47 protein-coding genes, 1 other RNA gene and 2 pseudogenes (1 of these 50 running past the window's edge) are annotated in these 56,658 nt (G+C 72.7%); 24 read left to right on the top strand and 26 right to left on the bottom strand.

Annotated features, from left to right (window positions below; genetic code table 11):
• Positions 1-303 carry the end of a protease pro-enzyme activation domain-containing protein gene (locus ACFYYF_RS23365; protein ID WP_388778716.1) on the top strand. 1,638 nt of this gene lie to the left of the window's left edge, so the window shows 303 of its 1,941 coding nt (coding positions 1,639-1,941); its start codon lies beyond the left edge, outside the window; the stop codon is at positions 301-303.
• 129 nt (positions 304-432) lie between these two features.
• The gene (locus ACFYYF_RS23360) at positions 433-2,490 is read left to right on the top strand and encodes an NAD(+) synthase (protein WP_388779193.1); all 2,058 of its coding nucleotides are present in this window, start codon (positions 433-435) and stop codon (positions 2,488-2,490) included.
• 450 nt (positions 2,491-2,940) lie between these two features.
• On the opposite strand, the gene ACFYYF_RS23355 is transcribed toward ACFYYF_RS23360, so the two are convergent.
• The 4 genes from ACFYYF_RS23355 to ACFYYF_RS23340 form a co-directional block, all read right to left on the bottom strand.
• Entirely contained in the window at positions 2,941-4,161 is a 1,221-nt protein-coding gene (locus ACFYYF_RS23355) for an MFS transporter (RefSeq protein WP_388778713.1), read from the bottom strand.
• A 207-nt stretch (positions 4,162-4,368) separates the two neighbouring features.
• Positions 4,369-5,406 (bottom strand): endonuclease/exonuclease/phosphatase family protein, encoded by a 1,038-nt coding sequence (locus ACFYYF_RS23350; protein WP_361678195.1) that lies wholly within the window; start codon positions 5,404-5,406, stop codon positions 4,369-4,371.
• A gap of 200 nt (positions 5,407-5,606) precedes the next feature.
• Positions 5,607-6,227, bottom strand: a complete 621-nt coding sequence (locus ACFYYF_RS23345) for a TetR/AcrR family transcriptional regulator (protein WP_361678193.1) — start codon at positions 6,225-6,227, stop codon at positions 5,607-5,609.
• A gap of 150 nt (positions 6,228-6,377) precedes the next feature.
• Positions 6,378-7,979 (bottom strand): MFS transporter, encoded by a 1,602-nt coding sequence (locus ACFYYF_RS23340; protein ID WP_388778709.1) that lies wholly within the window; start codon positions 7,977-7,979, stop codon positions 6,378-6,380.
• Positions 7,980-8,305: 326 nt separating this feature from the next.
• Between ACFYYF_RS23340 and panB the strand changes: the two genes are divergently transcribed.
• The 3 genes from panB (at position 8,306) to ACFYYF_RS23325 (ending at position 11,272) form a co-directional block, all read left to right on the top strand.
• Entirely contained in the window at positions 8,306-9,190 is an 885-nt protein-coding gene (gene panB, locus ACFYYF_RS23335; protein WP_361678187.1) for a 3-methyl-2-oxobutanoate hydroxymethyltransferase, read from the top strand.
• 226 nt (positions 9,191-9,416) lie between these two features.
• Positions 9,417-10,451 (top strand): ATP-binding cassette domain-containing protein, encoded by a 1,035-nt coding sequence (locus ACFYYF_RS23330; RefSeq protein ID WP_388778706.1) that lies wholly within the window; start codon positions 9,417-9,419, stop codon positions 10,449-10,451.
• The gene (locus tag ACFYYF_RS23325; protein WP_388778703.1) at positions 10,448-11,272 is read left to right on the top strand and encodes an ABC transporter permease; all 825 of its coding nucleotides are present in this window, start codon (positions 10,448-10,450) and stop codon (positions 11,270-11,272) included. Before ACFYYF_RS23330 ends, ACFYYF_RS23325 begins: the two co-directional genes overlap by 4 nt.
• Before the next feature lie 63 nt (positions 11,273-11,335).
• Here ACFYYF_RS23325 and ACFYYF_RS23320 read toward each other — a convergent pair whose 3' ends face one another.
• Entirely contained in the window at positions 11,336-14,668 is a 3,333-nt protein-coding gene (locus tag ACFYYF_RS23320; protein WP_388778700.1) for a BTAD domain-containing putative transcriptional regulator, read from the bottom strand.
• Positions 14,669-14,682: 14 nt separating this feature from the next.
• Positions 14,683-15,303: a DUF6578 domain-containing protein gene (locus ACFYYF_RS23315; protein ID WP_388778697.1), complete on the bottom strand. Its 621-nt coding sequence runs from the start codon at positions 15,301-15,303 to the stop codon at positions 14,683-14,685.
• 113 nt (positions 15,304-15,416) lie between these two features.
• Here ACFYYF_RS23315 and ACFYYF_RS23310 point away from each other — a divergent pair, with 113 nt between their 5' ends.
• Positions 15,417-16,214 carry a site-2 protease family protein gene (locus tag ACFYYF_RS23310; protein WP_361678172.1) on the top strand — a complete coding sequence of 266 codons (798 nt, stop codon included), beginning with the start codon at positions 15,417-15,419 and terminating at the stop codon, positions 16,212-16,214.
• A 51-nt stretch (positions 16,215-16,265) separates the two neighbouring features.
• On the opposite strand, the gene ACFYYF_RS23305 is transcribed toward ACFYYF_RS23310, so the two are convergent.
• The 3 genes from ACFYYF_RS23305 to ACFYYF_RS23295 form a co-directional block, all read right to left on the bottom strand.
• Positions 16,266-16,427, bottom strand: coding sequence for a hypothetical protein (locus ACFYYF_RS23305; RefSeq protein ID WP_328668736.1), 162 nt, complete (start codon positions 16,425-16,427; stop codon positions 16,266-16,268).
• 96 nt (positions 16,428-16,523) lie between these two features.
• Entirely contained in the window at positions 16,524-17,228 is a 705-nt protein-coding gene (gene npdG, locus ACFYYF_RS23300) for an NADPH-dependent F420 reductase (protein WP_365484741.1), read from the bottom strand.
• Between the two features lie 68 nt (positions 17,229-17,296).
• Positions 17,297-18,424 carry an exo-alpha-sialidase gene (locus ACFYYF_RS23295; RefSeq protein ID WP_388778694.1) on the bottom strand — a complete coding sequence of 376 codons (1,128 nt, stop codon included), beginning with the start codon at positions 18,422-18,424 and terminating at the stop codon, positions 17,297-17,299.
• A gap of 115 nt (positions 18,425-18,539) precedes the next feature.
• Between ACFYYF_RS23295 and ACFYYF_RS23290 the strand changes: the two genes are divergently transcribed.
• Positions 18,540-19,142, top strand: a complete 603-nt coding sequence (locus ACFYYF_RS23290; RefSeq protein WP_361678163.1) for a hypothetical protein — start codon at positions 18,540-18,542, stop codon at positions 19,140-19,142.
• 203 nt (positions 19,143-19,345) lie between these two features.
• Here the strand turns inward: ACFYYF_RS23290 and ACFYYF_RS23285 are convergent, their stop codons facing one another.
• A complete protein-coding gene (locus ACFYYF_RS23285; RefSeq protein ID WP_361678160.1) occupies positions 19,346-19,582 on the bottom strand; it encodes a hypothetical protein in 237 nt (78 codons plus the stop codon).
• A 58-nt stretch (positions 19,583-19,640) separates the two neighbouring features.
• Between ACFYYF_RS23285 and map the strand changes: the two genes are divergently transcribed.
• Together map and ACFYYF_RS23275 are read left to right on the top strand one after the other, a co-directional pair.
• A complete protein-coding gene (gene map / locus ACFYYF_RS23280) occupies positions 19,641-20,498 on the top strand; it encodes a type I methionyl aminopeptidase (RefSeq protein WP_361678158.1) in 858 nt (285 codons plus the stop codon).
• 223 nt (positions 20,499-20,721) lie between these two features.
• On the top strand, positions 20,722-21,399 hold the full coding sequence (locus ACFYYF_RS23275; RefSeq protein ID WP_361678288.1) for a biliverdin-producing heme oxygenase: 678 nt from the start codon (positions 20,722-20,724) through the stop codon (positions 21,397-21,399).
• Positions 21,400-21,815: 416 nt separating this feature from the next.
• On the opposite strand, the gene ACFYYF_RS23270 is transcribed toward ACFYYF_RS23275, so the two are convergent.
• The 3 genes from ACFYYF_RS23270 to ACFYYF_RS23260 form a co-directional block, all read right to left on the bottom strand.
• Entirely contained in the window at positions 21,816-22,460 is a 645-nt protein-coding gene (locus ACFYYF_RS23270; RefSeq protein WP_361678155.1) for a PhzF family phenazine biosynthesis protein, read from the bottom strand.
• Positions 22,461-22,576: 116 nt separating this feature from the next.
• On the bottom strand, positions 22,577-24,094 hold the full coding sequence (locus ACFYYF_RS23265) for an HtaA domain-containing protein (protein ID WP_388778690.1): 1,518 nt from the start codon (positions 24,092-24,094) through the stop codon (positions 22,577-22,579).
• Positions 24,095-24,225: 131 nt separating this feature from the next.
• Entirely contained in the window at positions 24,226-25,638 is a 1,413-nt protein-coding gene (locus ACFYYF_RS23260; RefSeq protein WP_388778687.1) for an HtaA domain-containing protein, read from the bottom strand.
• A gap of 118 nt (positions 25,639-25,756) precedes the next feature.
• Here ACFYYF_RS23260 and ACFYYF_RS23255 point away from each other — a divergent pair, with 118 nt between their 5' ends.
• From ACFYYF_RS23255 to ACFYYF_RS23225, 7 genes are all read left to right on the top strand, one after another.
• Positions 25,757-26,761 carry a hemin ABC transporter substrate-binding protein gene (locus tag ACFYYF_RS23255; RefSeq protein WP_388778685.1) on the top strand — a complete coding sequence of 335 codons (1,005 nt, stop codon included), beginning with the start codon at positions 25,757-25,759 and terminating at the stop codon, positions 26,759-26,761.
• Between the two features lie 284 nt (positions 26,762-27,045).
• Entirely contained in the window at positions 27,046-28,086 is a 1,041-nt protein-coding gene (locus ACFYYF_RS23250; protein ID WP_388779189.1) for a FecCD family ABC transporter permease, read from the top strand.
• On the top strand, positions 28,083-28,958 hold the full coding sequence (locus ACFYYF_RS23245) for a heme ABC transporter ATP-binding protein (RefSeq protein WP_388778682.1): 876 nt from the start codon (positions 28,083-28,085) through the stop codon (positions 28,956-28,958). Before ACFYYF_RS23250 ends, ACFYYF_RS23245 begins: the two co-directional genes overlap by 4 nt.
• Positions 28,959-29,136: 178 nt before the next feature.
• Complete coding sequence (efeO, locus tag ACFYYF_RS23240; protein ID WP_388778680.1) at positions 29,137-30,285, top strand: iron uptake system protein EfeO; 1,149 nt, start codon at positions 29,137-29,139, stop codon at positions 30,283-30,285.
• A gap of 10 nt (positions 30,286-30,295) precedes the next feature.
• Positions 30,296-31,606 carry an iron uptake transporter deferrochelatase/peroxidase subunit gene (efeB, locus tag ACFYYF_RS23235; RefSeq protein ID WP_361678142.1) on the top strand — a complete coding sequence of 437 codons (1,311 nt, stop codon included), beginning with the start codon at positions 30,296-30,298 and terminating at the stop codon, positions 31,604-31,606.
• A 2-nt stretch (positions 31,607-31,608) separates the two neighbouring features.
• On the top strand, positions 31,609-32,484 hold the full coding sequence (gene efeU, locus ACFYYF_RS23230; protein ID WP_361678139.1) for an iron uptake transporter permease EfeU: 876 nt from the start codon (positions 31,609-31,611) through the stop codon (positions 32,482-32,484).
• Positions 32,441-33,481 (top strand): hypothetical protein, encoded by a 1,041-nt coding sequence (locus tag ACFYYF_RS23225; protein WP_388778677.1) that lies wholly within the window; start codon positions 32,441-32,443, stop codon positions 33,479-33,481. Before efeU ends, ACFYYF_RS23225 begins: the two co-directional genes overlap by 44 nt.
• A 90-nt stretch (positions 33,482-33,571) precedes the next feature.
• On the opposite strand, the gene ACFYYF_RS23220 is transcribed toward ACFYYF_RS23225, so the two are convergent.
• The gene (locus tag ACFYYF_RS23220) at positions 33,572-34,306 is read right to left on the bottom strand and encodes a bifunctional DNA primase/polymerase (RefSeq protein WP_388778674.1); all 735 of its coding nucleotides are present in this window, start codon (positions 34,304-34,306) and stop codon (positions 33,572-33,574) included.
• Between the two features lie 428 nt (positions 34,307-34,734).
• On the opposite strand from ACFYYF_RS23220, the gene ddaH reads away from it, so the two are divergent.
• Positions 34,735-35,574, top strand: a complete 840-nt coding sequence (gene ddaH, locus ACFYYF_RS23215; protein WP_388778672.1) for a dimethylargininase — start codon at positions 34,735-34,737, stop codon at positions 35,572-35,574.
• 58 nt (positions 35,575-35,632) lie between these two features.
• Here the strand turns inward: ddaH and ACFYYF_RS23210 are convergent, their stop codons facing one another.
• From ACFYYF_RS23210 to ACFYYF_RS23200, 3 genes are read right to left on the bottom strand one after another with little or no spacing between them, the layout of a single operon-like run.
• Positions 35,633-36,628: a small ribosomal subunit Rsm22 family protein gene (locus ACFYYF_RS23210; RefSeq protein ID WP_388778669.1), complete on the bottom strand. Its 996-nt coding sequence runs from the start codon at positions 36,626-36,628 to the stop codon at positions 35,633-35,635.
• Between the two features lie 51 nt (positions 36,629-36,679).
• Positions 36,680-37,861, bottom strand: coding sequence for a serine hydrolase domain-containing protein (locus ACFYYF_RS23205; RefSeq protein WP_388778666.1), 1,182 nt, complete (start codon positions 37,859-37,861; stop codon positions 36,680-36,682).
• The gene (locus ACFYYF_RS23200) at positions 37,807-39,216 is read right to left on the bottom strand and encodes a multidrug effflux MFS transporter (protein ID WP_388778663.1); all 1,410 of its coding nucleotides are present in this window, start codon (positions 39,214-39,216) and stop codon (positions 37,807-37,809) included. The genes ACFYYF_RS23205 and ACFYYF_RS23200 overlap by 55 nt, the downstream gene beginning before the upstream one ends.
• Before the next feature lie 80 nt (positions 39,217-39,296).
• On the opposite strand from ACFYYF_RS23200, the gene ACFYYF_RS23195 reads away from it, so the two are divergent.
• Complete coding sequence (locus ACFYYF_RS23195) at positions 39,297-40,307, top strand: Gfo/Idh/MocA family protein (protein ID WP_388778659.1); 1,011 nt, start codon at positions 39,297-39,299, stop codon at positions 40,305-40,307.
• Positions 40,308-41,084: 777 nt separating this feature from the next.
• Here ACFYYF_RS23195 and ACFYYF_RS23190 read toward each other — a convergent pair.
• Positions 41,085-42,230, bottom strand: a pseudogene (locus ACFYYF_RS23190) (D-alanyl-D-alanine carboxypeptidase family protein); the annotation flags it as partial.
• Positions 42,231-42,603: 373 nt separating this feature from the next.
• On the opposite strand from ACFYYF_RS23190, the gene ACFYYF_RS23185 reads away from it, so the two are divergent.
• Both ACFYYF_RS23185 and ACFYYF_RS23180 read left to right on the top strand, forming a co-directional pair.
• Positions 42,604-44,061 (top strand): ABC transporter permease, encoded by a 1,458-nt coding sequence (locus tag ACFYYF_RS23185; protein ID WP_388778657.1) that lies wholly within the window; start codon positions 42,604-42,606, stop codon positions 44,059-44,061.
• A 92-nt stretch (positions 44,062-44,153) separates the two neighbouring features.
• Positions 44,154-44,948 (top strand): ABC transporter ATP-binding protein, encoded by a 795-nt coding sequence (locus ACFYYF_RS23180; protein ID WP_388778654.1) that lies wholly within the window; start codon positions 44,154-44,156, stop codon positions 44,946-44,948.
• 88 nt (positions 44,949-45,036) lie between these two features.
• On the opposite strand, the gene ACFYYF_RS23175 is transcribed toward ACFYYF_RS23180, so the two are convergent.
• The gene (locus ACFYYF_RS23175; RefSeq protein ID WP_361678105.1) at positions 45,037-45,363 is read right to left on the bottom strand and encodes a nuclear transport factor 2 family protein; all 327 of its coding nucleotides are present in this window, start codon (positions 45,361-45,363) and stop codon (positions 45,037-45,039) included.
• A 132-nt stretch (positions 45,364-45,495) separates the two neighbouring features.
• Between ACFYYF_RS23175 and ACFYYF_RS23170 the strand changes: the two genes are divergently transcribed.
• Positions 45,496-46,041 (top strand): DoxX family protein, encoded by a 546-nt coding sequence (locus ACFYYF_RS23170; protein WP_388778651.1) that lies wholly within the window; start codon positions 45,496-45,498, stop codon positions 46,039-46,041.
• A 21-nt stretch (positions 46,042-46,062) separates the two neighbouring features.
• Here the strand turns inward: ACFYYF_RS23170 and ACFYYF_RS23165 are convergent, their stop codons facing one another.
• The 5 genes and pseudogenes from ACFYYF_RS23165 to ACFYYF_RS23145 all read right to left on the bottom strand — a co-directional run bounded on the left by ACFYYF_RS23165 (position 46,063) and on the right by ACFYYF_RS23145 (position 51,050).
• The gene (locus tag ACFYYF_RS23165; protein ID WP_388778648.1) at positions 46,063-46,746 is read right to left on the bottom strand and encodes a hypothetical protein; all 684 of its coding nucleotides are present in this window, start codon (positions 46,744-46,746) and stop codon (positions 46,063-46,065) included.
• A gap of 479 nt (positions 46,747-47,225) precedes the next feature.
• An RNA gene (rnpB, locus tag ACFYYF_RS23160) (RNase P RNA component class A) lies at positions 47,226-47,639 on the bottom strand.
• Positions 47,640-47,709: 70 nt separating this feature from the next.
• Positions 47,710-48,474 (bottom strand): annotated as a pseudogene (locus tag ACFYYF_RS23155) (DMT family transporter); the annotation flags it as partial.
• 85 nt (positions 48,475-48,559) lie between these two features.
• Positions 48,560-49,513, bottom strand: coding sequence for an AraC family transcriptional regulator (locus ACFYYF_RS23150; protein ID WP_388778646.1), 954 nt, complete (start codon positions 49,511-49,513; stop codon positions 48,560-48,562).
• 103 nt (positions 49,514-49,616) lie between these two features.
• Positions 49,617-51,050, bottom strand: a complete 1,434-nt coding sequence (locus tag ACFYYF_RS23145; RefSeq protein ID WP_388778643.1) for an RNB domain-containing ribonuclease — start codon at positions 51,048-51,050, stop codon at positions 49,617-49,619.
• A gap of 688 nt (positions 51,051-51,738) precedes the next feature.
• Between ACFYYF_RS23145 and yaaA the strand changes: the two genes are divergently transcribed.
• Positions 51,739-52,539: a peroxide stress protein YaaA gene (gene yaaA / locus ACFYYF_RS23140; protein ID WP_388778640.1), complete on the top strand. Its 801-nt coding sequence runs from the start codon at positions 51,739-51,741 to the stop codon at positions 52,537-52,539.
• Positions 52,540-52,827: 288 nt separating this feature from the next.
• Positions 52,828-53,472: a bifunctional 4-hydroxy-2-oxoglutarate aldolase/2-dehydro-3-deoxy-phosphogluconate aldolase gene (gene eda, locus ACFYYF_RS23135; RefSeq protein ID WP_388778637.1), complete on the top strand. Its 645-nt coding sequence runs from the start codon at positions 52,828-52,830 to the stop codon at positions 53,470-53,472.
• A 108-nt stretch (positions 53,473-53,580) separates the two neighbouring features.
• Here eda and ACFYYF_RS23130 read toward each other — a convergent pair whose 3' ends face one another.
• Entirely contained in the window at positions 53,581-54,663 is a 1,083-nt protein-coding gene (locus ACFYYF_RS23130; RefSeq protein ID WP_388778634.1) for an NAD(P)-dependent alcohol dehydrogenase, read from the bottom strand.
• 139 nt (positions 54,664-54,802) lie between these two features.
• Between ACFYYF_RS23130 and ACFYYF_RS23125 the strand changes: the two genes are divergently transcribed.
• On the top strand, positions 54,803-55,615 hold the full coding sequence (locus ACFYYF_RS23125; protein WP_388778632.1) for a helix-turn-helix domain-containing protein: 813 nt from the start codon (positions 54,803-54,805) through the stop codon (positions 55,613-55,615).
• Between the two features lie 37 nt (positions 55,616-55,652).
• On the opposite strand, the gene ACFYYF_RS23120 is transcribed toward ACFYYF_RS23125, so the two are convergent.
• Positions 55,653-56,658: bifunctional RNase H/acid phosphatase (locus tag ACFYYF_RS23120; RefSeq protein ID WP_388778629.1), on the bottom strand; the 1,006-nt coding region annotated here is incomplete at its 5' end.

The following is a 56,658-nucleotide window of genomic DNA, read 5'->3' as shown; positions in this document are numbered from 1 at the left end:
GCGGCGGTCCAGGCGCTCGCCCAGGAGGCGCGCGGCGGCAAGGCGATCGGTTTCGCCAACCCGTCGATCTACGCCAAGGCCGGCTCGAAGGCGTACCACGACGTGACCGACACGCCCGGCGGCAAGCAGTACGCCGTGGCCCGTGTCGACTTCGTCAACGGCTTCGACGCCGCCGACGGTCTGGCGACCTCGGTCCGCAGCCTCGGCCAGGACAGCTCGCTGAAGGCCGTGAAGGGCTACGACGACGTCACCGGTGTGGGCTCGCCCGCCCCGGGCTACGTCGAGTCGTTCAGCCGTCGCTGACCGGCGTTCACCGACGATGCGCCCGCCTCTTCCACGGAGGCGGGCGCATCGCTCGTTCGCGGGGCCGCCCCGCACACCCCGCGCCCCCCATCGCGTCGCTCTGACGATTACACTGACCGCGTGCCTCCTCTGAACTTCCGGTCCCTTTACCAGCACGGCTTCGCGCGCGTCGCCGCCTGCACGGGCCACACCGTCATCGCCGACCCGCACGCCAACGCCGAGGCCGTCCTGCGCCAGGCGCGCCGTTGCGCCGACGAGGGCGTCGCCGTCGCCGTCTTCCCGGAGATGGGCCTGTGCGGCTACTCCATCGAGGACCTGCTGCTCCAGGACGCGCTGCTCGACCAGGTCGAGGAGGCGCTGCGGACGGTGGTGACGGGGTCGGAGCGGCTCCTGCCGGTCCTGGTCGTGGGCGCCCCGCTGCGTCACCGCAACCGCGTCTACAACTGCGCCGTGGTCGTGCACCGCGGCCGGGTCCTCGGTGTCGTGCCCAAGTCGTACCCGCCGAACTACCGGGAGTTCTACGAGCGCCGGCAGATCGCCGCGGGCGACGACGAGCGGGGCGGCACGATCCGGGTCGGCGGCGAGACCGTGCCGTTCGGGGTGGACCTGCTGTTCGCCGCCGAGGACGTGCCGGGTCTGGTGCTGCACGCCGAGATCTGCGAGGACATGTGGGTGCCGGTGCCGCCGAGCGCCGAGGCGGCCCTGGCGGGCGCCACCGTCCTCGCCAACCTCTCCGGCAGCCCGATCACCGTCGGCCGGGCCGAGGACCGCAAACTGATGTGCCGTTCGGCGTCCTCACGCTGCATCGCCGCGTACGTGTACGCCGCGGCCGGACTGGGCGAGTCGACCACCGACCTGTCCTGGGACGGCCAGACCATGATCTACGAGAACGGGGCGCTGCTGGCCGAGTCCGACCGCTTCCCGCTCGACGACCAGTTCGCCGTGGCGGACGTCGACCTCGACCTGCTGCGCCAGGAGCGGTCGCGTACCGGCAGCTTCGACGACAACCGGCGCACCCACACGCACCGCACCGGTGATTTCCGCACCCTGTCGTTCCGGCTCGACCCGCCGAGCGAGGACCTGGGCCTGCGGCGCCGCATCGAGCGCTTCCCGTTCGTGCCCGCGGACCCCGACCGGCTGGCCCAGGACTGCTACGAGGCGTACAACATCCAGGTCGCGGGGCTCCAGCAGCGGCTCGCGGCGATCGGTGGCCCGAAGGTCGTCATCGGGGTGTCCGGGGGTCTGGACTCCACGCACGCGCTGATCGTCGCCGCCCACGCGATGGACCGGGCGGGCCGGCCGCGCAGCGACATCCTCGCCTTCACCCTGCCCGGCTTCGCCACCAGCGACCACACCAAGGGCAACGCGCACGAGCTGATGCGCTCCCTCGGGGTCACGGCGGCCGAGCTGGACATCACGCCGACCGCGCGGCTGATGCTGAAGGAGATGGACCACCCCTTCGCCTCCGGCGAGCCGGTGTACGACGTCACCTTCGAGAACGTGCAGGCCGGACTGCGCACCGACTACCTCTTCCGGCTGGCCAACCAGCGTGGCGGCATCGTGCTCGGCACCGGTGACCTGTCGGAGCTGGCCCTCGGCTGGTCCACGTACGGCGTGGGCGACCAGATGAGCCACTACAACGTCAACTCGGGTGTGCCGAAGACGCTGATCCAGCATCTGATCCGCTGGGTCATCGGCAGCCACCAGTTCGGCGCGGACACCGACCGGACGCTCGCCGCGATCCTCGACACGGAGATCAGCCCGGAGCTCGTGCCGGGCGAGGAGCTGCAGTCCACCGAGTCGAAGATCGGCCCGTACGCCCTGCACGACTTCACCCTCTTCTACGTCCTGCGCTACGGCTTCCGGCCGTCGAAGATCGCCTTCCTGGCCTGGCACGCGTGGCGCGACGCGGACGCCGGCGCCTGGCCGCCCGGCTTCCCCGCGGCCGAGCGCGGCGCGTACGACCTGCCCGAGATCCGGCGCTGGCTGGAGGTGTTCTGCCGGCGCTTCTTCGGGTTCGCGCAGTTCAAGCGCTCGGCCATGCCCAACGGGCCGAAGGTCTCGGCCGGCGGTTCGCTCTCGCCCCGCGGCGACTGGCGTGCGCCGTCCGACAGTTCGGCCCGCACCTGGCTGCACGACCTGTCCCGCTTCGACCTCCCGGAGCCCGAAGACCCGCCGAAGCCGTAGGACTCCCAGGGGGTCCGGGGCCTCCAGAGGGTCCGGGCTTCCAGGAGGTCCGGGGCTTCCAGGAGGTCCGGGACTTCCAGGGGATCGGGGCTTTCAGGGGGTCGGGGCTTTCAGGGGATCGGGGCTTTCAGGGGATCGGGGCTTCCAAGAGGCCGAAGACCCGCCGGAAGCCCGGGACCTCGCGGGGAATCCGGGGCCTCTGGGAGCCCGAAGTCCTGCCAGGGTCACGGGACTTCCCGGAGCCCCGGGACACCCGAAGGCAGAAGTCCTTCCGGGGACCCTGGACTTGCCGAGGCTCCGCACTTCCCGGAAGCCGAAGCACCGCCGAGAGCCCGGGACCTGCCGAGGCTCAGGGCTTCCCGGGCGCCTCGTCCTCCCGAAGGCCCGAACTGCCCTCAGGGGCGGGTCCTTCCGGGCCCGGAGCCTCCCCGAGGCGCCGGGCCCGGCGTGTCAGTGGTGCAGGGCCTCCGACCGGTCGGGGACGTGCGTGGCGACGACCCGCGCGGTTCCGGCCGGCCGCTTGGCACGGCGCCGGTCGACCGCGTACGCCACGCCCGCCACCCCGGTTCCCAGGACGGCGAGCCCCGCTCCGGCGACCGCCGGTGCGGTCGCGCCGAAGCCGGCCGCGAGGGCGAGTCCGCCGATCCACGCGCCGCCCGCGTTGGCGAGGTTGAACGCGGCCTGGTTGGCGGAGGACGCGAGGGAGGGCGCCGCGGCGGCCTTCTCCATGACCATGAGCTGGAGGGGCGAGCCGGTGACGAAGGCGGCCGTGCCGAGCAGCACCACCGCCAGGGCGGCGCTCCACTCGGTGCGCATGAGCACCGGGAAGGCGGCCAGCACGGCCACCAGCGAGGCCAGGCCACCGAAGAGGGTGCGGCGCATCGCGTGGTCCGCGAGCCGCCCGCCGAGCAGGTTGCCCACCGTGGCACCGACCCCGAACAGCGCCAGCAGCAGCGTGACACTGCCCTCGGCGTACCCGGCGGCGTCGGTCAGCATCGGCGTGATGTAGCTGTACGCGGAGAACAGGGCCGCGAAGCCGGCGACCGTCGTGCCCAGCGCGAGCCAGACGGGCAGCGGGCGCAGGGCGGCGAGTTCGCCGCGCAGGCCGCCGCCGGGGGTGTGGCCGGGGGTCCGCGGGATCAGCAGGTACAGCGAGGCGATGGCGGCCAGGCCGATCGCGCTCACCCCGAGGAAAGTGGCCCGCCAGCCCAGGTGCTGCCCGACGAGGGTGGCGGCCGGGACTCCGGCGATGTTCGCGACGGTCAGGCCGAGGAACATCAGCGAGACGGAGCGGGCCTTGCGCTCGGGCGCGACCAGGCCGGTGGCGACGACGGCGCCGACGCCGAAGAAGGCCCCGTGCGGGAGACCGCTGAGGAAGCGGGCGGCGAGCAGCCAGTTCTCGTCGGGGGCGAGCGCGGAGAGCGCGTTGCCCGCGACGAAGAGGCCCATGAGGGCGATCAGGACCGTGCGGCGGGGCATCCGGGCGGTGGCCGCGGCGAGCAGCGGGGCGCCGATGACGACACCGAGTGCGTAGGCGGAGACCAGGTGTCCTGCGGACGGGATGGATATGTGCAGGTCGCCCGCGACGTCGGGCAGCAGGCCCATCATGGCGAACTCGGTGGTGCCGATGCCGAAGGCGCCCACGGCGAGGGCGAGCAGGGCCAGAGGCATGAGAGGCCTTTCGGGGGTACTGGTGGCGAGCGGGACTTCCGTACGGGCGCGCGGCGGTCCGCGGGAGGCCGCGCGGGTACGGGCGCGTCCGCGCACGGCGATGTGCGCGGGGACGCGGTCGGCCGGACACCGACGATTAAGTTTAGCCGGTGAACAAAGTCTGCCCGAACCAGTATTCCGGGAGGTTGAAAGGTGATGCCGGGCGGATTAAGACGCCGTGGCGTCCATCTTCACGCGGGCCGCGATCGGGAGGTGGTCGCTGCCGGTCGCGGGCAGGGTCCAGGAGGCCACCGGCTCGACGCCCTTGACCATGATCTGGTCGATCCGGGCCATCGGGAACGAGGCCGGCCAGCTGAACCCGAAGCCGCTGCCCGCCGCGCCCTGCGTGGAGCGCATCTGCGCGGTGACCGCGTTCAACGCCCGGTCGTTCATCGTGCCGTTGAGGTCACCGAGCAGGACGACGTGCTTCTGCGTGTCGTCGGCGATGGCCTCACCGAGCGCGTTGGCGCTCTTGTCGCGCTGCCGGGCGGTGAACCCCGCCTTCATCTTCACCCGTACCGAGGGCAGATGGGCCACGTACACCGCGACCGGGCCGGCCGGCGCCGTCACGGTCGCCCGCATGGCCCGCGTCCAGCCCAGCTTGATGTCCACCGGCCGGACGTCACCGAGCGGATACTTGCTCCACAGCCCGACCGTGCCCTGCACCGAGTGGTACTTGTACGTCGACGCGAGCGCCTTCTCGTACACCGGCACCGCCGACGCGGTCAGTTCCTCCAGGGCGAGCACGTCGGCGCCGGAGGCGGCCACGTCCCGGGCGGTGCCGGACGGGTCCGGGTTGTCGGCGTTCACGTTGTGGGTGGCGACGGTCAGGTCGCCGCCCCCGCCGGTCTTGTCGGTGAGCAGTCCGCCGAAGAGGTTCAGCCAGACCGCGCCGGCCAGCACCACGGCGATCAGGGCGCTGGCGGACTTCCGCACGAAGGCGAGGACCAGCAGGACCGGGATGAACACCCCGAGCCACGGCAGGAACGTCTCCGTGAGGCTGCCGAGGTTGCCGATCCGGTTCGGGATCCGCGCGTGCGTCAGCATCACCAGGGCGAGCAGCAGCGCGAGGGCGGCGAGGATCAGCCCGCGCCGCCAGATGCCCCGGTCGCCGCGCCAGCCGTCGAGCAGGCGCCGGAGCCGGGACTCTCTGCGCTCCGGCCCCCGGCCGTCGCTGCCCGTCTCCGTCATATACGCCTGCGCCATACCGTCGCCTCACAAAATGCCGTGCGCACCGTCTGCCCCTCGGCTTAGACCCTAGGGGATGTCCGGTGTGGTTCTCGCCGTCCGGGACGGCCGTACAGGCAAGGGGACGTACAACTTCGCGTCCGGAGTTCCGCATCCTGGCACGACGTGCGGCCTCTGTGACGAAACGCGCACATTCGACCCGTCAGAAAGCGGCCGGTTCACGGGCGGGCGGGGCGCAGTCCCTCCAGCAGGGTGTCGACGATCCGCTCGGCGAGGTCTTCCGGGAGTTCGGTGTCGGGGCGCATGACGGAGCGGACGAGCATGGGGCCGACGAACATGTCGTTGAGCAGCTCGACGTCGACGTCGTCGCGCAGTTCGCCGTTCTCCTGTCCGCGGCGCAGCACCTCGAAGCCCATCTGGCGGCGCGGCGCTATGACCGTCGCCTCGTACGCGGCCCACAGCTTGGGGCTGCTCTTCATCTGCGCGTAGACGTTGTGCAGGATCGCCGAGGAGCGGCTGACCAGACCGCGCCGGCGCAGCGACTCCAGCAGGACGACGAGGTCGTCACGTACGGAGACGCCGTCGAGTTCGGGATCGGCGGGCTCGGCGGCGCGCAGGACGTCGACGAAGAGTTCCTCCTTGCCGCTCCAGCGGCGGTAGATCGTCGCCTTGCCGACGCCGGCGGTGCGCGCCAGCCGCTCGATGGAGATGTCGGCGAGCGGAACCCCGTCCTCCAGGAGTTTCATCACGCCCTCGGTGATGGCTCGTTCCACCGCCTCGCTCCGGGGACGTCCCCGGCCGGGGCACACCTGCCTGTCTCGGCTGTCCGCGAGGCTCACGTCGAACTCCGTTCCATCGTCGACCAGGTGTCATATTCTCCCCCGCTCACGGCGCGGGCGGCACGCGGTGCCGGGTGCCGGGGGCCCGCGACGCGTAGCGCCCGGCGCGGACACCCCGCACGGGGGCGCCCGCGGCCGGGTACGCCGGTGTCAGTCCTGACCGAGGTCGGCCGTCACCAGCTCGGCCTCGTCGCCGCTCTTCTGCGGGGCCGCGGGGCGGCCGGGCAGGAACAGCGCGACGACCACCGCGCCGATGACCGCGACACCCGCGCCGCACAGGGCGGTGACGTGCATCGCGTGCAGGAACGCGTCGTTCGCGGGGGTGACGAGGGCCTTGCCCTGCGGTCCGAGCCTGGCGGCGATACCGAGGGTGGCCTCGATGGACTCGCCCGCGGTGTGCCGCAGCGGGGCCGGGACGAGGGAGAGCTTGTCCTCGATGCCGTTGCGGTAGGCCGTGGAGAGCACGGAGCCGAGGACGGCGATGCCGAGGGCGCCGCCGACCTGTCGGAAGGTGTTGCTGAGCGCGGAGGCGGAGCCCGCCTTCTCGCGCGGCAGCGCCTGCATGATGACGACGCTGGTCGGGGTCATGATGTGCGCCATGCCGGTGCCCATCAGGAAGAAGATGACCTCCAGCAGCCATATCGGGGTGTCCGCCTCCAGCGTGGCGAACGAGGCCAGCATCGCGGCGATGAGCAGCATGGCCGCCGTGCAGGTGGCGCGGTTGCCGAAGCGGTCGACGACGAGCCGGGCGCGTGGCGCGAAGACGATCTGAGCCGCGGCCAGCGGCAGCATCAGCAGACCGGTCTGCAGCGGCGAGTAGCCCCGCACGCTCTGGGTGTAGAAGACCGAGAAGAAGGTCACGCCCATCAGCGCGAAGAAGACCAGCGCGATGGCCGACATCGCCGACGAGAAGACCTTGTTCTTGAAGTAGGTGACGTCGATGGACGGGTGGTCGCTGCGCTTCTCGAACACCACGAAGCCGACGAGGACGGCGACACCGGCACCGATGGTCGCGAGGACCCGGGCATCGGTGAAGTCGGCGAGCTGGCCGCCCTTGATGATGCCGTAGACCAGCAGGACGAGGCCGATGATCGAGAGGACCACGCCGACCGGGTCCAGGCGGCCCGGCTTCGGGTCGCGGGAGTCGGGGACCAGCCAGATCATCAGGCCGATCGCGAGGATCACGATGGGCACGTTGATCAGGAAGACCGAGCCCCACCAGAAGTGGTCGAGGAGCACGCCGCCGGTGATCGGGCCGATCGCGATGGCGAGGCCGACGCCGCCGGCCCAGATGCCGATGGCCTTGGGCTGCTCGTCGCGCTCGAAGACGTTCATGAGGACGGCGAGGGTGGCGGGCATCACGAAGGCGGCGCCGAGACCCATCACCGCACGGAACGCGATGAGCTGGACCGGCGAGCCGGACTCGGCGGCCAGGGCGGAACCGATGCCGAACACGGCGAGACCGGCGAGCAGCACCTTCTTGCGGCCGAGGCGGTCGCCGAGGAGGCCCGCGGTGAACAGGAGACCGGCGAAGACGAGCGTGTAGGCGTTGATGGCCCACTCCAGCTCACCCTGGGTGGCTCCGAGACCGACGGGCGCCGGGGTCGAGATCGTCTTGATCGCGACGTTCAGGATGGAGTTGTCGAGCACCACGATCAGCAGGCTCAGCATGAGCACGCCGAGGATCGCCCAGCGGCGCCGGTGCACCGCCTCGGGAACTCGTCGTTCGAGCGGAGGAGCGGAAGTTGTCATGACGACCAGCCTAGAGACATTTCGATACGGCACCGTCTCGTATCGGAAATCCTTTACGGAGAACTTACGAAGGGACCCGGCGGTCCGGGCGGAGGCGGCTGCGGTCGGGGCGGGACACGCGAGGGCAGTCAGGGCGGGAGGAGCGAGGCCATGGCGGGAGAAGCGGGTGGTGGGGCGAGAGGAGCTGGCGGGGACGGCGGGACGTGGCGTGAACGACACCGGGTCCGGCGAGCCCGGTCTAGCCGCGCGTAGCGCGAAGTGCCACCATGGGGGGTGATCCGGGGACGCCGTCAGGGTGCCTCGAGATGACATAAGGAGCCGTTGCGATGACGCAGCTTTCGGCTGCCCAGAAGCAGCCTGCGGAGGGTGTCCTCAAGGCCACCGCCGGCAAGGCGCTGTACGGAGGCAAGAGCACCCGCCGTATCACGGTGCGCGACATCACCGCCGCCAAGGAGCGCGGCGAGAAGTGGCCCATGCTCACCGCCTACGACGCGATGACCGCGTCCGTCTTCGACGAGGCCGGCATCCCGGTCATGCTCGTCGGCGACTCGGCCGGCAACTGCCACCTGGGCTACGAGACGACCGTCCCGGTGACCCTGGACGAGATGACCATGCTGTCGGCCGCGGTCGTCCGCGGCACCAGCCGGGCCCTGATCGTCGGCGACCTGCCCTTCGGCTCCTACCAGGAAGGTCCGGTGCAGGCGCTGCGCTCGGCGACCCGCCTGGTCAAGGAGGCCGGGGTGGGCGCGGTGAAGCTGGAGGGCGGCGAGCGCTCGCACCGCCAGATCGAGCTGCTGGTGGAGTCCGGCATCCCCGTGATGGCGCACATCGGCCTGACCCCGCAGTCCGTCAACGCCATGGGCTACCGCGTCCAGGGCCGGGGCGAGGAGGCCGCGCACCAGCTCCTGCGGGACGCCAAGGCGGTCCAGGACGCGGGCGCCTTCGCCGTCGTCCTCGAACTGGTCCCGGCGGAACTCGCCGCCGAGGTCACCCGCACCCTGCACATCCCGACGGTCGGCATCGGCGCGGGCCCCGAGACCGACGCCCAGGTCCTGGTGTGGACCGACATGCTCGGTCTGACCGGCGGCAAGGTGCCGAAGTTCGTCAAGCAGTACGCCGACCTGCGCGCCGTCATGGGCGACGCGGCGAAGGCGTTCGCCGAGGACGTCGTCGGCGGGACGTTCCCGCTGGAGGAGCACTCCGTCCACTGACCTCCGCCGACGCCCCGGATCCCGGGGCTCCGAGCCACTGCGGCACCGAGGACAACCCGCCGATCTTCCCCCGTCGGCGGGTTGTCGCCGTTGCGCGTCCTGTCGGCGGGATGTCGGCGTTCCCGGCGCCCCCTGTCGGCCGACTGTCGACGACCTATCGGTAACGCTCGGGTTCTGTAGGCGGCCTGTCGGTCGTTTGTCGGTGGCGGCTGGCACCTTGATGGACATGACGCGAATCGACAACACGCCCCGGCAAGCTGCGACCGGCCGCAGCGCCGTCACCGTACGGGGGCTGGTCAAGCACTACGGCGAGACCAAGGCGCTGGACGGGGTCGACCTGGATGTGCGCGAGGGCACCGTCCTCGGCGTGCTGGGCCCCAACGGCGCCGGCAAGACCACCCTCGTCCGCTGCCTGTCCACCCTCATCACCCCCGACGCCGGCACGGCCACGGTCGCCGGCTTCGACGTGCTCAGGCAGCCCCGGCAGCTCCGCCGGGTGATAGGCCTCACCGGCCAGTACGCCTCGGTCGACGAGAAGCTCCCCGGCTGGGAGAACCTCTACATGATCGGGCGGCTGCTCGACCTGCCCCGCAAGGACGCCCGCCGGCGGGCGGACGAGCTCCTGGAGCGCTTCTCCCTCACCGAGGCCGCCAAGCGCCCGGCAGGGACGTACTCCGGCGGTATGCGCCGCCGGCTGGACCTGGCCGCCTCGATGATCGGCAGCCCGGCCGTGCTGTACCTGGACGAGCCGACGACCGGCCTCGACCCGCGCACCCGCAACGAGGTGTGGCAGGAGGTCAAGCGCATGGTCGCCGACGGCGTCACCGTGCTGCTCACCACCCAGTACATGGAGGAGGCCGAGCAACTGGCCTCCGAACTGACGGTCATCGACCGCGGCAAGGTGATCGCCGGCGGCCGGATCGACGAGCTGAAGGCCCGCGTCGGCGGCCGGACGCTGCGGATCCGCCCGGTGGACCCGCTGCAACTGCGCCCGCTGGCCGCCATGTTCGACGAGCTCGGGCTCACCGGCCTCGCCACGACGATCGTGGACAGCGAGACCGGCAGCGTGCTGGTCCCGGTCCTCAGCGACGAGCAGCTGACCGCCGTCGTCGGCGCGGTCACCGCGCGCGGCATCACGATCGCCTCCATCTCCACCGAACTGCCCAGTCTGGACGAGGTGTTCCTCTCCCTCACCGGCCACAAGGCCAGTGCCCCGCAGGACGAGACCCCCGCCCGCGTCTACGAGGAGGTCTCCGCATGAGCTCCGCCACCGTCGAAGCCCCCCTCACCGTCGAGGCCGACCCCCGGATCTCCCTTCGCGCGCACGCCCGGCACACCGGCGCGCTGATCCGCCGCAACCTGCTGTGGATCCGCCAGGACCCGGAGTCGATGTTCGACGCGATCCTGTTCCCGGTCATCTTCACGCTGCTGTTCGTCTACGTCTTCGGCGGCTCCATCGGGCAGTCGCTCGGCGGCGGACAGGAGGCGTACGTCCAGTACGTCGTGCCCGGCCTGATGGCCATGATGGGCATGAACATGGCCCAGGGCGTGGGCACCGGCTTCAACACCGACTTCAACTCCGGTGTCATGGACCGGTTCCGGTCCCTGCCGATCGGGCGCGGCTCGGTGCTGTTCGCCAAGATCGCGGTCGAGGTGATGCGCATGCTGATCGCCACCGCGGTCCTCATGGTCGTCGGTGTCCTCGTCGGCTTCCACATCACCAACTGGCCCGGTCTGTTCGCCTCCGTGGGCCTGTCGGCGATCTTCGGCTCGGCCCTGATGTGGGTGTTCCTCACCCTCGGCGTGATCATGAAGAGCGCGCAGTCCGTGCAGGCGATGGGCTTCCTGGTGCTGATGCCGCTCCAGTTCGGCTCGTCGATCTTCGCTCCGACCAACTCGATGCCGGGCTGGCTGCAGAACTTCACCGAGTACAACCCGCTGTCCTCCCTCGCGGACGCGGCACGCGGGCTGATGGTGGGCGGTCCGGTCCAGCACGGCCTGTGGGTGACGCTCGGCTGGTCGCTGGGCCTGACCGTGGTGATGGCGCCCATCGCCATCCACAAGTTCCGCACCAAGAGCTGACGTCCGGCGTACGGAACCGGCCCCGCGCACCGGGGCCGGGGCGCGCGGGTTCGCGTCGGCGCGTCAGATGAGGGCGGTGGCCTCCTCCACGGAGAGGCCGCCGCCCTCCGCGTGTGCCGCCGCGTAGTCCGCGTCTCCGAGCAGGGCCCGCGCGCCCGTCTCGGCCTGCTCCCGCACCTCGACCTCCATGGGACCGGGGACGTGACCCGGCGGCAGCAGGGCGTCCGCGGCACCGAGGAGCCGGGCCGCGTCCACGGCTCGGCCACCGCCGTCCAGGCCGTTCAGGGCGATGGCGGCCGTGGTCAGATGGGCGGAGGGCATGTGCGGGGCGATCATCCGCGACAGCCGGTCGGTGGACCGCTCCAGCGCCACGCGCACCTTGTCCAGGGCGCTCTCGCTCAGCCCGTCGATCGCGTCCAGCCAGGCTTCGATGCCGAGCATGAACCCGTCGAAGAGGCCGAAGGTGTTGGCCGCGAAGTCCTCGCGGAGCAGCCGTATCTGCTCGCGCGCCTCGTCGGTGCGGCCGGTGCGGCCGAGCCAGGTCGCGAGGAAGAGGTGGGCCGCCGGCATGGCCTCGTTGTGGGCGCCGTGTCCGTTGGCCAGGACGTCCCGGATCATCCGCTCGCCGCGCTCGGCCTCTCCCAGCTCCATGTACATGCAGCCGAGCCGGACGTCGAGCACCGCGGTCTGGGCCCGTGCGCCCAGCCGCTCGGCGTACTTCCCCGCCTCCGCGTAGTCCGCTGCGGCGGCCCGGAAGTCGCCCTTGCGCTCATGGGCCTCCCCGCGCGCGGAGAGCGATTCGGCGGCGCCCCAGGCGTCCCCGAGGCGTCCGAAGAGCTCCAGCGCCTCGTCGGCGTCGACGGTGGCGTCGCCCGCCATGTCGGCGCGGTTGGCGAGGATGTTGGCGCGCATCTGCAGGGCGGTGGCCAGCTCCCAGTCGTAGCCGAGCTCGCGGCAGGTGCTGACCGTCTTGTTGATCACCTCGGTGAACCGCTCCATCGTGCCGGTGAGCAGGACGGCGTAGAACCAGAGGTAGCCGGGTGTGCGGCAGGTCTGCGGCATGCCGGGTTCGTAGGTCGTGCTGATGGTACGGAGCTTCTCCTGGGCCTCGGGGGTCTGCCAGGCGCCCATGTCCATGTCCATGTACGCGAGATGGATGAGGTGGACGCCGCGCCGGGCCTCCTCCAGGACCTCCTCGCGCATCGGCAGCGGGAAGTCCGTGCAGCGCTCGTGGAGCGGGGTGGCCGGACGCACGGGCGGCGCGAAGGGGTCGGGACCGAGGGCCATCACCTCCATGGACCAGGCGCGGGCGTCGACGCGCTGGTCACGGATCTGCCAGTACCAGGCCAGCGAGTGGACCATGCACAGCGCCTCCTGCTCGTCGCGTTCGGCGACGGCGTGCCGCAGGGCGGTGCGCAGGTTCTCGTACTCGCGCTCGATGCTGTCGATCGCGGCGCGCTGGCCTGGGCCGCGCAGCAACGGGTCGGTGGTGCGGGCGAGTTCGCGGTAGTACGTGAGGTGGGCGCGCTCGGTGGCCTCGCGGGCGCCGGACGCGTCGAGGCGTTCGCGGGCGTACTCGGCGACGGTCTCCAGCAGCCGGTAGCGCATCTGGGTGTCCCCCTCGCCCGAAGGGGCCGCGACGACGAGGGACTTGTCGACCAGCGAGCCGAGGACGTCCAGCGCGGCCGGACCGCAGACGGCCTCGGCGGCGGCGAGGTCGCAGCCGCCCGCGAACACCGACAGCCGCCCGAGGGTGTCCCGTTCGGCCTCGTCGAGCAGGTCCCAGGACCAGTCGACGACGGCGCGCAGGGTCTGCTGGCGGGGCAGCACCGTGCGGCTGCCAGAGGTGAGCAGCCGGAAGCGGTCGTCGAGCCGGTCGGCGATCTGGCGCGGGGTGAGCATCCGCAGCCGGGCGGCGGCGAGTTCGATGGCGAGCGGAAGGCCGTCGAGACGCCGGCAGATCTCGGCGGCCGCCTCGGGGTCGTCCTCGACACGGAAGCCGGGCCGGGCCGCCGCTCCCCGGTCGGCGAGCAGCCGCAGCGCGACGGGTTCCGGCAGCGGGTCCACCGGGCGCAGCAACTCTCCCGGTACGCCGAGGGGTTCACGGCTGGTGGCCAGTACGGTCACGCCGGGACAGCGTTCCAGCAGGGCCTCGGCGAGGTGCGCGGCGGCGTCGACGACGTGTTCGCAGTTGTCGAGGACGATCAGCATCCGGCGTTTGGCGCAGTGCTCGGCGAGCCGGGTGAGCGGGTCGTCGTGCCGCTCTGCGACGGCGCGCATCTCCTCGGCACCGGCTCCGCGCAGGACGGTCTCGCGGGCGCCGACGGCGGTCAGCACGGCCTCGGGGACGGCCTTCGGGTCGTCGACGGGGGCCAGTTCGGCCAGCCACACCCCGTCCCGCAGGGTGGGTGCCAGGGCTTCGGCCGCCTCCTGGGACAGCCGTGTCTTGCCCGCGCCACCGGGCCCGAGCAGGGTCACGAGCCGGGCGGTCGCGAGATCGCCCCGGATGGCATCGATGTCTTTCTCCCGCCCCACGAAGGACGTGAGCCGGGCCCGGAGGTTGCCGGGGGGCGGCGGGGCGGGGCGGACGCGCTCCTCCGCGACCTGACGGTCGACGCCCGCGGAGCGGGCCTCCGCCCGGGGCGCGCGTGCTCCGCCGCCGGCCTCGACCGGGCGGAGCAACTCCGCGTGCAGGGATCGCAGTTCCGCGCCGGGGTCCGATCCCAGCCGATCGGCCAGCACCTGTCGTACGTCCTCGTAGGCGGCCAGGGCCTCCGCCGTGCGGCCCGCGTCGCGCAGAGCCCGCAGACGCAGGACCTGGAACGGCTCGTCCAGGGGGTGGGCGTCGCACAGGGCGGTCAGTTCGGGGAGGGCGGAATCGGCCTGCCCGAGGGCGAGCGCCGCGGAGAGGCGGGCGTGCCGGGCGTGCAGGCGACGGGTTTCCCAGTGCGCCGCCTCGGCGGCACGGTCGGGCAGGTCCGCGAGGGCGGGGCCGCTCCACAGGGCGAGGGCGTCGTCCAGAGCGTTGGCGGCCTTGGCCGGGTCGCCGTCGGCGAGAGCGCGGGTGCCCTCGCCCGCGAGCCGCTCGAAACGGTGCAGGTCGATGTCGTCGGACGCCGCAGCGAGCCGGTAGCCGCCCTCGACCGACTCCACCGCATCCGCGCCGAGCGCCCGGCGCAGCCGCCCGACGAGCGCCTGGAGCGCGCCGGGCGCGTCGGCGGGCGGGTCGCCGTCCCACACCTCGTCGACGAGGACGGCGGCGGAGACGGTCCGTCCGGGCCGCAGCGCGAGGACGGTCAGCAGGGCGCGCAGCCGCGCCCCGCCGACCGGGACGGGCGTGCCGTCGGGGCGGAGTGCCTGGGTGGTGCCGAGGATGCGATAGCGCACGGGGTCCATTGTCTCTGGTGACGTCAGGTGCGGGGGCCGGGTACGTACAGTTCGGTCAGGACTCCGGCCCGGCCCTCGCCGAACCACTTGGGGCTGCGGTCGACGGCCTCCAGCGAGCGGGACGCGGGCAGCGGTTCCCGGGTGAGGGAGCCGGGCGCGATCTCCGCGAAGTCCTGGTGCACCAGGTGGATCGTACGGACCGTGCCGGTCGTCTCGGGCCACCGGGCGCCGTGCCGCTCGACGGTGAGCAGACCGCTCACCGTGACCCGCCGGCCGGTACCCGGCCCCGCCCCCCGGCCCCCCGGACCGGTCCAGGTGTCCGCGCCCGCACCCGCCCCGGCACGGGCTCGGGCACCGGCACCATCGCCCTCGCCCTCGCCCTCGCCCTCGGGACGGTCCTCGGGATCGGCGTGCAGGGCCGCGACCAGGCCGTCGTCCGCGCGCAGCACCCGGATCTCCGCCCCGTCCTCGCGCACGGTTTCCACCGGCGCCGTGATCGAGCCGAGCAGCCCGGACCAGCCGCCGCCCAGCGACTCGCCGCCCTCGTCCAGCAGGAGCGGCCAGGTCACCTCGTCCCCGACCGAGAAGGGGGTACCACAGCACTCCATCTGCCAGTCCGCGTAGAACACCCGCCACAGTCCCATTCCCCCACCCTCCCCGGAACCGATGCCCGATGGCGAGACGTTTTCCGTGTGAGCCCGGTACGGTCGGGCAGGCCCAGCACCACGTCGTCAGTCCAGCCAGTCCAGGGAGTCCCATGACCACCGCCGCGACCCGCCGCAGCGACCGGAGGATCAGCCCCGTCTTCCTCGGCATCGTGGCCGTCATGGGGGTGACCGGCTGGGCGGCGTGGACCGGCTTCGCCGAGCAGCCCGGTGTGGCCGTGTTCCTCTTCGTGACGGCGGCCTGGGTCGTCTCGCTGTGCCTGCACGAGTACGCGCACGCCCGCACCGCCCTGCACAGCGGTGACATCTCGATCGGTGCCAAGGGCTATCTGACCCTGAACCCGCTGAAGTACACGCACGCCCTGCTGAGCATCGTGCTGCCCGTGCTCTTCGTGATCATGGGCGGGATCGGGCTGCCGGGCGGCGCGGTCTTCATCGAGCGGGGCCGCATCCACGGCCGCTGGAAGCACAGCCTGATCTCGGCGGCGGGCCCGCTGACGAACGTGCTGTTCGCCGTCGTGTGCACGGCCCCGTTCTGGCTGCACGCCCTGGACGGCGTCCCGGACGCCTTCCGCTACGCGCTGGCCTTCCTCGCGCTGCTCCAGGTCACGGCCGCGATCCTGAACTTCCTGCCGGTCCCGGGCCTGGACGGCTACGGCGTGATCGAGCCGTGGCTGTCGTACGGCGTCCGCCGCCAGGTCGAGCCCTTCGCGCCGTTCGGACTGCTCGCGGTGTTCGCCCTGCTGTGGATCCCCTCGGTGAACCGGGAGTTCTTCCACGTGATCGACGCGATCCTGGGCGGCCTCGGCATCGACGGCCGCGACAGCGACTGCGGACAGTGGCTCTACCGCTTCTGGGAGCCGGACAACGACATCTGCCTGACGTCGTGATCCGCCTGACGTCGTGACCGGGCGGGCCGGGACCGCCGTGCCCGTGTGCCGTCAGGCCCGGCCGCGCCGCGCGTAGTACCAGGTCATGTTCGAGGACAGGCCCGCCAGCAGCACCCACACGATGCCCAGCCAGCTTCCCTGGACGAACGAGACGACGGCCGCGGCCACCGAGAGGAGGCAGACGGCGAGGGCGTAGAGAGCGAGGCGGGGCATGGGGTCGGCTCCTGTCGGGGGGACACTGCTTCGCATCAGTGTCCCCCACGCGACCCGTCCGTCCGTCACCCGCGGCCCGTGTGCGGCTCGGGCGACCTATACGTCCGTGACCCGCAGGCCCGCGTGCGCCTTGTAGCGGCGGTTCACCGAGATCAGGTTGGCGACCAGGGCCTCGACCTGATGGGCGTTGCGCAGTCGGCCGGAGAACACGCCCCGCATGCCGGGGATGCGCCCCGCGAGGGCCTGGACGATCTCGACGTCCGCCCGCTCCTCGCCGAGGACCATCACATCGGTGTCGATCTCCTCGATCTCCGGGTCCGAGAGCAGCACGGCGGAGAGGTGGTGGAAGGCCGCGGTGACCCGCGAGCCGGGCAGCAGGGCGGCGGCCTGCTGGGCGGCGCTGCCCTCCTCCGGCTTCAGCGCGTAGGCGCCCTGCTTGTCGAAGCCGAGCGGGTTGACGCAGTCGACGACGAGCTTTCCGGCCAGTTCCTCGCGCAGTGATTCGAGGGTCTTGCCGTGGCCCTCCCAGGGCACGGCGACGATCACGATGTCGCTGCGCCGCGCGGTCTCCGCGTTGTCGGCTCCCTCCACGCCGTTGCCGAGTTCGTCGGCCGCGGCCTGCGCGCGGTCGGCGGCGCGCGAGCCGATGATCACCTTCTGGCCCGCCTTGGCGAGGCGGTAGGCGAGGCCCTTGCCCTGCGGACCGGTGCCGCCGAGCACGCCGACAACGAGCCCGGACACGTCGGGCAGGTCCCAGGGGTCCTTGGCGGGGGCCTTCTGTGCACTGTCAGTAGAGGTCATGGGCCGACTTTACGTGCGCGGGCGGCGCCGGGGCGCCCGGGGCGGCCGAGCCCCCGGGGTGAGTACGGTCACCCGAGCGCGGTCACCGGGACGCGCCGGAAGGTGATCGTCTCGTACGCGCCGAAGTCGCCCGTCTCGTAGAGGAGTCCGACCGTGCCGGTGTCGACGCGGACCAGGTCGGAGTAGGCGGCGGGCAGTCCGTCCACGGTGTGCGCGGACCGCCAGGTGGTGCCGCCGTCGGCCGAGGCGCGGACCGTCATCAGGGCGCGGAACTCCGGGTCCGCGGGACCCGAGTACAGGAGCAGGTCCGGGTCGCGGAGCTGGAGCAGGCTGCCCTGGACGACCGGTGTTACGAGGCCGGCCTGCGGGCGGAAGGGCTTGACCAGGGTTCTGCCGCCGTCGAGGGAGTGGGCGTCGGCTCGGTTGCCGGGCGACGGGGAGTCGTTGCGGGTGTTGAAGTAGACGCGTCCGTCGGGCAGTTCGGCGGCGGTGGTCTCGTTGACGTTGACGTATCCGTTGGTGTTCTCGTCGAGGTAGCCGAGGTACCAGGTGGCCCCGCGGTCGTCGCTGAGCAGGCAGTGGCCGCTGTTGTACCGCGCCTCGGTGCCGTTGTCGGTGCCGGTGGGCGGCACGGTGTGGTTGCCGGGGACGACGACCCGGCCGGAGCCGAGCTGGAGGGCGTGCCCGGGCGTGGTGGCGTACCAGCGCCAGCCCGTCCTCTTCACCTGCGCGGTGATCTCCCTGGGCGCCGACCAGGTGCGGCCTTCGTCGTCGCTGTGCTGCACCCATACCCGCCGCCCGTCGGCCGCCTTCACCTTGCCGCGCAGCAGGGCGTCCTCGGTGGCGGAGGCGGCGCTGCGGACGTGGACGAGCAGGACGCGGCCGGTGTCGAGGGTGACGGGCGCGGGGTTGCCGGCGAGGTCGGTGCCGTTGTCGGCGACGACCTGGAGCGGGCCCCAGGTCCGGCCGCCGTCCATGGAGCGCTTGAGCACGATGTCGATGTGTCCGTGGTCCTTCGCGGAGCCGACCCGGCCCTCGCAGAACGCCAGCAGGGTGCCGCCGCGGGTGGCGACCACGGCGGGGATCCGGAAGCTGGCGTAGCCCTCGCGCCCGGCACGGAAGGGAACGCTCACCGCGGCGCCGGCGCCCGCCTCCGTACCCGTCCCGGTACCCGTCTGCGCGCTCGACTGTGTCATGGCCGGCTCCCTGCTGCGGTCGCTCGTGGGATCGTCGGTGCGGACTTCTGCCCAACTTGGGCGAATTCGTGGTGAACTCCGGGTCACGAGTGGCCCGTTGCGGCAGGATGCGGCCATGGATGCCGTACGGGTCGCATTGCTGCGCGAAGTGCTTGCCGGGACCGAATGGCTGGGTGCGACACGGCGGTTCGGGGGAACCCTGCGGGGGTCCGTGGTGTCGCACGGTGGCGGCCTGCTGCTGGTGGGCTCCGAGGCGTACGAACCCTGGCACCTCGCGGCGCACCTGGTGGACGAGGCCGCCTGGTCGGGTACGCCGGAGCTGTCGCCGACGCTGGTGCGGCACGGGGCGTGCGAGTCCGACCCGGCTCACCTGGCGGTGGGGCTCGGACGGATCGAGGCGGCCCGGCGCGGCGAGACGCTGCTCGTGGTGACGCCGGAGGCGCCCGGGGACGCGCTGCTGGAACGGGTGCACGACGCCCGGAGGGCCGGGGCGACCGTCCTGGCCCTGTCCCAGGGGGAGGGCGAGCTGCCGGCGCTGGCCCACGAGTCGCTCGCGGTGCCGCCGGACCCCGAGCTCGACCTGGACACCGTGCAGCATCTGGTCAGCGCGGCGGCCGGGGAGAACGCGCTGCCCTCGCCCCGGGGCCGCCACCGCTTCCGCGACCGCCTGTCCCGCCTCGCGGACCGGCTCACCGCCCCGCCGACGTACCGGTGGTAGCGGAGGCGGCCTCCTGGCACGCCCGACGGGCCCGTCCGGCCCGTCCGGCCCGTCCGGCCCGTCGAGGCGCCCGCCGCCTCAGGCGACCTCGGCGCCAGGGGCCTCAGGCTTCCTCGGTGCCCGGGACCTCAGGCTTCCTCGGTGCCCGGGACCTCAGGCTTCCTCGGTGTCCGGGACCTCACGCTTCCTTGGCACCCGGGGCTTCAGTCGTCGTCGGCGCCCGGGGCCTGGTCCGACTTGTCGTGCCACTTCGGGTCCGTCTCCCATTCGAGGTTCCGCTCCCGCGCGAGGTCCATCGCGTGTTCGGCCTCCCCACGGGTGGCGTACGGGCCGAAGCGGTCCTTGCCCGGGCAGTCGGGGCCCTCCTCGACCTTCTTGTGCTCCAGGCAGTAGAACCACTCGCCGGGCTTGCCGACCGTCCGCTTCTTGAACAGGGCCATCACCAGCTCCTTTCGCCAGAGACATGTTCCCCCATGCCCGCTGGTTAGACTCGCTGCCATGTCTGGCCAGTCGCTGCTCGTACCAGGGGAGCTCTCTCCCACCCGCCCCGTGCCCGGAAACATCAGGCGTCCCGAGTACGTGGGGAAGCCCGCCCCCACGCCGTACACCGGACCGGAGGTGCAGACCCCCGAGACCGTCGAGGCCATGCGCGTCGCCGGGCGGATCGCCGCGCAGGCGATGGCCGAGGCCGCGAAGCTCATCGCGCCGGGCGTGACGACGGACGAGCTGGACCGGGTGGCGCACGCCTACATGTGCGACCACGGCGCCTACCCGTCGACCCTCGGCTACCGCGGCTTCCCGAAGTCGCTGTGCACCTCGGTGAACGAAGTCATCTGCCACGGCATCCCGGACTCCACGGTGCTGCGCGACGGCGACATCGTGAACCTCGACGTGACGGCGTACATCGGCGGTGTGCACGGCGACAACAACGCGACCTACCTCGTCGGTGACGTCGACGAGGAGTCGAGGCTCCTCGTGGAGCGGACCCGGGAGTCGCTCGACCGCGCGATCAAGGCGGTCAGGCCGGGGCGCCAGATCAACATCATCGGGCGGGTCATCGAGTCGTACGCGAAGCGCTTCGGGTACGGGGTCGTCCGCGACTTCACCGGGCACGGGATCAACTCCTCGTTCCACTCCGGACTGATCGTCCCGCACTACGACAACCCGCACGCGACGACGGTCATGCAGCCCGGGATGACCTTCACCATCGAGCCCATGCTCACGCTCGGTACGCACGACTACGACATGTGGGACGACGGGTGGACCGTCGTGACGAAGGACCGCAAGCGCACGGCCCAGTTCGAGCACACCCTCGTCGTCACCGCGAGCGGCGCGGAGATCCTGACCCTGCCGTAGCCGCCCGGAGCACCCGGAGCCACTGAACCCGCCCTGTCCACAGGGCGGGTTTTCGCATGTGGACGGGGCCGCCGAACGGGGTACGGTTTTACCGACAAGACGTCGGGAAGACTCTTGACTTAGGTAAGCCTAACCATAGAAGATTCGACTGATCCCGCAACGGCTCACGCCCCACCTCATCGGCTCCGGAGGCCCCATGAACGCGTCGGACACGTCGGACACGATGAGCACGCCGGACACCACGGACCCGGCGGGCACACCCTTCTCGACGCTCATCCGCACCGCGTCGCACGAACAGCACACCGAGGCGGAGACCTCGACGTTCATGAGCGACCTGCTCGGCGGCCGGCTCGGCGTCGAGGCGTACACGCGCTACACCGAGCAGCTGTGGTTCGTGTACGAGGCGCTGGAGGCGGACGTCGAGCGGCTGGCCGCCGATCCGGTGGCTGGGCCGTTCCTGCGGCCCGAGCTGCTGCGCCGCACCGCCCTGGAGCGCGACCTCGCGCATCTGCGGGGCCCGGACTGGCGGGACACGCTCAGCGCGCTGCCCGCGACCCGCGCGTACGCGGACCGGGTCGCCGAGTGCGCCCGTGACTGGCCGGGCGGCTATGTGGCCCACCACTACACGCGCTACCTGGGCGACCTGTCCGGCGGCCAGATCATCCGCGGCAAGGCGGAGCGGACGTGGGGCTTCAGCCGCAAGGGCGACGGGGTCCGCTTCTACGTCTTCGAGGACGTCTCCAACCCGGCCGCGTTCAAGCGGGGCTATCGCGAACTGCTGGACGGGGTCCGGGCCGACGACCTGGAGAAGCAGCGGATCGTGACGGAGTGCAAGCGGGCGTTCGCCCTGAACACCGGGGTGTTCAGGGCCCTCGGTGAGGAGTTCCCGCTGACCGCGTGAAGGTTCGCCCCGGGCGCGGGGTAATCACCGGGTTCCGGCCGCCGGAGTGGTCCGGGGCCCCGCCCCCGGCCTCCCCAGGAGGGGAGGGCCGGCCCGGTCAGTGGGTCTGCGGGCCGGTGGGGGCTGGTCGCGCAGTTCCCCGCGCCCCTGAAGGGCGCTGACGCGCCGTTCCGCACAGGCTCGGCCCCGAAGGGAGCGGACGGGCCGCTCGGGACGCGCCCCTCGTTGTAACGGACCGGCCCCGAGGGGTGCGGGCGGGCCGCTCGGGATGCGCGCCCCTCGTTCGAACGGACCCGGCTCTGTGGGGAACAGGCGGGCCGCTCGGAATGCGCCCCTCGTTCGAACTGGCCCGGCCCTGAGGGGTGTGGGCCCGCCGGTCGGTGCGAGGCCTGTTCTGCGTTCCTGGTGGTGTCGTTTCAGCGTTCCAGGCGGACTCGGCCGCCCATTTCCACCCAGTCGCCCGGCTGTGGCGCGGTGAGGATCTGGGAGCCGACGCCCTGGGTGATGTTGAGGGCCCGGCCCAGCTGCCGGGTCAGCAGCAGTGCCGCCGCTCCGGTGGCCTCGTCCTCCTCGATGCCGTCGTTGCGGCCGGGGAAGGCACGGGCCCGCACCCGGCCCGCGGCCTCGTCCTCCCAGGCCCAGGCGTAGATCCACTCCCCCGACGGCGGCACGGCCAGCGCCTCGACCTCGGCCGCGGTCCCGTGCCGCCGGAGCGTCCTCGGCGGCGCCCACTCGGCCCGCGCCTCGATCCAGCTGAACTCTCCGTCCAGCCGGACCCCCACCACACCGGCGGGTGTGACCAGTTCGGGCACGTCGAGCAGCCAGCCCACCCCGACGCACGGGTGTCCGGCGAACGGCAGCCGCAGCGAGGGGGTGTAGATGTCGATGATCCCGCGCTCGGGGTCGTCGACGAACACGGTCTCGCTGAAGCCGAGCTTCGCGGCGAACTCCTGCCGTTCGGCGCGGTCCGGCATCACCGAGCCCTCGCGCACGACACCGAGCTCATTGCCATACCCGCCGCCCGGTCCACAGAAGACCCGCAGCACGTCGTAGTCAGTCACTCCGGCATTCAAACATTCATCCGCCCGATCGGTGACCCACAATCGGACCGCCCACCTCCGAAAGCTCCCCGGCGATCGGGGACGGGGTCGGAGGCGGGCGGTCCGGATCGCGCGGATCAGACGGTCCGCCGCCTGCGCATCGCGACCACCGCACCGGCACCCGCGGCGACGGTCACGGCCGCCGCGGTTCCGAGCATTCCGGCCGGCACCTCCGACCCCGTGGAGGCCAGCGCACCGCCGGCACCGCCCGTCGTGGACCCGGTCGTCCCCGCGCCGCCCGTGGTGCCCGACGACGTACCGGAGCCGCCCGAGCCCGACCCGGAACCGGAGCCGGAGTCCGAGCCGCCGTCCCCGTCCGGGAGCTGGGCGTCGTCGCTCAGCGCCACCGAGAGGCCGACCGGGTCGAGTTCGGCGCCCTCGGCGTAGAAGCCGCCGAACGCCTCCGCGCCGGCCTTGGTGAGCCTGTCGGTCACCCCGTCCAGGGTGATCACGTCGTCCGTCGCCTTCAGGTCGGCGGTGTTCGTGCTCAGGTCCGCGAGGACGACGTCGTCGGAGGTCTCGCCGAGGCTGTCGACGTCGGCGGTCAGCTCGCCGGAGCCGCCGTCGAGCTCCACGGCGAGGTCGCTGAGCGTGAGGTCGAGACCGTAGGCCCCGTTCGACTCGTGGCCCTTGAAGTTGACCGCGCCCTTGAAGGAGGCCGAGAGGGTGTCGGCCTCGGTGTCATAGGTGCCGGTGGCGTCCGGGAAGGTGAAGGCACCGTTGCCGGCGGCCTGCGACGCCCCGCCGGACGCGGTGATCCTCCCGTGGGCGGCGCCGTCCACGACGTACGTACGGAAGGACTGCTTCACGCCCCAGCCGAGGGTGCCGTCCGCTATCTCGCCCTGCGGGGCGGCACCGGTCCCGGAGGCCGAGACGCTCGGGCTCGCGCTTCCCGAGGCCGGGTCCGAGGGCGACGCGGAGGAGGCGGAGGACGACGCGGAGGAGGAGGGCGAGCTGGAGGCGGACGTGGACGCAGTCGGCTCCGGGGACGAGGAATCCGTCGCGGTCGGGCTCGCCGTCGGCGACGGCGTCTGCGTCGCGGCCGACTTCTGCGTCACGGTGAGCGGATCGCCCGCGGCGCCCTCGTAGCCCGCGCTGCCGAGGACGGTCGCCGCCTCCTTCGTCAGCCTGGTCTCCATGTCCGTCATCGTGCGGGTCACGGTGACGTCGGCGAGCGGCACGTCGTTCTGTGTCGTGCCCCCGCTCGTCACATCGGCGGTGATCTCGGCCGCGGCACTGTCGAATCTCACGTCCGAGAGGGTGAGTTCGAAGCCGTGCAGCTTGGAGGCGATCTTCAGACTGCCCGCGAAGCCGAGCCGTACGGCGTGGGTGCCGGAGTCGTACGTCCCGCTGCCGTCGGTGAAGGTGAACGCGCCGTTCCCGGCCGCCTGCGTCGCCCCGTCGGCCGGGGTGAAGGAGCCGGCCGCCATCCCGGTCACGTACGAGCGGTAGGACTGCTTGATGCCCCAGGTCAACTCGTAGTCCTTGAGCGGCGCTTCGGCGGCCGACGCGCTGGTCACGGCGAGGGCGCCGGCCCCCAGGGCGACCGCGACGGCGGCGGCGAGTGCGAGAGGGCGGCGACGAAGGGCGGCCATGATCGTGGGTCTCCTCGGAGGTTCGGGGTGGGTCGGGTTGAGGGATGCGAGACAAGTCGGGCTTGGGGATGCGGGGTTGCGGGATGCGGGACAAGTCGGGCTCGGGGGTGGGGCGTTGCGGGGGGGGCGGGTCAGTCCGTGTGCGCGCGGCGCCTGCGGACGAGCCCGAAGGCGACCGCGGCCGCGAACAGCGCCCCGGCGGCGAGACCGATCGGCAGGGCCGACCCGCCGGCGGGGCCGCCGCTCGCGGTGTTCTCGGTGCGGGGCGCGGCGGCGGCCTTGGTGCCGGGCGTCCGCGACGCGCTCGGCGCGGGCGAGGGGGAGGCGGACCCCCCGAGGTCGGGCAGGGCGGGCAGCCGAGCGCCGTCCGTGAGGGCGATGGAGAGGGTCACCGGGTCCATCGGCGTGCCGGCCCGGTACATCCCGCCGAACGCCTCGGCGCCGCGGGTGGTCAACCTGCTCGGCGCCTCGGTGAGTTGGAGCAGCCCGTCCTCGGGTGTCAGGTCCTTGGCCGTGAAGGTCACGAGCGGGACCCGCTTCCCGGTGAGGTCCGCGCTCGTCACGTCGGCGTAGAGCGTGCCCTTGCCGTCGGCGACGACGACCCGCAGTCCGCCGAGCCGGAGGTCGAGTCCGTGGCGGCCGGTGAAGCGCAGGGTTCCGTCGAATCCGGCCTTCAGGACACGCTTCCTCCTGTCGTACGTGCCCTCGCCCGCGGGGAAGCGGAAGAGCGCGCCACCGTCCTGGGCCCCGGAGGAGAGCGTCCACTTCCCGTCGGCGACGGGCCCGGTGACGTACTCGCGGAAGGTGCGGCGCACACCCCAGTCGACGGCTCCGTCCTCGATCGCGCCCGAGGCCGTCTTCCCGGCCTTCTTCGCCGGGGACGTGGCGGGTGAGGTGGCGGGTGCGGCGGAGGGCCTGGCCGGGGCCGGGACGTCCGCCTCCAGGCTCACCGGGTCGAGCGCCGTGCCCGCCGTGTAGTAGCCGGCGAAGGACCGGGCGCCCTGTGAAGTGAGCGTGGCGGGAAGGTTGTTGAGTTGAACCGCCGTACCGCCGCCCCTCATGTCGATGCCGCCGAGGGACAGCGTGGCGAAGGGCACCGCCGTGGACGTCGTGACCGTCCCGGTGCCCTTCGCCTTGCTGGTGATGTCGACGTAGAGGGTGCCGCCACCGCCGGCGATGCGGACGGTGGGGCGGCTGATCGTGAGGTCGAGTTCGTAGCCGCCGCCGCTCTTGCGGTGCCCGACGAAGTGGACTCCGCCGGAGTAGGCGGCGGCGAAGGAGCCCGTAGCGCCGTCGTAGGAGCCGGTGGCGGAGTGGAAGCGGAACCGGCTCGCGCCGACCGTGGCCGCTCCCCCGGTCAGGGAGTAACTCCCTTTCGCGATGGGCCCGGTGACATAGCTCTGGAAGGACGACTTGATGCCCCAGTCGAGCCGCCCGCCCCGCACGGTGCGGCTCGTCGCGTGCGCTGCCGTGGCGGTGAGCAGAGCCCCCAGCACGGCCACGCAGACCACGGCGGCCGCCAGGGCCCTCGAACGCGCGGTCATGGGTGTCCTCCGGTTTCCGGGGTCCGGAGAACCCCTGGCGACTTAGGTAAGGCTAACCTAAACTATCGACCGGACGTGCTGGAAGAGGACCGAGAGGAACAACGGGACAGTGCAACGCTTGCGCACACGACTGGCGGGGGCGCTGCTGTCGGCGCTCGCCCTCACCCTCGCCCTGACCGGATGCGGGGGCGCCGACGGCCCCGCTCCCGCGGCGGCGACCGGGACGAACGCATCGGACGACACCGACCGCGTCGAACCCCTGACGTCCCCCGGAACGCCCCGACTCCCGGTGACGGTGCGGTCGTTCGACGGAAGGAGGACGACCGTCGAGAAGGCCGACCGGATCGTTCCGCTGTCCGGCAGCCTCAGCGAGATCACCTTCACGCTCGGGCTCGGCGACCGGGTGGTGGCCCGCGACATCACCGCGACCTTCGACCAGGCGACGGAACTGCCCCTCGTCACCCGCAACCACGACGTCTCCGCCGAGAGCGTGCTCTCCCTCCACCCCGACCTCGTCCTCGCCGAGTCCACGACCGGGCCGGACGAGGCCATGAAGCAGATCCGCGACGCAGGCGTCCCCGTCCTCGTCGTCGCCCCGGCGCGGGGCCTCGCCGATGTGGGCACCCGCATCCGGACGGTGGCCGACGCGCTCGGCGTACCGGGGGCGGGAGAGCGGCTGGCCGAGCGGTCGCGGGACCGGATCGCCGCCGTGCGCACGGCGATTCCGGCCCACGCGGACCACCCGCGCGTCGCCTTCCTCTACCTCCGCGGCTCCGCCTCCGTCTACCTCATCGGCGGCCGCGGCTCGGGCGCGACCTCGCTGCTGGAGGCGGCGGGGGCGGTCGACGCGGGCGCCGAGTCGGGTCTGGACAAGGACTTCACCGCCATCACCACCGAGGCGCTCGTCCGGGCCGCGCCCGACGCGATCCTCGTGATGTCCAAGGGACTCGACTCCGTCGGCGGGATCGACGGGCTCGTCAAGATCCCCGGCGTGGCGCAGACGCCGGCCGGCGCGAACCGGCGGGTGGTGTCCATCGAGGACGGGGTGCTCCTCAACTACGGACCCCGCACGGACCAGGTACTGAAGTCGCTCGTACGGCAGTTGTACGGGGCCACCCGATGACCGCCGCCCTCGACCGCCCGACACCCGAATCCCCCGAGGCACCCGGCACACCCGCCGGGCCGGAAGCCGAACCGGACACCGATCCGGCCTCGGAACCGGACACCCGATCCCTCGCCGAGCCGGTCAGCGAACCGGTCACGGGACCCGACCCCGACCCGGCCACCACGCCCGTCAACGGGTCCGGACCCGAACCGGACACCAGGCCCGCCACCGGCCCCGACCCCAAGCCGGACACCGGACCGCTCACCGGACACGGCGTCGGCGGAAGCCCCGCCGCGCCGCCCGTGCGCGGACGGGTGCGGGGCGCGCCCTGGCTCCTGACCGCCGGGCTGCTCGCCGCCCTGCTCGTCCTGGTCCCGGTGGCGGCCGGGCTCGGCGCGTACCCGATCCCCACCGGCGACGTGCTCGCCTCCGTCGCGCACCGCGCCGGTCTCGGGGGCACCGCGCTGGGCCGGGTCCCGGAGTCGGTCCTGTGGGACGTGCGCTTCCCGCGGATCGTGCTCGCGCTGCTCATCGGCGGCTCGCTGGGCTGCGCGGGCGCCCTCATGCAGGGCGTGTTCGGCAACCCGCTGGCCGAACCCGGGGTCATCGGCGTCTCGTCGGGCGCGGCGGTCGGCGCGGTCGCGACCATCGCGCTCGGCCTCGACTTCCTCGGCACCTTCACCGTCCCGGCCGTCGCCTTCGTCACGGGCCTGGCCGCCGTCCTGCTCGTCTACGCCATGTCCCGCTCCGGCGGCCGTACCGAGGTCGTCACGCTGATCCTCACCGGAATCGCCCTCAACGCCTTCACCGGGGCCCTCATCGGACTGTTCCTCTTCTTCGCGGACTCCGCCGCCGTCAGCCAGATCACCTTCTGGCAGCTCGGATCGCTGGCCCAGGCGACCTGGCCGAAGGTCCTCGCGGTCCTGCCCTGCGCCGCGACCGGCCTCGCCCTGGCACCGCTGTACGCCCGCCGGCTCGACCTGCTGGCCCTCGGCGAACGCCCGGCCCGGCACCTGGGCGTCGACGTCGAACGGCTGCGGCTCGTCCTCGTACTGGTCATCGCGCTGCTCACCGCGGCGGCCGTCAGCGTCTCCGGGATCATCGGCTTCATCGGTCTCGTCGTACCGCATCTGCTGCGCATGGCGGCCGGGCCGGGACACCGCTTCCTCATCCCGGGCAGCGCGATCGGCGGCGCCGTGGTGCTGCTCGCGGCCGACCTCGCCGCCCGGACCCTCGCGCAGCCCGCCGAGCTCCCCCTCGGCGTCCTCACCGCCCTGCTGGGCAGCCCGTTCTTCCTGTGGCTGCTGCGCAGGACCCGCCGCAGACAAGGAGGCTGGGCGTGAACCCGACCAGAGGCAACGGCACCGGGCTCCTGCGGCTCCCGCGTGCGGCGCGGCCCGTACCGCCGTCGGCGCCCGCACCCGGCGACGTCCTCGCCGAGGCCGAGGGACTGCGGGTCAGGCTCGGCGGCCGGGAGGTGCTGCGCGGTGTCGACGTCACCGCCCGCGCGGGCGAGGTGCTCGCGCTGGTGGGGCCCAACGGGGCCGGAAAGTCGACCCTCCTGGCCGCGCTGGCGGCCGACCTGCCCGCCGCGGAAGGGGTCGTACGGCTCCACGGGCGCCCCGTGCGGGACTGGTCCCCGACCGAACTCGCCCTGCGGCGGGCGGTACTTCCCCAGGCGGCGACGCTCTCCTTCCCGTTCACCGTGGAGGAGGTCGTCCGGATGGGGCGGGCGCCCTGGGCCCGCACGCGGCGGGACGACGACGCGGCGGTCGGCGCGGCCATGGCCGCCACCGAGGTCACGGCCTTCGCCACGCGCCCGTTCGGCGCGCTCAGCGGCGGGGAGCGCGCCCGGGTGGCGCTCGCCCGGGTGCTGGCGCAGCGCGCGCCGCTGCTGCTGCTCGACGAACCGACCGCCGCACTCGACCTGCGGCACCAGGAGTTGGTGCTGCGGGTGTGCCGGGAAAGGGCGCACGCCGGTGACGCGGTGGTCGTGGTGCTGCACGATCTGGGCCTGGCGGCGGCCTACGCGCACCGGGTCGCGATGCTGTGCGCCGGTCGTGTCGCGGCCGACGGCCGGCCCCTGGAGGTCTTCACCGACGGGTTGTTGACGGAGGTCTACCGGCAGCCGGTCGAGGTGTTCCCGCACCCCAGGACCGGCGAAGCGGTCATCACCCCGAAACGCGACGAACCACCTTCCTTGACCCTCTCTTGACCTTCCCATGGGGTCCGTTTTGAGTCGCCGTGATCAAGCCGTTCCTGTACGGCTGCTGTGAGAGGTGAATCACCGCATGGGTGGGTATCAGTCAGGCAAGCCTCAGATAAGTTAGGCCAGCCTCACCATGCCGAACGGGCCCCGCCGTGCGGCTTGTCCGACTTCTCTTGGAGCCTGCATGCGAGCCGTCCGACTGTCCGTTGTCACCGCTGCCGCCACCGCGGCCGCTCTGGCCGCCGTCACGGGTTGCACCCAGAAGAGCGACGCGAAGAACGGCGACGCGATCCAGGTGACCGCCGCGGACTCGAAGTGCGACACCTCCGCCAAGACGGTGCCGGCCGGCCAGGTCACCCTGAAGATCGAGAACAAGGGGTCCCAGGCCACCGAGGTCGAGATCGTCTTCCCCGACGACCGGATCGTCTCGGAGAAGGAGAACATCGGCCCGGGCACCAAGTACACGCTCACCGCCGAGGTGAAGGCCGGTTCGTACGAGATCGCCTGCCGTCCGGGGATGAAGGGCCACGGCGTCCGCCAGAAGCTCACCGTGACCGGCGGCAAGGTCGCCAAGCGCGACCCGCGCCTCGACAAGGCCGTCGCCGCCTACCGCGAGTACGCCCAGGAGCAGGCCGACGCCACGCTGCCGAAGGCCGAGGCGTTCGCCAAGGCGATCAAGGCCGGGGACATCGAGGCCGCGAAGAAGGAGTTCGCCACCTCGCGCCTCGGCTGGGAGCGCACCGAGCCCGTCGCCGAGTCCTTCGGTGACATCGACCCGAAGGTCGACGTGCGCGAGGACGGCCTGGAGGACGGCCAGGACCCGGCCACGGACTGGACCGGCTGGCACCGCCTGGAGAAGTCCCTCTGGAAGGACAAGAAGATCGGCGACCGCGAGAAGCAGCTCGCCGACCAGCTCGTCACCGACCTGACCGACTGGCAGAAGCGCGTCGGCAAGGCCGAGATCACCCCGACCTCCATGGCCAACGGCGCCAAGGAACTGCTCGACGAGGTCGCCAGCGGCAAGGTCACCGGCGAGGAGGACCGTTACTCGCACACCGACCTCAGCGACTTCAAGGGCAACGTCGAGGGTGCGCAGAAGGCGTACGACCTGCTCAAGCCGGTCGCCACGGAGAACGACGCGGCGCTGACGACGGAGCTCGACAAGCAGTTCGCCGCGCTGAACACGCTGCTCGACAAGTACCGCGCGGACAAGACCTCGTACGACTTCACCTCGTACGACAAGGTCGGCGAGGCCGACCGCAAGGAGCTCTCGGACGCGGTCAACGCGCTCGCCGAGCCCCTGTCCAAGCTCGCCGCCGCCGTCGTGAAGTAGGAGCAGCGCCATGACGGACACCCAGAACAGCACGAACGGTACGAGCGGCGCCGACGCGGCCGGGGCCGCGCCCGCCGGTTCCGCGCCGACCCGGCGTTCCCTGATCGGCTGGGGCGGTGCCGGGCTCGCGCTCGGCGCCGCCGCGGCCGGGGGTGCCGTCGCCATGACCCGCGTCGGCAACGACGTCGAACCGGCCGGCGCCGACACCGGTGCCGCCGTCCCCTTCCACGGCCCGCATCAGGCCGGCATCGCGACGGCGGTGCAGGACCGGCTGCACTTCGCCGCGTTCGACGTGAAGACCGACGACCGCGCCGCGTTCGTCCAGCTCCTCAAGGACTGGACGCAGGCCGCCGCCCGGATGACCGCCGGACACACGGTCGGCGAGGGCGCGTACGGCGGTCTCGCCGAGGCTCCGCCGGACGACACCGGTGAGGCCCTCGGCCTCAAGCCGTCCCGGCTGACGCTGACCATCGGCTTCGGCCCCTCACTGTTCGAGAAGTTCGGCCTGTCGGACCGGCGGCCGGAGGCGCTCGTCGACCTGCCCGCGTTCTCCGGCGACAACCTGGACAAGGCCCGCAGCGACGGCGACCTGTGCATCCAGGCCTGCGCGGACGACCCGCAGGTGGCGGTGCACGCCATCCGCAACCTGGCCCGCATCGGCTTCGGCAAGGTCGCCATCCGCTGGTCGCAGCTCGGCTTCGGCAAGACGTCGTCGACGACCCCGGACGCGCAGACCCCGCGCAACCTGATGGGCTTCAAGGACGGCACCCGCAACATCGCGGGCACCGAGACCGCGCGGCTCGAGAAGTTCGTGTGGGCCGACGAGAAGGACAACGACGCGAACGCCGCCTGGATGACCGGCGGTTCCTACCTCGTCGCCCGGCGCATCCGGATGAACATCGAGACCTGGGACCGTACGCCGCTCCAGGAGCAGGAGGACATCTTCGGCCGCGACAAGGGCGAGGGCGCCCCGGTCGGCAAGGCCAAGGAGCACGACAAGCCGTTCCTGAAGGCGATGAAGCCCGACGCGCACGTCCGGCTCGCGCACCCCGAGTCCAACGACGGGGTGACGATCCTGCGCCGCGGCTACTCCTTCACGGACGGCACCGACGGTCTCGGCCGCCTCGAAGCGGGCCTGTTCTTCCTCGCCTACCAGCGGGACGTGCGCAAGGGGTTCATCCCCCTGCAGCGCAACCTGTCACGCTCCGACGCGCTCAACGAGTACATCCAGCACGTGAGTTCGGCGGTCTTCGCCGTTCCGCCCGGCGTCCGCGACAAGGACGACTGGTGGGGCCGCGCGCTGTTCTCCAAGGAGGCGTAGCCGTGTTCAGCAACTACCTGATCGGCCTGCGCGAGGGCCTGGAGGCCAGCCTCGTCGTCTGCATCCTCATCGCCTACCTGGTGAAGACGGAGCGCAGGGACGCCCTGAAGCCGATCTGGGCCGGTATCGGCGTCGCGATCACCGTGGCGCTCGCCTTCGGCTGCGCGCTGGAGTTCGGCTCCCAGGAGATGACGTTCCAGGCCCAGGAGGCGCTCGGCGGTTCGCTGTCGATCCTCGCCGTGGGCCTGGTGACGTGGATGGTCTTCTGGATGCGGCGCACCGCCCGGCATCTGAAGTCCGAACTGCACGGCAGGCTGGACGCGGCGCTCGCCATGGGCACCGGCGCGCTGGTGGCGACCGCGTTCCTGGCGGTCGGCCGCGAGGGCCTGGAGACCGCCCTGTTCGTATGGGCGTCGGTGCACGCGGCCAGCGACGGCACACCCCGCCCGCTGATCGGCGTGGCGCTGGGCCTGGCCACCGCGGTCCTGCTCGGCTGGCTGTTCTACCGCGGCGCGCTGAGGATCAACCTCGCCAAGTTCTTCACCTGGACCGGCGGCATGCTGGTCGTCGTCGCCGCGGGCGTGCTCGCGTACGGCGTCCACGACCTCCAGGAGGCCGACTTCGTCCCGGGCCTGACGAACCTGGCGTTCGACATCAGCGGCACGATCGAGCCGACGAGCTGGTACGGCACCCTGCTGAAGGGCGTCTTCAACTTCCAGCCCGACCCGACGGTTCTTCAGGTCACGGTGTGGGCGCTGTACTTGGTCCCGACGCTCACGATCTTCTTCGCCCCGGTAGGGTTCGCCTCCGGGAAGAAGAAGGTGAAGGCACCTGATGAGCAGGGATCGCACGGGTCGCAGCCCTCGAAGGCCTCGTAGTCTCGGCCGTCTCGGCCTGGCGGACGGCCGTCTCGGCCGTCTCGCCCTGGCGGCGACGGTGACCGCGCTGTTGGCGTCGGCGAGCGGCTGCGTGGTGGTGCACGGCGAGCGGGAGGTCGTCCCGGCCACGACCCGCGCCGAAGCCGCCCGCGCTCTGCGGGAGTTCACCGACGCCTACAACAAGGCGGACGCGACGTACGACCGTTCGAAGGACGCGGACCGGGTGACCGGTCCGCTCGCGGCCATCGACGGCGCCAAGCTGAAGGCCGGACATGCCGCCAAACCGGCCGGCAATCCCACGCATTCGGCGCTGGAGTTCGACGACGCCGAGTTCTCCATCCCCGCGAAGGCGGGCTGGCCGCGCTGGTTCGTCGCGAACGCGACCGCCAACAAGGGCCTGTCGGGCAGCCGCTGGCTGCTCGTCTTCACCCGGGACAACGCCCGCGAGAAGTGGCAGGCCTCGTATCTGACCGTCCTCGGGGCCGGTGACGTACCGGAGTTCGCGAAGGACGGGAGCGGCTGGGCGCGGCCCGTCGCCGCCGACGACGCGGCGCTCGCCGTCGAGCCGCGCAAGCTCGGCCGGTCGTACGCGACCTATCTGAAGGACGGCGGCGACACCTTCGCCGAGGGCGTCCACACCTCGCAGTGGCGGGCCCAGCGCGAGAAGTTCGCCAGCCGTCCCGGCCTCGCCCGGCAGTACATCGACCAGCCGCTGACCTCGGGCGACTACGCGCCGGTGGGGCTGCGCACCGCGGACGGCGGGGCGCTGGTCTTCTTCGCCACGCACCGCTTCGAGAAGGAGACCGCCGCGGCGGGCACCGAGATCCCCTCCCCCAGCGCGGAGGTCCAGGCCCTGACGACCGGTGAGATCAACCAGTCCCTGACCCTGGAGTTCGTCTCCAACCAGGTCGTCCTGGACCCGCCGAAGGGCTCGGGCCGGGGGCAGGTGTCCGTCCTCGGACGGGTCGAGGGGCTGACGGGCGCCAAGGGCGAATAGCCCGGGGCCACGCCCGCGCCCCGGGCGGAACCCGGGTCTCCGGCGCCGGTGGGTCTTCGCTCCCGGCGGTGCCCGGCGCCGGGCGGGTGCTCAGCCCCGGTGGGGCCAGGCGGCGAGCTGGTCCGCGCCGTTCTCCCCCGCGTAGCGGGCGCATTCGTCGGTCAGGATCTCCAGGAGCGTGAGCGGGTCCGGCAGCGGATGCTCGGGTCCGCGCACCCAGTCGACGCTCAGACCGCCGGGGAGCTGGGCCGGCGGCACGAGGACGTACGAGCCGCGGCAGTGCCAGCGGAAGCCGGGGTGCTCGTCCATCGTCTCGGGGTGGCAGTCCAGCTCGCAGGGCCACCACTCGTCCTCGTCCTCGGGCGTCCCGCGGGTGAGGGTGAAGAAGAGCATGCGGCCGTCGCCGGTCTCCGCGACGGGCCCGACCTCGATGTCCGAGGCCAGCAGCCGCTCCAGCGCCTCGCGGCCCGCGTCCAGGGGGACGTCCAGGACGTCGTGCACCATGCCGGTCGCGGTGATGAAGTTCGCCTTCGGCTGGTGCCTGGCCCAGCGCTCGATCTGGGCGCGGTCGGTCGTCGACTGCGTCTGCCAGGCGAAGGAGACGGGGTGGCGCGCGGGGGTGGGACAGCCGACGCGGTCACAGGAACAGCGGTAGCCGGAGGGGTACGCGGCCTGCGCGAGCGGCAGCCCCGCGGCGGCGGCGGCGAGCAGCAGGGCTTCTCGGCCGTCGGCGGATGTCTCGGCCGGGGCATCGGGCCGGCCTCCGCGCAGCCACTTCGAGAACCTGTCCCACGCGCCGGAGCGGCGGCCGAACTCTGCGCTCATCTATCCCCTCGCCTGCCTCGCCGTTGTGCGACTCGTCCTCGCCCATCGTCCCACCATCCTGGGCTCCGGGTGGCCGGAGCCGACAACCGGGGTAGGTGGGGCGATGCGTCCACCAGGCCCTGATCAGGTGTTATTGCATGATTAGGGATGATTTCGCGGGCGCTGGGCGGAGGACGGGCCCGTGCGGGGAGTAGCCGGCCGGTCCGTCCGCGTAGTCGTACGAGACCGATGCCACTCGCCTGCCACTCGCCGCGAAGACGCGCCGCGGGTCGGCGGACTCGTGCCGCGCGCGCACCAGTGCTCCTCACCGTCCTCGGGCCGGAGCGGGGCGGATCCGGTGGACACCACCCGCACGCCTCCCGCTCCCGGGGCCGGGCGCACCGCACCATGAGCATCAACTGCCCCTGCGGTTGCGTAAGGAGCCTTCCTTGCACCCTCTTCGCCGCGCCACGCCCCGGCGCTACCTCATGTGCCCACCGGTGCACTTCGACGTCACGTACGCGATCAATCCGTGGATGAACCCCGCCAAGCCCGTCGACGTGCCGCTCGCCCTCGCCCAGTGGGAGGACCTGCGGGACCGCTACCGCTCCCTCGGCCACTCGGTCGAGGAACTCGCCCCGCGTCCGGGCCTGCCGGACATGGTCTTCGCCGCGAACGGCGCCACGGTCGTGGACGGCCGGGTGCTGGGCGCCCGGTTCGCCTACCCGCAGCGCGAGGCGGAGGCGGCGGCGCACCTGGAGTGGTTCCGCTCCCGCGGCCACGGGCGCATCCGCGAGCCGGAGCACGTCAACGAGGGAGAGGGCGACTTCGTCGTCACCGGGTCCTGGCTGCTCGCGGGCCGGGGCTTTCGCGCGAGCCCGCTCTCGCACGGGGAGGCGCAGGAGTTCCTCGGCCGCCCGGTGATCGGCCTGGACCTGGTCGACCCCCGCTACTACCACCTGGACACGGCGCTCGCCGTCCTCGACGACGCCACCGACGAGATCATGTACTACCCGCCCGCGTTCTCCCCCGGCAGCCGCGAGGTGCTGCGCCGGCTGTTCCCGGACGCGCTGACCGCCACGCCGGAGGACGCCGCGGCCCTGGGCCTCAACGCCGTCTCGGACGGTCTGCACGTGCTGCTGCCGCAGGAGGCGGCGGGCCTGTTCGACCCGCTCCGGGAACGCGGCTTCGTCCCCGTCGGCGTCGACCTCGGCGAACTCCTCAAGGGCGGCGGCAGCGTGAAGTGCTGCACGCAGGAACTGCGCGGCCTTCCCGGGACCCCGGGGTGACCCGGAATCCGAAGACGCGGCCGGGTGATCCGGGACCCGAAGGTGCCCCCGGGACGACCTAGGAGGCGTCCTCCGGCGGCGGCCAGGCGTCGCCCCACTCGGCGTCGCGGGCCGCCTTGTACAGCGGTCCGTGGCGCTTGGTCACCGTCTCCCGGCGCAGCGCCTCGTCCGGCTCGCACAGGTCGAGCAGGACCTGGCCCTTGCGGATCTGCGGCTTGCGCACGACGCGCGAGGTCGCGGGCTCCGGGGGGAAGCGGGTCGCGGCGACATAGCTGAACTTCTCGTCCTCGTACGCCAGGGAGCCGCCCTTGACCTGGCGGTGCAGCGAGGAACGGGCCACCCGCGCGGAGAAGTGGCACCAGTCCTGGCCGGGGACGATGGGGCAGGCGGCGCTGTGCGGGCAGGGCGCGGCGACGTGGAAGCCGGCGCCGATCAGGCGTTCGCGGGCGGCGAGGACCCGGGTGTAGCCGTCCGGGGTGCCGGGCTCGATGATCACGACGGCCTGGGCGGCGCCCGCGGCCGCGTCCACGACCGAGGCGCGGTCGTCCTCGGTGAGCTCGCCGAGGACGTAGGAGACGGTGACGAGATCAGTGCTCTCGATGGTGAGCGCCGCTCCGATACGAGAGCGCTGCCACGCCGCGCCCTCCAGTTCCGGGTTGGCGGCGGCGATCTCCCGGCCGAGCGCGAGAGCCGGCTCGGCCCAGTCGAGCACCGTCACCGGGCGGACGCCCTCCCAGGTGGCGTTCACCGCCCAGGTCGCCGCGCCCGTACCGCCGCCGACGTCCACATGGCTTCCCGGTACCCAGCCGGGCGTCGCGTCCGCGAACGCCTCCAGTGCCGCGCACACCGCCTCGAACGTCGCGGGCATCCGGTACGCGGCGTACGCGGCCACGTCCGAGCGGTCCCGCAGGACCGGCGTGTGGGTCGGGGTGGTGCCCCGGTAGTTCGCGATCAGCCGCTCGACCGCCTGCGCGGCGGTCTTCGGCGGCAGGCCGTCGAGCAGTCCGGCGAGGGCGCTGCGCAGGATGTCGGCGGAGGGTACGGGGGCGTTCACGGCCCGATTCTCTCAGGTGCCGTGCGTCCCCCGTACCGGCCGGGCGCCAGCTCAGGTGCCGCGCACCGCCCGGCGCAGCCGGGTGGCCGCCGCCGCGCGGGGCGCGTTGTCCGCCGGGCGGCGCCGGGGGTGGACCGTGTTGGCGAGCAGGACGAGGAACGTGTCCGTCGCCGGGTCCAGCACCAGGGAGGTGCCGGTGAACCCGGTGTGCCCGGCCGCGCCGTGGCCCGCGAGGGTGCCCATGAACCAGGGCTGGTCCAGGGCGAACCCGAGGCCGGGCGGGGTCAGCAGGAGCTCCACGAAGTCGGGGCCGAGGATGCGGGCCGGGCCGTACGAGCCGCCCGCGAGCAGGGTGCGGCAGAACACGGCCAGATCCCGTGCGGTGGAGAACAGGCCGGCGTGCCCGGCCACCCCGCCGAGCGCCCAGGCGTTCTCGTCGTGCACCACGCCCCGCAGCATGCCCCGGTCCGCCTTGGCCCACGGCCGCCGCTGGTCCTCCGTGGCCGCCGCTCCGGGGCAGGGCCCGAAGGTGGTGGCGTTCATCCCGAGCGGGCGGGTGATGCCGTCCCTGACAAGGATGTCGAGCCCCCGGCCGGTGACGCGTTCCAGCACGTACTGCAGGAGGAGCAGGTTGACGTCGGAATAGCGGTACTCCCCCGGCTCCGAGGAGGGCGCCTCGGCCCGCAGCATCGCCGTCCGGGCCGTGTCGTCCGGGCAGTCGTACAGAGGGAGTTCGGGGCGCAGCCCGGAGGTGTGCGTGAGCAGCTGCCGTACGGTGATGCCGTGCTCGCGGGCCGCGCGGAACTCCGGCAGGTACGCGCCGACGCGCGCGTCGATGCCCAGCGTGCCGCGCTCCAGCTGCTGCACCGCGGCGACCGCCGTGAACAGTTTGGTGAGGGAGGCCAGGTCGAAGGGCGTGTGCACGGTCATCGGCACACGGGCGTGCGGCGGCAGCTCGACGCCGGCGTCCTTCGCCTCGTCGTGGGCCGCGTAGCGCACCGCCCAGCCGGCCGCCGCCTCGACGGCGATGACCGGGCCCCGACCCGCGACCACCACGACGCCCGCCGCCCACGGGTCGGGTCCGCGGGTGAGGTCGCCGGCCTCCTGGACGAGCCCGCGCAGTTCACCCGCGTCGAGTCCCGCGCGTTCCGGCGTGCCGTTCCGCAGTCTTGGTGCGCTCAGTTCTCCGCCCCTTTTCCGTTCGAAGTGCGTCCCGTCCGCCGGGGACGGCACAGTCCCACGAAGCAGCCGACGGCCACCGTGGCGGCCACCAGTTGGACGACGGCCATCGGGACGGCGGTGTGCTCGCCCGCGACGCCGACGAGCGGTGAGGCGACCGCGCCGACGAGGAAGGAGGAGGTGCCGAGCAGCGCGGAGGCGGAACCGGCCGTGTGCCGTACGCGCATGAGGGCGAGGGCCTGGGTGTTGGGCAGGGCGAGGCCCATGGCGGACATCAGCACGAACAGCGCGGCGGCGACCGGGGCGAGCCCGACCCGGCCGAGGACGCCGGTGGACATGAGCAGCAGCGCGGTCGCCGCGAGGACGACGAGGGCGAGGCCGGTGGCGAGGACCTTTTCCAGCGCGACCCGGCCGACCAGCAGTTTGCCGTTGATCTGCCCGGCGATCACGAGGCCGACGGAGTTCGCGCCGAAGAGCAGGCTGAAGGTCTGCGGGGAGGCGCCGTACAGGTCCTGGATCACGAACGGGGAGGCCGAGATGTAGGCGAAGAGGGCCGCGAAGGTGAAGCCGCCCGCGAGCATGTAACCGGTGAAGACGCGGTCGGCGAGCAGGCGGCGCATGGCGCTCAGCGCCTCGCCGACGCCGCCGCCGTGCCGGTCCGCGGGGGCGAGGGTCTCGGGCAGCTTCGCCCAGACGAGGGCCGACAGCGCGATGCCGACGGCGGTGAGGACCACGAACACGCCCCGCCAGTCGGTGAAGCGCAGGATCTGTCCGCCGACGAGCGGCGCGACGACCGGGGCGACGCCGGAGATCAGCATGAGGGTGGAGAAGAACCGGGCCATCGCCACGCCGTCGTAGAGGTCGCGGACGACCGCGCGGGCGATCACTATCCCGGCCGCGCCCGCGAGGCCCTGGACGAGGCGGAAGGCGACGAGGAGGCCGATGCCGGGCGCGAAGGCGCACAGCGCGGTGGCCACGACGTAGACGGCGAGGCCGGCGAGCAGCGGGCGCCTGCGGCCCCACCGGTCGCTCATCGGTCCGACGACGAGCTGCCCGAGCGCCATGCCCGCGAGGCACGCGGTGAGCGTGAGCTGCACGGTGGCGGCCGGGGCGTGCAGGGAGCGGGTGACCTCCGGCAGCGAGGGGAGGTACATGTCCATCGCGAGCGGGGGTGTGGCGGTGAGGCCGCCGAGGACGAAGGTGACGAGGAGTCCGGTGCGGCGCGCTCCACCGGGTCCGGCGTGCGCTCGCGCTGCGGCGCCGGGTTCCGTCCCGGGGGCGGCGGACGGCGTCCGGGCGGCCGGTTCCGACTCCCCGGCGGCGGCCGGGGCGGTGCCCGCGGTCGCTGCCTCCGGTATATGCCCCCGCGGGTCCTCCTGGTCCCGCGCGGTGCGGCCACGCTCGGGCATGTGCCCCCCTCTCCTAAAGATGCGGCCCCTATGCTCTCAGTTCGGACAGCGAGTTCGGAGTCACGGATCAAGGGGCGGGCATGACGGGCGAGCGTGAACGCGTGCGGTGGGGGATTCTGGCGACCGGCGGGATCGCCGCGGCGTTCACCGCGGACCTGGTGGACATGCCGGACGCCGAGGTGGTGGCCGTCGCCTCGCGCTCGAAGGCCCCGGCGCAGGCGTTCGCGGAGCGGTTCGGGATCCCGCGGGCGTACGGGGACTGGGCGTCGCTCGCCGCGGACGAGGACGTCGACGTCGTGTACGTCGCCACGCCGCACTCGGCGCACCGCGTGGCCGCCGGGATGTGCCTGGAGGCGGGGCGCCACGTGCTGTGCGAGAAGGCGTTCACGCTGAACGCGCGCGAGGCCGGGGAACTGGTCGCGCTCGCCCGCGGGCGTGACCGCTTCCTGATGGAGGCCATGTGGATGTACTGCAATCCGCTGGTCGGGCGGCTGAAGGCACTGGTCGACGACGGGGTGATCGGTGACGTGCGCACGGTGCAGGCCGACTTCGGCCTGGCCGGTCCGTTCCCGCCCTCGCACCGGCTGCGGGACCCCGCGCAGGGCGGCGGCGCGCTGCTCGATCTCGGTGTCTATCCGGTGTCGTTCGCGCAGTTGCTGCTCGGGGAGCCCTCGGACATCGTCGCGAGAGCGGTGCTCTCCGATGAGGGCGTCGATCTCCAGACGGGTGCACTGCTCTCCTTCGAGAGCGGTGCTCTGGCTTCGGTGCACTGCTCCATCAACGGTGGCACCCCCGTCGCCGCCTCCGTCACCGGCTCCGCCGGCCGCATCGACGTCCCGGGCGGCTTCTTCTTCCCAGAGCACTTCGTCCTGCACCGCGACGGCCGCGAGCCGGAGACCTTCCGTGCCGACCCCGCCTCCGGCCCCCGCACCAGCCTCAAGCACGAGGCCGCCGAGGTGATGCGCGCCCTGCGCGCCGGCGAGACCGAGTCCCCTCTCGTCCCCCTCGACGGCACGCTCGCCGTGATGCGCACGCTCGACACGATCCGTGAGCGCATCGGCGTCCGCTACCCCTCCGAGACGGAGGCGTAGGAGACCGGCGGCGGCCGGTCCTCACGTACGGCGGCGCCCGGCGGTTCACCAAGGAACGGCAAACGCCGCAATCCACACATACGGAAGCTGACTCTCCGGACCATATAGGCCGTTGGTGCGCTTATGCTCGTCATCTCCCCATCAGAGCTTCACAGTTGAAGCACACGACTTCGGTACGACCACGGTCCACTCCGAGGGGGGAGGTGGCAGCCGCTCCGCGGCCCGGGTGGGGGCCGACCTCGCGCGGGACCGCGAGGCGTGCACCGGACCGCGGAGCGGCTGCCCCCGTCGTCAGCCCTTGCCGCCGCCCTTCGCGTCGGTCGGCTCCGCGGCCTCCGCGCCCGCCGCCTCGACGGGTCGCACGGCTTCCGCCTCAACGGCCTCCGCGGGCTTCGCGCCTGCCGCCCCGGCCGGTTCCACGTCTTCCGCCTCGCCTGGCTCCGCTCCTGCAGCGTCGGCCGGCTCGGAGCCCTCCGCCTCAGCGGCCTTCGCGCCCGCCGCATCGGTCGGCGTCTCAGCCGGTACCTGTGCCGGTATCTCTGCGGGTGCCGTGGCCGGCGCCTCTGCCGGTATCTCGGCCGGCGTCTCGACCGATGCTTGTTCCGGTATCCCTGTCGGTGCCGTGGCCGGCGCCCCGGTCGGCCTCTGTGCCGGTATCTCGGCCGGTGTCGCTGCCGGTGCCTCAACCGGTGCCGTGGCCGGCGCCTCTGCCGGTGCCTCGGCCCGTGACTGGGCCGGCACCTCTGCCGGCTCCGCCGCAGGCTTCTCCACAGGCCCCCCGGGCGCCCGGCGTCCGCGGGCGCGCAGGGCCAGCGCGCCGCCCGCGAGGAGCGCCAGCGCCGCCCCCGCCCCGCCGACCAGCCCCCACGGCACGCCGCCGCCCTGCCCGGAGCCGCTCGCGGCCGGTGCGCCCGCCGCGGCCTTCGCCGCCTTCCGCGTCGGCTTCGCGCTCGCGGCGCCCGAGCTGAGCGGATCGACCAGCGTGCCGACCGGCTCGGCGTCGGCACCCTTGCCGAAGCCCCAGTCGAGGAGCTGCGCCGTCTCCTCGTAGACCCCGTTGCCGCCGCTCTTGGGATGCATCACCGTGACGAGCAGCGTCCGCCCGTCGCGGGTCGCCGCGCCGGTGAAGGTGTTGCCGGCGTGACTGGTGTAGCCGTTCTTCACCCCGATCAGACCCTCGTACGGCTTCATCCCCCACGCGCCCGTCAGCAGACGGTCGGTGTTCTGTATCTGGAAGGTCTTCTTGCCGCCGGCCGGGAAGTCGGCAGTCCTGGTCGAGCAGTAGCCGCGGAAGTCGGCGTCCGCGAGACCGTGCCGGGCGAAGAGCGTCAGGTCGTAGGCGGACGAGAGCTGGCCCTTGTGGTCGAAGCCGTCGGGGCTGACCACATGCGTGTCCAGGGCCTGGAGGTCCTGCGCGAGCGCCTGCATCTCGGCGACCGTGGCCTCGATGCCGCCGTTCATGTGGCTGAGCACGTGCACCGCGTCATTTCCGGAACGCAGGAAGACGCCCTGCCACAACTGCTCGACCGTGTAGGTGATTCCGGGCTTGATCCCGACGAGGCTGGAGCCCGCGGGGACGTCGGCGAGATCGGCGTCGACCACCTTGTACGTCTCGGCGCGCTCGAACTTCTTCAGGACCGCGTCCGCGAACAGCATCTTCAGGGTGGAGGCGGGCGCGAGACGCCGGTGGGCGTTGTACGAGGCGAGCACCTCGCCCGTGGTGTGGTCAGCGACCAGCCAGGCGCGGGCGGTGAGGTGCTTGGGCAGCCCCGACGCTCCGCTCACCTGTATCCCGGCACGGGCCAGTCGCGCACCGCCGATCGTCGTCGTGGCGTACGCGGTGGTGGCCGTCGCGGCGGCGAGGGGGACGGCGGCGGCGAGGCCCAGAGCCGCACGGCGGGAGAGCCCGGAACAATCACGCATCCCGGGACCGTACAAAGTCCCTGCGCGAAGCCTGACAGCGGGGTGACAAAGAGAAGGAACGGCGCTTCCAAAGCGGCGGTAAAACAAGCCACGGCAGAACACGGACACCACACGGGCACCCTGTCGGCACCGCCCGCCGCCCCGTCGCCCGACGCGCGCGGGCGGGCACGCGAAACCCCTTCGAGGGGCCAGTCAACAGGCGTTTCCTGGCAAAGAGCCCTTGTAAGCCTGGGAATAGGCTGTCTGACCCAATTCTGATTCCGGGGTGCCGATTCTCAGCCCTCACACATCCCTTACTCAGCCCGGCGCAAAGGTTCCTCCCTAGCTTGTGGCTGCGCCCACAGGGGGGCGCCAAGAACCTTTGAGGAACGGGATGTTTGGCATCTATCTCAAGCGTGAGCTGAGCCGGCGCAAGAAGGCGGCGCTGGTGATCGCCATGGGTCTGGCGCTCGGTATCGCGCTGGTCATCACCGTCAACTCGGTGTCGGCCGGAATGCAGCAGGCCCAGGAGAAAGTCCTGAAGTCGCTGTACGGGCTCGGCACGGACATGACCGTCACCAAGGCCCAGACGGCGCCGTCCGGCAACGCCTCGGACCGCCCGAAGTTCGACTTCGACGCCAAGTCGAGCGGCAGCAAGGAGCAGAGCTCGGACCGGGTGATGACCCAGGGCGGGCAGACGCTGAAGTCCTCGCTGGTCACCGAAGTCGCCGCGCAGAAGGGCGTGTCGAGCGCGGTCGGTTCGCTCAGCCTGAACGTCGTCAAGGTCAACGGCTCCTTCACCCAGGGCAAGGCCAAGTCCTCGACGTCGAACTCCCAGGGCGGCCCCGGCGGCCAGGGCGGCGGCACCGGCGCGCCCCAGGTCCAGGGCGGCGGCGCCTCCTTCGACGTGAACTCCTACTCCGTCGCCGGCGTCGACGTGAGCCACCAGGAACTCGGCCCGCTGGCCACCTCGAAGATCACCACCGGCAAGACGTTCACGGCCGCGCAGAGCTCCTCGAAGGTCGCGGTGCTCAGCAAGTCGTACGCCAAGGAGAACAAGTACAAGGTCGGCTCGACCCTCAAGATCTCCGGCAAGAAGTACAAGGTCATCGGCATCGCGACGCCCGACAGCAGCGAGTCGACCACCGATGTCTACCTGCCGCTGAAGCAGGCCCAGACGCTCGGCGACGCCAAGAACAAGGTCACCACGATCTACGTCAAGGCGACCGACTCGAAGCAGATCGCCACGGTCAAGACGACCATCCAGAAGAACATCTCCGGGACGACCGTCACCACCTCCGCCGACCTCGCGGACACCGTCTCCGGCTCGCTGTCCACCGCCTCGAACCTCGCCACGAACGTCGGCAAGTGGCTGTCCATCGCGGTCCTCGTCGCCGCGTTCCTGGTCGCGGCGCTGCTCACCTCCTCCGCCGTCTCCCGCCGCGTGCGTGAGTTCGGCACGCTGAAGGCGCTCGGCTGGCCGTCCCGCAAGGTCACCCGCCAGGTCGTCGGCGAGTCGATCGTGAACGGTCTGCTCGGCGGCGCCCTCGGCATCGCCCTCGGACTCGGCGCGGCCTACACCGTCACCGCGATCAGCCCGAAGCTGACGGCCGAACTCGGCTCCACCGGCGGCAACGGCGGCGGCATGGGCGGACCCGGCGGCGGACCCGGCGGCCAGGCGGCCTCCGCGGCCAAGAACACCATCGACATCGCCCTGTCCGCGCCCGTCTCGGTGACCACCATCGCGCTCGCCGTGGGCCTGGCCGTCACCGGCGGTCTGATCGCCGGTGCTATGGGCGGCTGGCGCGCCTCCCGGATGCGCCCGGCGGACGCCCTCCGCAGCGTCTCCTGACCCACCCCCCGGGCACACCCCACGAGTCGGAGCGCCGCGTCCACTCCCCCCGGGCCGCGGCGCCCCACCCCCTTCATCCTCGGAGAACCTTCATGTACAAGCTCACCGGCGTCACCAAGCGCTACACGCGGGGCAAGGAGACGGTCGAGGCCCTGCGGGGCGTCGACCTCACCATCGAGGACGGCGACCAGCTCGTCATCCAGGGGCCCACGGGCGGCGGCAAGTCGACGCTGCTCCAGATGATCGGCGGGCTCGACCGGCCGACGTCCGGCTCCGTCGAGCTGGACGGCGTCGACCTCGGCGCCATCAGCGAGGCCAAGCTGACCCGGCTGCGGGCCGAGAAGATCGGCATCATCTTCCAGTCGTTCAACCTCATCCCGACGCTGACCGCGCAGGAGAACGTCGAGACCGCCCTCGTACCCCTCGGGGTCAAGCCCGCCGAGCGGCGCGAGCGTGCCGCGGAGGCGCTGCGCTCGGTCGGCCTCGGCGAACGGCTCACACACGTCCCGACCGAGCTGTCCGGCGGTCAGCAGCAGCGCGTGGCCATCGCCCGCGCCCTGGTCAAGAAGCCGAAGGTGCTGCTCGCCGACGAGCCCACCGGCAACCTCGACGAGGGCACCCGCGACGACATCATGGGCCTGCTCGAAGGGCTGTGGCACGAGTACGGGCTGACGTTCGTCATGGTCACCCACGACTCGTCGATCGCCCGCCGCGCGCCGCGCCTCGCGACCATCAAGGCCGGGCAGATCAGCCTGACCGAGCAGGGTGCCCGCCGGGCCGTGTCCGAGAGGGCCGGACACCTGGCCCCGCCGCAGCAGTTCACGCCGCAGGAGTACGCGCAGGCGCAGTACCCGCAGGAACAGTACGGGGCCGCCCAGGGCTACTGAGCCCCGCGGCGGCCCCCGGCCCCCGTACCCGCGTCCTTCCCGCGCCTCCCGGGCCGCTCACCGAACCACGGTGTGCGGCCCCCGGCGTTCACGCCTGGCCGGTCTCGAAGCGGCTGATCCTGCCGCCGTCGTCGACGGTGAAGCTCCACCTGGTCTTCATCTCGCCCCAGGTGTCGTTGCGGTACCGCACGAGGAGGGAACGCCCGCCGTCGGACTCGTTGTCGACCTCCATGTGGCCGCGCGAGGTGAAGATCTCCCGGTCGGTCCAGTCGCCGAGGTCACGGTCGGAGCCGTCGTCCGACATGGTGGCGCCCGGCGCGAGGAGCGCCTCGAAGGCGTCCCGGTCATGGGCGTTCACCGCGGTGACGAAGGCCCGGACGGCCGGGTCGCTGAGGCGCGTTACCTGAATGGTCATGGGAGTCACCCTCACACCGGCCCTCCGGCCCCGCCACCCGAACGGCGGCGCGGGGCCGCCGGGCCCGCCCGATCGGTGCGACAGTGGACACCGGGGAGGGAACCGCTGCCGCCGTCTGGACTGGGAGTCACCGTGACCTGTATCGACCGGCGTGATCTGGGACTGCTGCTGCTCCGTCTGAGCACCGGCGGTGTCCTGGCCGCGCACGGAGCGCAGAAGCTGTTCGGCTGGTTCGGCGGCGGCGGCATCGAGGGCACCGGACAGGCCATGGAGGCCATGGGGTACGCGCCCGGAAAGGCCAGTGCCACGGCCGCGGGCCTCGCGGAGGCGGGCGGCGGCACCCTGCTGGCGCTGGGCCTCGCCACCCCCGCGGCGGGCGCCGCGGCGGCCGGCGCGATGGCGGGCGCGGCGGCGGTGCACGTACCGAACGGGTTCTTCGCGATGAACGGCGGCTACGAGTACACGGCCTCACTGGGCCTCGCGGCCGCGGGTCTCGCGGTGACGGGCCCGGGCCGGCTGTCGCTCGACCATCTGCTGGGCCACGCGGTGAACCGGAGCTGGATGGTGCCCATCGCGCTGGGCACGACGGCGGCGGTCACCGCGGTCGTCGTGGGCCTCCGGAACCAGCGGGTGCGCCAGACACGGGAGGGCAAGCAGGAGGCACTGTTCGAGGAGTAGCGGCCGCGTGAGGCGGCCGTGTCAGGACAGTGCCGCGTCGCCCAGGCCGCCGTAGAAGTAGGTTGCCGACTCCTCACCGGACTTGGTCATCACGCAGGTGATGCGGATCTGGTCCTGGCCCGAGATGTCCACCGAGAGGTCCTTGGCATCGCTGGAGCGGAAGGACAGTGGCTTGCCGATCGGGTTGCCCGCCGCGTTGCTGACCTGGATCGAACCCACTGATCCGATCGCGTTGGGCGAGTCGGCCAGGATTCCCACCTTCGCGTTCAGCCGCTGGTAGCCGCTGGTGCTGTAGACGGCGCTCCCGCCGGCGCTGGTGCATCCGAGCCGGACACTCTTCGCGTAGTGCGCTCCGCCCATGGTCACGGGCTCGACGGCCGCGCCGCCGTCACCGTCGATCACGTCCCGTTCCGCGAGGTAGACGGAGGAACCGGGCGCGGGCGACTCCGCGTCCGACGACTGCTGCGCGGTGTCCTCGGGCTCCGGGGTGGCCTCAGCGGCCGGGTCGGACGCGGGCGTCGCGGTGACCGTCGCCGTCGCCGTGACGGTCACCTCAGGCTTCGGGCTGTCCGCCCGGACGACCGTCTGCCGCCCGCCGAAGAACCCCGCCGCGATGGTGGCGGCACAGATGCACAGCAGCTCGAACCATTTCGGAATGACGCCGAACCTGCGCCGAGCACGCCGTTCCTCTTTGGTGAGATCCATTCCCGCCCCCTGTGTGTCGATCGTTCCGGCCGGGGCCGGGAGCCGACGTCGTCGCGTCCCCGCGAACCGTGTTCGAGGCACGCAGAGGGAGAACGACGGAGGACGTCGGCCGTGTGCGATGGGTACGGAGGCGTCCTCGGCCCGCCGAGTGCACGTGTCCCCCTGGCAGCACAGCGCGCTCGGCAGTTCCTCGACCTCACAACCGCAACCACACTATGGAGCGGGCAGACGGATACGCCTAGAGTACGCGGTTCCTGTCGTCGGCACGGAAGCGCGAGGCATTCGGAGGGCACCCCGTTCGAGCACGCGCCCCTGTCGCGCGCCCGTTGGCGCCCCCTCTTTTCGGGCAGTGGGGGTCATCCGGCCCATTCGGTGCGCGGCCGCAAGAAGACTCCCGGGAATCACCGGTGGAAGCGGGCACCCCAGCCGGACGCGGAAAAGCCCCGGCCAGGTTGTTCACCTGGTCGGGGCTCAGACGGCAGACGAGTCGGGCTGTACGCCGGGTTCTGTCGCCCGGTCGCCTCGCGGCGGCCGGGGAGACGGCCATCCATCTAGGGCCGGCGTTGCCGCCGGCCTCGTGCGGTCTACCCGCGGACTCGGGCGGGCAGCCCTCGAACGTCCGCGCAGAGCCGCCTTCTCTTCCGAGAGAGCGGCTCCTCTTGACCTTGCTCCGGGTGGGGTTTACCTAGCCGCCTGAGTCGCCTCAGGCGCTGGTGGTCTCTTACACCACCGTTTCACCCTTACCGGGAACCGGAGTTCTCGGCGGTTTGCTTTCTGTGGCACTGTCCCGCGGGTCACCCCGGGTGGCCGTTAGCCACCACCCTGCCCTGTGGAGCCCGGACGTTCCTCGGGAAGGTCCACAAGAACCTCCACGCGGCCGTCCGCCCGGCTCGTCTGCCGTGCCGACCATGCTACCGGGCGGGCGGGACGCCGGGGACCGGCGGTCGCGGTGGCCAGCACGGAGCCCGCCAGGATGAGGGCGAAGGCGGCGAGGATCCCGCTCGTCAGGTGTTCGTCCAGGAAGAGGGCGCCCGCCGCGACCGCGACCGCCGGATTGACGTACGTGATCACCGTCGCCCGGGTCGGGCCCGCCTCCTTGATCAGTTCCAGGAACGCCACGAAGGCGACGGCGGTGCAGATGACTCCGAGGCCCGCGAGGGCGGCCAGGACCTGCCCGGAAGGTATCGCCTCCGGCCGGGTGAAGGCCGCGGCGGGCGCGTAGACCAGCGCCGCCAGCGCCAGGCAGGGGGCGGTCAGGTGGAGCGAGGGCACGTCCTTGAGGTGGCGGGCGACGATGAGCGGCGCGGTGGCGTAGCCGATGACCGTGAGCAGCACCTCGACGAGGGACCTGGTGTCGCCGCCGGTCAGATGCGGTGCCGTGAGGACCGCGACGCCGGCCAGGCCGAGGGCGAGGCCGGTGACGCGGCGGGCGCCGAGCCGTTCGGTGTCGCCGAGGAAGCGGGCCGCGACGACGCCGACGATCGGCACCCCGGCGATCAGCAGGCCCGCGGTGGAGCTGGACAGATGACGTTCGGCGTCGGTGAGGGTCCACCAGGGGACCATGATCTCGATGACCGCGAAGGCGAGCATCGGGCGCCAGTGGGCCCGTACGGTCCCGGCGAGGCCGCCCTGCCGGATCGCGAAGGGGAGCAGCAGCGCGGCGCCGACCGCGCAGCGCGTGAACACCACCACCGACGGGGACACCTCGTCCACCGCCACCTTGATCATCAGGTAGGGGATGCCCCAGATCACTCCCATCAGGGAGAACAGAAACCAGCCGCGTGCAGTCATACGGGCAGTCTCGGCCACCGCCCTACGGGGCGTCTTGAACGCTGTTGCGCGCCGGTGGGGGCGGGAGCACGCTCGCGCGGTACGCCGCCGGGGTCACGCCGAGCACGCGGCGGAACCAGCGGGTCAGATGCGCCTGGTCGGCGAAGCCCACGAGGGCGGCGACCTCGGCGGGGCGCAGTCCGGACTCCAGGAGCCGGCGGGCCCGGTTCACCCGGTGCTGGGCCAGCCAGGCGTACGGCGGTATCCCCGTCGTCGTACGGAAGGCGCGCAGGAGCTGGTAGCGGGACAGGCCGAGGTCGCCGGCGAGACAGGCGAGGGAGGGCGGGGTCTGGAGTTCACCGGCCAGGCGGTCCCGTACGGCGTCGGCTATGCGCGCGGCGCCGGGGACCTCGTCGCGGTCCGGGCGGGCCGTGGAGTGCCGCCGGGTCAGCGCGGCGAGCAGCCACGGCAGGCGGGACTCGGCCTCCAACGGGTCGGGGCAGGCGCTCAGTTCGGTGTGCGCGGCGCGCAGCGCGGCGGCGAGTTCGGGGTCGTCGAGCAGGGCTTCCCTGAAGTTCGGGAGGCCGCCGACGGCGCCCTCGGAGAGCAGGGACGGCTCCGCGTACAGGGCCCGGTAGGCGTAGCCGTCGCAGGCGGCGGGGCCGCCGGTGTGCATCTCGCCGGGGGCCAGCACGACGATGGACCCCGGGCCGGTCCTGATGTGGCCGCCGCGGTAGCCGATCAGCTCCGAGCCGCCGACGCTGACGCCGATGGTGAACTCGTCGTGGGTGTGCGGGGCGTAGCGGTGCTGGTCGAAGCGCGCGGTCAGCAGGTCCAGGGGCCGGCCGTCGCGGCCGAGGGTGGCCCGGGTCCAGCGGGCCTCCTCCTTCACGAGGTGCTTCGTGGACTGCCGCGGGGGCGTCGCCGTCCCCCGCGGCACGCCGGTCGGCGGCCGGTGCCGTGCGGTCCCGGTCGTCGCCTCGCCCCGTACGGTCATGCTCCACTCCCCCTCGCCACCGTGGCCGGTCGCGTCCGCCACACCCGCTCTACGGGAGCAACACCCGCGCCGCCCGTTTCCATGCCGGAGGGTGCCATCCGGATCAGGCGGGTTCGAACTCGGCCTTCGCCGTTCCGGGGTCCGCCCGGGTGAGCCGGACCCTCAGGCGTTCGCCCAGCGGCAGTGCCGTCGTCCCGCCCGAGATCCGCGCGAACACCGCCGGGGACTCCAGTTGCACGGTGCCGACCGTGGGGTCGTGTTCCGTCACGTCCACCACGCAGGCCTCGAACAGGTCGCCGACCCGGTCCTTGAGGAGCGCGGCCTCCACGATGTCGACGCACTCGCGCTCCACGGTGCCCGCGCGTCTGCTGCCCTCTGCCATCTCCTTGGGCAGGGCGTCGAGAGCGGCGAGGACCCACTCGGGGGTCGGCAGACCGGCGGCGGCCGCGAGGCAGATCTCCGAGGTGTAGCGGTCGACGAGCCGGCGCAGCGGGGCCGTGCAGTGGGCGTAGGGCGCGGCGACGGCGGCGTGCGCGGTGACCTCGGGCAGTGCTCCGTCCCGGAAGACGGTGTATCCGGCGCCGCGCAGCAGGGTCGTGCACTCCTGGAGGAAGGCTGCGTGGTGCGGCCGGTGCGGGTCGAGGGAGCGGACGAGCTGCGCGTACGAGACGTGGTGCGGCCAGTCGATGCGCAGGGCGTGCGCGGTGCGGCGCAGTCGTCCGACCGCCCCGTCGGGCGCGGCGGGCAGGGTCCGCAGCACTCCCGTGCCGTGGTCGAGCATCAGCTCGGCCGCAGCCATCCCGGTGAGCAGGGAGATCTGTGCGTTCCAGCCGTCGGCGGGCAGCGGGGCGCGGTAGGCGAGTTCGTACGTCCCGTCCTTCTCCACGATCTCCTGCTCGGGCACGTTGAGCGAGATGCCGCCGCGTTCGACCTCCAGGGCCTCGCGCCGCTCGCTGACCTCCTTGAGCAGGGCGAGCGGTTCCTCCGCCGTTCCCGTGTCGATCCGGTGCTGCACGGTCGCGTAGTCCAGCTTGGCGCGGCTGCGGACGAGGGCACGGCGGACGTCGACGATCTCCGTGCGGCCGTCCGCGCCGAGGTCGATCGTCCACAGGACGGCCGGGCAGGTCTGGCCCGGGAGGAGGCTGGCGACGCCCTCGGAGAGCGCGGGCGGGTGGAGGGGGATCTTGCCGTCGGGGAAGTAGAGCGTCATCACGCGCCGGTGCGCCTCGGCGTCCAGGGCTCCGCCGGGCGCCACGAAGGCGCCGACGTCCGCGATGGCGTACTGGATCCGGTAGCCGTCCCGTTCGCGGCGCGCGAGGTGCATCGCCTGGTCGAGGTCCTCGGAGGAGGGCGGGTCGACGGTGAACAGGGGGATGTCCGTCGCGTCGTACGCGGGCAGGCGGGCCGCCTGCCCGGCCTCGGCGAGGACGTCGGCCGGGAAACTCCCGGGAACGCCGAGCTCGGCTCGCAGCGCGCGGAGAGCGGCTCGCAGCGGGGCCTGCGGGGCACCGGTGACGCGAACGTGACGGCGAGGCATGGATCGAGCGTAGGCCGGGGCCGACGGATGAGCACGCGGGACGCCCTCCGGGCGAGGGGACCGGGGGTGCGCCCGCCGCCCCCGTTGCCGGTGCGGGGCGGCGGGCGCCCCGGCGGGGGTCAGGGGGCCCGGCAGAAGCCGGGGGTGTAGCCCAGGGGGCGGGGGCCGGAGGCCCGGGCCGGGGGCCTGGTGGGGCTGGGGCACGGGTCGCGGGCCTGGTGGAGCTGGGGCCCGGAGCCGGGGCCGGGCTCCCAGGCCCCGAGGCCGGGAGGCCAGGAGGCCAGGAACCCCGGGGGCCGGGGCCGGGGACCGAGGCCGGGGACCGGGGCCGGAGCCGGGGCCGGGGCCGGGGCCGGGGACCGAGGCCGGGGACCGAGGCCGGAGCCGGAGCCGGGGCCGGGCGGCCGAAGGCTCGGGCCCGCCAAGCCAGGGGGCCGGGAGCGAGGCCGGGGACCGGGGCCAGAGCCGGGGACCGAGACCGGGAGCCGGGGACCGAGGCCGGGGCGGGGTCGGGGCCGGGGCGGGGCCGGGGTCGGGGCGGGGCCGGGGTCGGGGCGGGGCCGGGGTCAATCTGGGGGTCCCGTGGGGTCGACGGCGTGGGGGATGCGGGGGCGGAGTTGGGTGGGTAACGGGTTTGGGGGACACCGTAGGCTGGCGGCGGTCCGTTTTCAGGTGAGGAGAACACACCGTGCTCGTGCTGCTGCCGCCCTCCGAGGGCAAGGCACCCTCCGGCCGGGGAACCGCGCTCAAGCCGGAGTCGCTGTCCCTGCCGGGTCTCGCGGAGGCACGTCAGGCGGTCCTCGACGAGCTGGTCGAGCTGTGCGCGGCCGACGAGGAGAAGGCCCGCGAGGTGCTTGGGCTGAGCGAGGGCCTGCGGGGCGAGATCGCGAAGAACACGGAACTGCGGACCGCGGGCACGCGCCCCGCCGGGGAGATCTACACGGGGGTCCTGTACGACGCCCTGGACCTGGCCACGCTGGACACCGCCGCCAAGCGGCGCGCGGGTCGTTCGCTGCTCGTCTTCTCCGGGCTGTGGGGCGCGGTGCGGGTGACCGACCGCATCCCCTCGTACCGCTGCTCGATGGGCGTGAAACTCCCGGGGCTCGGAGCGCTGGGCGCGCACTGGCGTACGCCGATGGCTGCCGCGCTCCCCGAAGCCGCGGGCGACGGGCTCGTGCTGGACCTGCGGTCTTCGGCGTACACCGCGGCGTGGAAGCCCAAGGGCGAAGTGGCCGGGCGGACGGCGACCGTGCGGGTGCTGCACGCGCAACTGGTCGACGGCGTCGAGAAGCGTTCCGTCGTCAGCCACTTCAACAAGGCGACCAAGGGACGGATCGTCCGCAGCCTGCTCACCGCGAACGCCGCGCCGACGAACCCGGCGGAGCTGGTCGAGGCGCTGCGCGACCTCGGGTACACGGTGGAGGCGGAAGCCCCCGGCCGGGCCGGCAGGCCGTGGGCGCTCGACGTGGTGGTGCGGGAGATCCACTGATCGGCCGCCACTGATCGGCCGCCACCGAACAGTCGCCACCGAACGGCCGCCACTGCACAGCCGCCACTGATCGACGTCCTCCCGTCGGACTTTCGCTCGGCAACCTCCGCTGATCGGACTTCGGTCATCGGCCGCTGATCGGATTCCGCTCATCGGGCCGCGCTGATCCGGCTCCGCAGAGGGGTCGTTCGCCGAGTGGGGTGGGCGTCCGGTGAGAGGGTTCGTACCGGCGTTGCAGCATGTGCAACGACCTTTGCGCAGGGTGTGCATGCCGGGCAGGATGAGGGCATGACCCCGTCACCGCCCTCGCCTCCGCATGCCTCCGTCCTGGATCTCGCGCCCGTCGTCCCCGTCGTCGTGGTCGCCGACGTCTCCGACGCGGTCCCGCTGGCGCGGGCGCTGGTCGCCGGCGGGCTGCCCGTGATCGAGGTGACCCTGCGGACCCCGGCGGCGCTCGACGCGATCCGGGCCGTCGCGGCCGAGGTGCCCGACGCGGTGGTGGGCGCGGGCACGGTCCTGACGCCGGAGCACGTGGCCGAGTCGGTGGCGGCGGGCGCCCGCTTCCTGGTCAGCCCCGGCTGGACGGACCACCTGCTGGACGCGATGAAGGCGTCCGGGCTGCCGTTCCTGCCGGGGGTGTCCACGACCACCGAGGTGGTGGCGCTGCTGGAGCGGGGGGTGCGCGAGATGAAGTTCTTCCCCGCGCAGGCGGCGGGCGGCACGGCCTACCTGAAGTCCCTGGCGGGACCCCTCCCCCAGGCCCGCTTCTGCCCGACGGGCGGCATCGACCCCGACTCCGCGCCGGACTACCTCGCGCTCTCCAACGTCGGCTGCGTGGGCGGCAGTTGGATGCTCCCCGCCGACGCGGTCGCCGCACGGGACTGGCGCCGGGTGGAGGACCTGGCCCGGGCGGCCTCGGCACTGCGCCGGTAGTCGCAGCCCCTGCGTGCGGGTGCTCGCATCCTGAGTGCCGGTGGTCGCCCCCCGTCGGCGACGGTCGCACCCCTCCTGGCGGTGGTCACGCCGAGCGCCCCGTTCGGCTCAGCTCACGCGGATCACCACCTTGCCGAAGGCCGCGCCGCTCTCGTAGTACCGGAACGCCTCCCGCACCTCGTCGAAGCCGAGGACGCGGTCCACGACCGGGCGGGTGCCGTGCAGTTCCAGCGCCCTGTTCATGGACTCGAAGTGCGCGCGGCTGCCCACGAAGACCCGGCCGATCGTGGCCAGACTCGCCGCGTACGCCGCGTTGGAGATCCCGATCCCGGAACCGCGCCCGTTGCCGGTGATCAGGAGCACGATCCGGCCGTACAGCGCGGCGGCGCGCACCGACTGCTCGATGGTGTCGGGCCCGTTGGTCTCCACCACGAGGTCCGCGCCGCGCCCTCCGGTCAACTCCCTCACGGCCTGCCCCCATTCGGGGTTCCGGACGTAGTCGACGACGTGGTCCGCGCCAAGGGCCTTGAGGCGGTCGCCCCTGGCCTCGCTCGACGTCGTCGCGATCACCTCGGCCCCCATCGTCTTGGCGAACTGCACGACGAAGAGGGACAGCGCGCCGCTGCCGAGGGTGAGGACGGTCCGACCGGGGGTGACAGGCTCGCCGCCGGTGAGGCTGTGCCAGGCGGTCACCCCGGCGCAGGGCAGACAGGCCGCCTCCTCCCAGGTCAGATGGCCGGGAACACGTACGGCGGCCTCCTGGCCCAGGCAGGCGTACTCGGTCAGCATGCCGTCGAGGGTGGCACCGGGCTGGTCGAACCGGTCCGGGGTGATCCGGCCGTCCAGCCAGTTCGGGAAGTACGTGCCGGCCACCCGGTCGCCCACCGCGAACCGGGTCACCTCCGCCCCCACCGCGACGACCTCCCCCGCTCCGTCGCTCAGCGGGATCACGTCCCGCACGGCCTTCAGGGGATAGGTCCCTCTCAGGATCAGCAGGTCGCGCTTGTTGAGGGAGACGGCGCGCACCCGGACGAGGATGTCCCGGGGCCCCGGTTCCGGGCGGGCCGACTCGCGCGGCACGATCCCGTCGACGGTGCCGGGGGTTTCGAGGTGGTAGGCGCGCATGTCCGCTCCCTGGGTGGGCTCCTGCGTGGATGCGTCCATGCTGTTCGGGCCGGGGAGCCCGCTCAATTCCCGGGAGGGTATGACGGGTGTGTCCGTCCGGCGGGTCGAGCGAGTGCCGTCGTGTCACGGCCGTACCCGTGACGTCGTGCCGTAGCCGTACCCGTGACGTCGTGCCATGGCCGTCCCGTGACGTACAACTGACCGCATGACGACCGGTATCACCACCGAGCCCCCGCCCTTCGCCCGGGAGCTGCTGCGCTGGCGCCACGCGCGCGGGGTGAGCCAGCTGGAGCTCGCCTCCCGGGCGGGCACGACCCAGCGGTACGTCAGCTTCATCGAGCGCGGGCGTTCGGTCCCCGGCAGGGAGATCGTGATCCGGCTCGCCGAGTCGCTGGACCTGACCCTGCGGGAGCGCAACGCGCTTCTCCTGGCGGCCGGTTACGCTCCCGCGTTCACCGAGTCGCCGCTCGACGCGGCCGCGCTGAAGCCCGTACGCGAGGCGCTCGACAGCATCCTCGAAGGCCATCTGCCGTATCCGGCGGCGGTGGCGGGGCCGCACGGTGAACTCGTCGCCGCCAACGCGGCGTTCGACGTGTTGTCCGAAGGCGCTGACCCCGGGTTGCTGGAACCGCCGGTGAACGTCCTGCGGCTGGCCCTGCATCCGCGCGGGATGGCGTCACGGGTCCTGAACCTGGACGCCTGGGGGCGGCACATCGTGGAGAACCTGCGGGCGCGGTCCCTGCGCAGCCCCGACCCCCGTCTCGACGCGCTGGTCGAGGAGTTGGCGGCGTACGTGCCGGCGAGCGAGCCCGGCGCCGACTATCTCGGCTTCGCCGTTCCGCTGCGACTGCGGTGCCCGGAGGGCGAGTTGAGGCTGCTCACGACGTTGACGTCATTCGCCACCGCGGTGGACGTCACGCTCGCCGAACTCCATCTGGAGGCGTTCCTCCCGGCGGACCCCCGGACCGCCGGGATCCTGCGTGACCGGGCCTCCCGACGGGATCTGGGCGGGAGTTGAGGACCGACGCGCGGTGGCAGGAGCCGTGCTGCCGGGGTCAGCGCAGGTGCGAGGTGTCGTTGAACAGGCGGACGCTCGCGTTGCCGTCCCCGTAGTACGCCACCGCCGAGAGCGACGCCGCCGACAGTTCCATCCGGAACAGGGACTCCGGCGGGGCGCCGAGGGCCAGCCGTACGAGGGTCTTGATCGGGGTGACGTGCGTGACGAGCAGGACGGTGCGGCCCGCGTAGGCGGCGATCAGCTTGTCGCGGGTGGCCGCCATGCGCAGCGCCGTCGCGGCGAAGCTCTCGCCGCCGCCGGTCGGTTCGGCCTCCGGTGAGGCGAGCCAGGCGGTCAGGTCGTCCGGGTGGCGTTCGCGCACCTCGCCGAAGGTCAGTCCCTCCCAGGCGCCGAAGTCCGTCTCGCGCAGACCGTCCTCGATGACGACGTCGAGGCCGAGCCGGGCGGCGACGGCTCCCGCGGTCTCGCGGGTCCGGGCCAGCGGGGAGGCCACGATCGCCTGGATCGTGCCGCGGGCGGCCAGCGCCGCGGCGACGCGTTCGGCCTGTTCGCGGCCCGCGTCGGACAGGGACGGGTCGCTGCCGCCGCTGCCCGAGAACCGCTTCTGCGGGGTCAGGGGGGTCTCGCCGTGGCGCAGCAGGACGAAGGTGGCGGGGGCGCCCATGTCCGGCGGTGCGCTCCAGCCTGCGGCGGGCTTGCCGGTGGCCACGTTGCTCGCGGCTCGCTTGTCGTCCTCCGCCTTGTCGGCTCGGCCGGCGTCACCAGACTCTCCGGCTCGGCCGGTGTCTCCCCGCTCCGCGGGTGCCTTGCCGGCTTCGCCGCCGGGAGGTGGGGTGCCGCCCTGCGCCGTCGCCCGGGTGCCGGCCGTCGCGGGCTGGGCGCGCCGTTCCTCGCGCCCCTTACCGGGCGCGTCCGTGCCGCCCTGCGCCGTCGACCGAGTGCCGCCGGACGCGGGCCGGGCGCGCCGTTCCTCGCGCCCCTCACGGGGCACGTCCGTGCCGCCCTGCGCCGTCGACCGGCTGTCGCCCGACGCGGGCCGGGCG

The sequence above is a fragment of the Streptomyces sp. NPDC001914 genome, assembly GCF_042891215.1.
Classification (GTDB): domain Bacteria; phylum Actinomycetota; class Actinomycetes; order Streptomycetales; family Streptomycetaceae; genus Streptomyces.
This window is presented reverse-complemented; position numbering and strand designations above follow the sequence as displayed.

Bases quoted from the DNA above. Each gene is read 5' to 3' on its own strand.
- ACFYYF_RS23220 (WP_388778674.1), bottom strand. From the start codon at position 34,306: ATGAGCGCAGAGTTCGGCCGCCGCTCCGGCGCGTGGGACAGGTTCTCG.
- ACFYYF_RS23330 (WP_388778706.1), top strand. From the start codon at position 9,417: ATGACGCGAATCGACAACACGCCCCGGCAAGCTGCGACCGGCCGCAGC.
- ACFYYF_RS23325 (WP_388778703.1), top strand. From the start codon at position 10,448: ATGAGCTCCGCCACCGTCGAAGCCCCCCTCACCGTCGAGGCCGACCCC.
- ACFYYF_RS23290 (WP_361678163.1), top strand. From the start codon at position 18,540: ATGGATGCCGTACGGGTCGCATTGCTGCGCGAAGTGCTTGCCGGGACC.
- ACFYYF_RS23260 (WP_388778687.1), bottom strand. From the start codon at position 25,638: ATGACCGCGCGTTCGAGGGCCCTGGCGGCCGCCGTGGTCTGCGTGGCC.
- ACFYYF_RS23175 (WP_361678105.1), bottom strand. From the start codon at position 45,363: ATGACCATTCAGGTAACGCGCCTCAGCGACCCGGCCGTCCGGGCCTTC.
- ACFYYF_RS23225 (WP_388778677.1), top strand. From the start codon at position 32,441: ATGAGCAGGGATCGCACGGGTCGCAGCCCTCGAAGGCCTCGTAGTCTC.
- ACFYYF_RS23165 (WP_388778648.1), bottom strand. From the start codon at position 46,746: ATGGATCTCACCAAAGAGGAACGGCGTGCTCGGCGCAGGTTCGGCGTC.
- ACFYYF_RS23340 (WP_388778709.1), bottom strand. From the start codon at position 7,979: ATGACAACTTCCGCTCCTCCGCTCGAACGACGAGTTCCCGAGGCGGTG.
- ACFYYF_RS23295 (WP_388778694.1), bottom strand. From the start codon at position 18,424: ATGACACAGTCGAGCGCGCAGACGGGTACCGGGACGGGTACGGAGGCG.
- panB (WP_361678187.1), top strand. From the start codon at position 8,306: ATGACGCAGCTTTCGGCTGCCCAGAAGCAGCCTGCGGAGGGTGTCCTC.
- ACFYYF_RS23275 (WP_361678288.1), top strand. From the start codon at position 20,722: ATGAGCACGCCGGACACCACGGACCCGGCGGGCACACCCTTCTCGACG.
- ACFYYF_RS23305 (WP_328668736.1), bottom strand. From the start codon at position 16,427: ATGCCCCGCCTCGCTCTCTACGCCCTCGCCGTCTGCCTCCTCTCGGTG.
- ACFYYF_RS23195 (WP_388778659.1), top strand. From the start codon at position 39,297: ATGACGGGCGAGCGTGAACGCGTGCGGTGGGGGATTCTGGCGACCGGC.
- ACFYYF_RS23315 (WP_388778697.1), bottom strand. From the start codon at position 15,303: ATGGGACTGTGGCGGGTGTTCTACGCGGACTGGCAGATGGAGTGCTGT.
- efeB (WP_361678142.1), top strand. From the start codon at position 30,296: ATGACGGACACCCAGAACAGCACGAACGGTACGAGCGGCGCCGACGCG.
- ACFYYF_RS23265 (WP_388778690.1), bottom strand. From the start codon at position 24,094: ATGGCCGCCCTTCGTCGCCGCCCTCTCGCACTCGCCGCCGCCGTCGCG.
- eda (WP_388778637.1), top strand. From the start codon at position 52,828: ATGACCCCGTCACCGCCCTCGCCTCCGCATGCCTCCGTCCTGGATCTC.
- ACFYYF_RS23200 (WP_388778663.1), bottom strand. From the start codon at position 39,216: ATGCCCGAGCGTGGCCGCACCGCGCGGGACCAGGAGGACCCGCGGGGG.
- ACFYYF_RS23310 (WP_361678172.1), top strand. From the start codon at position 15,417: ATGACCACCGCCGCGACCCGCCGCAGCGACCGGAGGATCAGCCCCGTC.
- ACFYYF_RS23355 (WP_388778713.1), bottom strand. From the start codon at position 4,161: ATGCCTCTGGCCCTGCTCGCCCTCGCCGTGGGCGCCTTCGGCATCGGC.
- ACFYYF_RS23185 (WP_388778657.1), top strand. From the start codon at position 42,604: ATGTTTGGCATCTATCTCAAGCGTGAGCTGAGCCGGCGCAAGAAGGCG.
- ACFYYF_RS23320 (WP_388778700.1), bottom strand. From the start codon at position 14,668: ATGGACCCCGTGCGCTATCGCATCCTCGGCACCACCCAGGCACTCCGC.
- ACFYYF_RS23285 (WP_361678160.1), bottom strand. From the start codon at position 19,582: ATGGCCCTGTTCAAGAAGCGGACGGTCGGCAAGCCCGGCGAGTGGTTC.
- ACFYYF_RS23180 (WP_388778654.1), top strand. From the start codon at position 44,154: ATGTACAAGCTCACCGGCGTCACCAAGCGCTACACGCGGGGCAAGGAG.
- ACFYYF_RS23145 (WP_388778643.1), bottom strand. From the start codon at position 51,050: ATGCCTCGCCGTCACGTTCGCGTCACCGGTGCCCCGCAGGCCCCGCTG.
- efeO (WP_388778680.1), top strand. From the start codon at position 29,137: ATGCGAGCCGTCCGACTGTCCGTTGTCACCGCTGCCGCCACCGCGGCC.
- npdG (WP_365484741.1), bottom strand. From the start codon at position 17,228: ATGACCTCTACTGACAGTGCACAGAAGGCCCCCGCCAAGGACCCCTGG.
- ACFYYF_RS23125 (WP_388778632.1), top strand. From the start codon at position 54,803: ATGACGACCGGTATCACCACCGAGCCCCCGCCCTTCGCCCGGGAGCTG.
- map (WP_361678158.1), top strand. From the start codon at position 19,641: ATGTCTGGCCAGTCGCTGCTCGTACCAGGGGAGCTCTCTCCCACCCGC.
- ACFYYF_RS23150 (WP_388778646.1), bottom strand. From the start codon at position 49,513: ATGACCGTACGGGGCGAGGCGACGACCGGGACCGCACGGCACCGGCCG.
- ACFYYF_RS23350 (WP_361678195.1), bottom strand. From the start codon at position 5,406: ATGGCGCAGGCGTATATGACGGAGACGGGCAGCGACGGCCGGGGGCCG.